This window comes from Flavobacterium ajazii (assembly GCF_010614725.1).
In the GTDB taxonomy this organism is placed as follows: domain Bacteria; phylum Bacteroidota; class Bacteroidia; order Flavobacteriales; family Flavobacteriaceae; genus Flavobacterium; species Flavobacterium ajazii.
In genome coordinates this window covers 288,357-346,027 of the sequence record NZ_JAAEHL010000005.1, presented here as the reverse complement: position 1 = coordinate 346,027, position 57,671 = coordinate 288,357, and the positions used below count along the sequence as shown (strand labels likewise).

Below are 57,671 nucleotides of genomic sequence, written 5' to 3'. Positions count from 1 at the left end.
TTTTCTTTCCTTTTGCAGGAGCTTTTGCAGCTTTTGCAGCCTCCTGAGCAGCTTTCATAGCAGCACGAGAGATTCTTACCTGACAAACAACAGTGTTGTCCGGGTGCATAATTTTGTATTCTGGTTTTCCAACTTTAGTAACGTATAATTTGTTACCCATTTCAAGTGGAGAGATGTCAGCTTCAACAAAATCAGGAAGATTTGCTGGTAAAGCTTTTACTTTTAATTTACGTTGGTTTAAACGTAAAACACCTCCCGCAAGAACACCTTTAGATGTACCAACGATTTTTACAGGAACTTCCATAGTGATTTCTTTGTCATCAAATAATTGGAAGAAGTCAATGTGTAAAATTTTGTCAGTAACTGGGTGAACCTGGATGTCTTGCAAAATTGCATTGAATGATTTTCCTTTTCCAAGCTCAATCACAACTGTGTGTGCATTTGGAGTGTAAACCAAGTTTTTGAACGCTGCAGCGTCTGCTGAGAAGTGTACTGCCTGATTTCCTCCGTATAACACGCAAGGAACCGCTCCAGCATTACGTAAGGCTTTAGTTGACACTTTGCCCACGCTTTCTCTTTCTGATCCTTTAATTGTAATCGATTTCATTGTAAAAAAATATAGTTATTAAATAAATATTCTTCTTTAAAATGCTATAAAAGCTTTTGAGCAGTTATTACATTATAAATTTTCCACTGATGGAATTGTTGTGGTGAACCATCTGCATAACCTCTGCAAATAGAGGCGCACAGCTTACCACTTTTATTTTGTTTGATTCTCTCTTTAACGGAATTGAATCGGTAACGATTAACTCAGTTAATTTAGAGTTTTCAATTTTTTCATACGCACCTCCAGATAAAATAGCGTGTGTACAAATTGCTCTTACACTTAGTGCTCCTTTTTCGATCATTAGGTCTGCCGCTTTCGCTAAAGTTCCTCCTGTATCGATCATGTCGTCTACTAAGATTACGTTACGTCCTTTTACTTCGCCAATTAGTTCCATAGTGTCAATAACGTTGGCTGCTTTTCTTTGTTTGTAACAGATTACTACATCTGATTCTAAAAACTTAGAGTAAGCGTATGCTCTTTTTGAACCTCCCATATCTGGAGATGCAATGGTTAGATTTTCTAAATTTAAACTCTCTACGTATGGTAAAAAGATTGTAGATGCAAATAAATGATCTACTGGTTTTTCAAAGAATCCCTGAATCTGGTCTGCATGCAAATCCATTGTCATTATTCTTGTCGCTCCTGCAGCTGTTAGTAGGTTTGCTACTAGTTTAGCTCCAATAGGAACTCTTGGTTTGTCTTTTCTGTCCTGTCTTGCCCAACCAAAATAAGGCATAACAGCCGTAATATGTCTTGCTGATGCACGTTTTGCTGCATCAATCATTAACAACAATTCCATCAGATTATCTGCACTTGGAAAAGTTGAACATACGATAAATACTCGTAAACCTCTGATTGATTCTTCGTAAGATGGCTGAAATTCTCCATCACTATACGTTGACATCGTTACTTTTCCTAACGGAATCCCGTAGTCTTTTGCAATTTTTTCTGCAAGATAAACACTTTGTGAACAAGCAAAAATTTTAGCTTCTGGTTCTAGGTGCGACATTGTAATTTGTTGTTTTATTCCTTGGCTTCATGTAGATTTGGTTAAATTATTTTCTTTTCCCAAATTCCCTATCTGCCTCGGATGTAGTTAGTTGTGTGTGCTTCGTTTTAACGAGGTGCAAATTTATAAAATTTATTGGAGACTGAAAGGAAAATTTTGAGTATTTTTAGTAGAACTTTTAATTTTATTTTTTACATTTGCACCGTGTTAAAGGAATAAGCATATTATTGTTTATTCTATTGCGTTAAAGCAATCGCTTTTTGGTTGTTTTTTCGTCTGCTACGCCCGGATGGCGGAATTGGTAGACGCGCTGGTCTCAAACACCTGTGGGAAACCGTGCCGGTTCGACTCCGGCTCCGGGTACATTAACGGAAAAGCTGTCATTTTTGACGGCTTTTCGTTTTTTAACACCTTCCGAAGCCTTGATATTCCTAGTAAGAACCTCAATTACCTCATTCACTTGAGTGGTTCGACAATCATCATTCCCAAAAATTAGTTTTTGAGTGAAAATTGAACCCGCCACAATTCTTTTTCCATCATAATCACCATTTAGAAACAACTTATCCAGATTAACAAGCAATTCAAGACCTGAATCTACAAACGCTTTCATTGAATCTGTTTTAGTACTAAGTATCTCGATTTCATTGTTCACTACGTTTAATTTTCCATTGATACGTTCTTTCATACTATTGAATGTTTCTTTATCAATATCCTCACGCAAGAGTCTATCTTCTGCATTTTCAAGTAGAGTTTTTAAATCTTTCTGAGTCTCAATCTTAACCTTCAATTGAGTAATTTTATCTCTATTGATTTGATACTCGGAATCTTTTAACACATGAGAAAACAATTCTTTAATATTCTCATTTATTTGTAAACCGCCAAGAATGCTTGCAATTTTAAGATGTGTATCATCAACAGAAACTCTTGTTTTACATTTATTTCTGCAATGATAATAAGCATATTTCTTTGTTCTACCTTTAGAGTTACTACCTGTTATTTGATTACCACAGACACTACAAGTTAGAAAATCTCGCATTGGAAAGTCATTATTTTTATGACTTGGCTTGATTCCATGCCATCTTTTTCCTTTAAATACACTTTGAACTTTATTAAAAGTCTCCAAATCTATTAGAGCTTCGTGTTTACCATCAACTATCATGGCAGATTCCTTCTTAAATTCTGGAACTCTTATCTTACCTATGTAGACAATGTTTTTAAGAAGTTCGCTAAAAGCGCTTTTCTTTAACTCCATTCCATTTTGCTTTAGCTTTTTTCTTATTGCTTCAACAGACTCTATACCCATTGCAACTTCTTTGAATGCTCGCTTTACCAAATAAGCATCATTGTTCGGTTTAAGAGTTGATTTTTTTTGCTCATCTCTAAAGTTATCATATCCAAACGGAGCTTTTCCAACAAAATAGCCCTCTCTTTTTGCTTTATAAGTTCCCGCAATAGTTCTACTAGATATTTTGTCTCTCTCTACCTCTCCAGCAGTTAAATAAATAGTTAGCACCATTTTATTATCTGAATTACTAGTATCTAAGTATTGTTCAGACGCATTTAATTCAACACCTATTGAATCAAACTCTCTCAATACTGTTAATGCTTGTTCTACATTCCTTGAAAACCTATCCCATTTAGCAAAAAGTACTTTATGTATATTTTGCTTATTCGATTTTACATAAGTTTTCAATTTTAACCATTCAGGTCTATTGAAGTTTTTTGCAGAGTGGTCTTCTCTATAGACCTTAACAATATTATAGTTCATTGAATCACAATACTTCCTTAATGATTCTTCTTGATAATCTAAACTAAATCCTTTTTGTGCTTGTTCATCTGTACTTACACGACAGTAAATAATTACGTTTGTTTTTAAATCATCCATGTATATTTCTTAATGTTTTTATTCTTTAATAATTGTATTGTTTAATTGATTTTGGCACACTTCTGCCAATTTATACAGTGCATTTATGATAATTTCTATTTCTGCATCTGTGTAACTTATTCCTTTTTTATTTAATGTTTTTCTACATTCAGTTATACTTAACACTTAGTTTCACAGTCGTCATTTTCCCATTTTTTACTTTGACGGTGGAATTCTTTTTATTGTAGGTCACAAAAATGACCTTTCCTAAACCAGTTTGATTTAGAAATTGTATGCATACGACATTCCATTGAATTAATTAATGACGTAACATTAATTTAGGCATGCCCGTCCCGTTTCGGATATTGCACCGAAATGAAGATTTAAAATATAATTTGAATTTAGAGCATGATTGTTCAGCTTTACAACCTGCTCTTTTTCCACACTTTAGCTGTAAGCGTGGCGAAATTTTCCTTGCAAGAATCTTTTCCTTTTGATTTTGTTTCACAAAGGTAGAGATAGTATTTCAATAAAAAAACAAGAAACTTCCTTCAATAAATCCATATAGTTTTATATGGAAATAATTATTGATAATCAAATAGTTACGATTTATAAATGTTAAAATAAACTTAACAAAAATTAAAAACATTCAACAATTTAACTAAAATTTAAGAATTGAAAAATATTCTCACTCACTTTATACACTTAAATATAAACTACTGATTTCTTGCTCTCTAATTCCAAAACCAAACTCATAACTTGATTTAGATAAATTTGCATATAAATCTTCATTTCGGAAATAATACCAGTAACGAAATAGACATAAAATGCTATCGAAAAATTCTGTATGATGCTGAAGTCACTTTTTGAAAACAAAGTGATAATTGAATTATCGTCTAAACAGTATAAAATAGACTGTCCTCATGCGATTTTTGAGTAAATTGTCAAAAAGAGCTGATTTAAGTGTCAGTTTTTTAGCTTTTTAACAACTATATACAAAGGTACTATTTTATTCCTAGTGATGCAACTAACGTTTTAATTTTGAAATGCAAATAAATAAAAAAGTCACAAATTTTGTGACCTTTTTAAACTATGACTAGATGATTATGAGCAGTATTTAATATTCCCAACCTCTCTCTAAAACACATTCAGTATCACTATTAACCGAATTATTATCCTTAAAATTCAATGAGTTACCGAACTTTGAATTGTGTTCAAACGTATATGTTCCATAACTACAATTCCCTAATACTCTATATTTTTTCTCATAAGATGTACTACTCTCAGATTCTGTTTGAACATTTCCAATAGATAAAGCAACTGGTGTCTGCTCTTCCCACTTGTCATCTCCTTTAAGACCTGTCCCTGTACCATCAAGAAAAGCAACTTGCTTCCAGCATCTTATTTCTTGTGCTGTTATTTCGAATCTATAATATGTTATAACTCCACCGCTTTCAACAGTTTCATCGTGCCATTGACCAGTAATAAACTCTTTAACCTCTTCTTCTGATTGAATACTGGTTGTGTTACAACTTGTTACTCCAATAGCTAATAGAGAAAGAATAGTGATTGCAATAAATTTTAAAGGTTTTTTCATTTTCGAAGTTTTAAATTAGAAATACAAACATATAAAAAATCTCCATATAAAGAGACCTTTAATATGGAGTTACGTAATTTAATGACATTCTATTGATTTGCTATATAAAAAGAGCTAAAAATGACTTCAAAAAGCAATGAGGATATTAAGAAAGAAATTAAAGCAGAAGAATTAATCTATTTAAAAAAAATAGGTGAAAGACTAAAATACTTCAGAAAAAAAGCAGGTTACACCAATTCTGAATATTTCGCATACGAAAACAATATCAGCAGACCACAATATGGAAAATATGAAGCTGGAGCAAATATTCAACTAAATACTCTTATTAAAATTCTAAAAGCACTTAATGTTACATTAGAAGAATTTTTTACAGGTTTTAATGAATAGTAAAACTATTTTGCTAATCTTTCCAAAATGATTTCTTTTCGATATGTATTAAAAGAAATAGAAAAAAAATCACTAAATGATGTTAGGAATTTTTGTCTATTAGTTTCATTTTGACTTTGAATATAATAATTATAACTCTTTACCAACTTATCAAAAGATTCAATTTCGGAATTGTATCCATATAATTGAATCAATTTGTTTACTTCTGACATTAATGGTTTAATATCATGTTTCTCAAAAGACTGATTCGTATATTCCCATAGTTCTAGTATTTTTTGGAATAATTGAAACCGATATTCCAATCTTTTTTCCAATCTCTTAGATTTAAGATTGAGTTTTGGTGTAATCACTAGTCCAACAATTGAAATAGCAAATCCTATTCCTCCTAATGCTAAAGCAATAATATTTGAAGTTTCCATTTTTAATATAATTTTATTCTGCATTAGAATTTAGCCATGCCATCTGCTATGGATTCTTCTTCAAACAGAAACCTAAGAATAATACATAGTTGAGCTATTTACCAAGCATTTTTCAGTAAAACGATAAAAGAATTGAGCATTTCCCTTAATTCTGAAAATTTATCAATAAATGTAGAATCAACGCCATTCTTTAACCAATCTAAAGTTATAAATTTATTGTCATGTAACATCTTCACATTCTTGACGAATCTATGATAACTTTCAGCACTATCAAAATCTTCTTCTTTTAAATTGATACAACGATTGTAAAAACCATTATATGTTTCAAAAACCTGTTTAAAATCATTTGGAGAAAGATTTTCAATATCCGTCTTTTCGTCTTCAATATCCTGTATAAGCAATTCTACTATAGGTTTCATTCTTATTTAAGTTTTGTAGTGATACTTCAAATATAAGAAAGAATTCTCATGAATATCCAAAGGTCTTATCTCATGTAAAATTCTCCTAAAGTAAATACAAAGTATCAAAACCTTAACTGTATCAAATTAAGTCTATAATAGATATGTACTGATACAATTAAATGTATCAAAAAAATTCTTTGATTTCTTTTGATATATAAGAAAATACCTGGACTTTTGGAATATGGAAAAAGCAATCATCATATCACGTTGTTCAACTAATGAGAATCGTCAAGACGTTACACGTCAATCTCAAGAGCTAATTTCTAACTATGGAAATCAGTATGAAATCGCTAAAGAATTTACTTACTACAAGTCTGGAACCAAAAATGATGAAGTAAACGCTGAAATTTTGGACTACGTAATTAAAAATGAAGTAAAACATATCATAGCCATAGAAATCTCCAGAATCTCTCGCAAAATTTCCTCGTTCGCTTTGTTTTTAGAAAAATGCAATGAAAATAAAATCAATATCATCATTGATAATTTCAAACTGCACACTCTTCTACCATCTGGTGAAATTAACGGTATGGTTCAAACGATGCTTAGCATTGCATCAACTTTCGCAAGCTTAGAGTTGTCCATGATTAAAGAGCGTCTAAACTCTGGTCGTGAGAAGTTTATCCGTGATGGCGGAAAGCTAGGACGCAAAGTCGGCTCAGAGAAAGAACCGAAACAACTTATTGCCGAACATGCCGATATTGTGAAATTTTTAAAGCAAGGTCAATCAGTCCGTAATACCATGAAACTAACTGGAAAAAGTAGCGGTACTGTTCAAAAAATCAAAAAAATAATGGCATAGCAAAAAAAATCCTCCCAGATTATGAGAGGATTTTTTGTAAAACATTTACACACCACATGATTATAATGCCTTTTTTTAAGCTCTAAAACTAGTTTTTTAATATACACCTTAATAGCAAATACTTGCTAATCAAGGTACAATTAGGAACAATAAATTTTCAAAAAAAATTCGAGCACCTAATCAACCCCGCACTATTTTCAATCAAAAAAAGTAAAAAATGCTAGGAGGTAACGAGCAACTTGTTCCTAAATAGCAGGACGGAGTGCGTCACCCTAACTGTTCTATTCTCTTTTTTATTTGCTCAATTTCCTTCTCTAATTGCAACTTCTGTAACTGTTTTTGCAACTCCTGTTTTCGGTGAGGTTCGTTCTCAATAGAGATTTGCATTTGTTTTAACCTGATTTTATCATCCGTTGTTATCGTTTCCATCTTCTAGATAATTTCTCAAATACTCCTCTTCAAAAAGAAAGTGAAGTTCATTATTGTTTTTCAAAAGATTGTACTCTTGAATTAGATGCAAATCATCTATTATCACATTCTCTTCGTAAGTTCTTATAATGTAATTAACTAACATTTCACGAAGGATTGGACTATATTTAAAGTCTTTAATTTCTATCATATTTAATCTATCTTTTTTAATGTTATTATTTGACTACCGTCTTTTTTCATGTACTCCTTCCAACCACTTAAGTCGAAAATCACGCTTTCATGATAACTTATTCTACTGAATCCAAGTTTAAAAGATTCTATTAGTTTTTTCTTGTTCGAGCATTTAACATAACAATGCAAATGATTTCTGTTATTGCTTTTCTTTTGTTCAATCACATAGTTAATCTCTACTATATCATCGTTCATTTGCTCATAAACAAATTTCATCACAACATTAATCTCAGATTCCGTGTAATCTATACACGGGTCAATGCTTAACGCATAGTATTTATTCTTCCTAATTCGTTGAGGTTTAAACTTATTAACTAATAAATGATGCACTTGCCATTCGTGATTTTTATTTTTGTGTAGCATAGTTTCACTACAGTTGTTTGTTAGATTACTAATTATTTTTCTAACATTTCTAGTAGTCATATTGTATTTACTACTAATTTCTTTTACTGTTAAGTATTCATTTTGTTGCATTTTTTGATGTTATTAAACGCATCATATCTATTAGAGAATTAGTTAAATTCCCTTTGGATATGTTATTTTATAATAAATATGTCGGAAAATTGAAAAAGTTCCTTCGGACATAAAATATTTATCCACAATCATAATTGAAATTGGAATAATTGTAAATAGTTTGTGTAAATGTTTTTAATTGGTCAGGACGACCAAAGTATTCTAATAGTCTGTATTCTTAATCAATAACTTATATGCAAAAGATAATTTCTTCAAATCTTCAACAAATAAGTTCGACAATTCGACAGTAAATGGTACATTAACGGAAAAGCTGTCATTTTTGACGGCTTTTTCTTTTTTACACTCTTCCGAATCCTTGATTTTTCTAATTAAAATCTCAATGGTCTTATTTATTTTAGCGGTTCGGCAATTTTTATTTAATAAAAAATAGAAAAGACTATTGCGCTAAAGCTAAAATTTAGCATTTAAACGACTTAAAAGGTGCTTTGTCGTGAAAATAAATATAAGTTGTTTATAGTCAGTATCTTTATGGTATAATTTCAATATGGTTTTAACTTTATTCAAATTATCATGAAAGCTTATGTGATACATTTTATCGTGCTTGCAGGTGTTTTTTCATTGAATTGTTTTGGTCAGGTGAGTCAGGTGATTAATAATGTAGATATTCGAAAAGCGCCATTAAAGTTTGATGACAAATCTGATGAAGATCTTGTTATAGAAGCATACTGTGTTGAAGAAGTGATTAATCTGGCTGCCGGAAAAAAAAGAATCACAACCTATGAAGTTTCGAAACTGGACATGGTTAATACGTATGATCTTGGGCCAAATAATACCAGAACGGTAACGGCAATATATAAAAAAGCCCATGTTAAAGCAGCTGATCCTATCGCTCCTTCTAAGGTAATAACTGTGGCGACCCACGAAACCATTAAGCCTGTTGCTATTCGAACCACGGTTCCATCATATAGCAAAGACTCGGTAAGTATAGATGTTTTGAGTATTTATGCGAATGTTGTGGATAAAGGTTATAAATCTCCGGATATGCTTAAAAAGGTTGCGGATAAATATTATTTTGAAAATGATTTCGAAGCGGCCGCTAAATGTTATCTGGAATTATTTAGTCTTGATGAAAATTCAGATCCGGTCCTTTATTTGAGATGTGCAAAATCCTTAAAAGCGATAAAACAGTCAGAAAAAGCAGAAGAAATGATTAAATTGTTTGAAAGTAAAAACGCAGCTCTTGTAATGTCTAAAAAATAAAATCGATGTTAAACAAAAAAAAGACTATCATTTATTTGATAGTCTTTTTTTTTAAGCTCCCCCTCTTGGGCTCGAACCAAGGACCCTCTGATTAACAGTCAGATGCTCTAACCAACTGAGCTAAGGAGGAATCACCTTAAAGGTAAATATGTTTGCTAAAAAAAGTTGCTCCCCCTCTTGGGCTCGAACCAAGGACCCTCTGATTAACAGTCAGATGCTCTAACCAACTGAGCTAAGGAGGAAAGTATTGCTCTTTTTAGCGAGTGCAAATATAATTGAATTTTTAGTTTCTCAAAAATATTTTAACTCTTTTTCGAAAATATTTTTTCTACTTGACAATTGCCTTGTAAATATCGTTACCATTAGCGAACAAAAGTAGTGATATAAGCAGAACAAAACCAACCATTTGGGCGTTTTCAAGGAATTTGTCACTTGGTTTTTTACCGCTAACAATTTCGTATAATAAAAACATCACATGACCACCATCAAGTGCCGGAATTGGCAATAAATTCATTACTCCAAGCATAATTGACAATAAAGCAGTGATTGACCAGAACGTTTCCCAGCTCCATGAAGTAGGAAAAATGTTGAAAATAGCCGCAAAACCACCTACTTGTTTGTAAGCTTTGGTTTCTGGATTAAAAATCATTTTCAATTGTTTTCCGTAACCTACTAATTGATCTTTTCCTTTTTCTAATCCAACCGGAATAGATTCAAGGAATCCGTAATGTTTTGTACTTACTTTATAGTATCCTAGTTTTTCTAATGATTCAATTCCTAAGCCACCTGCAATTACGCCTAATTTTCCATCTTTAGAAATACTAACTGATATTGGAATCTGCTTTAAATCACGTAATACAACAGCCGGAATGGTTTTACCTTTATTACTGTTTAAAATTGCTTTTACCTGATCGTAATATTTAGCTTCCTGTCCGTTAAGAGTTACAATTAAATCTTTTGCTTTTAATGATTTGTTAGCTGATTCAGCAGGAACATCTTTAATAGCAAAAGGCACACGCATATCTACAAGGTGAGATTTTTCATGTTTTGATAACTGATCAACAAAATCATTTGGCATTTTGATAGTTTGCTGTTGTCCGTTTCTTTCGATCAGAACTTCTTTTGACATGATGATATTCATATTTAACTCATTGTCAAAATTCACTACTTCTTTCCCGTCGATTGCCAAAATTTTATCTCCGGTTTTAAAACCTGTTTTAAGCATCACAGGGTTTTCAATCAAAACACCATCTTTCAAATCAGCATTTGCTACATAAGTATCTCCATAAGCAAACGCCATACCTATATATATAATAAAAGCCAGAATAAAGTTTACAGTAACACCACCCAACATAATAATCAAACGCTGCCATGCCGGCTTAGTACGAAATTCCCATGGCTGGGGAGGCATAGCCATTTGCTCTTTGTCCATGCTTTCGTCAATCATTCCGGAGATTTTTACATAACCTCCAAGCGGCAGCCATCCGATTCCATATTCAGTTTCACCGATCTTCTTTTTTAACAGGGAATATTTAACGTCAAAGAATAAATAAAATTTTTCAACCCTTGTTTTAAATAGTTTAGCAGGAATAAAATGCCCTAATTCGTGAAGAATAATAAGTAATGATAAACTCAATAGAAATTGAGAGAGCTTGATAACTATATCCATTTTGTAATTTTAGTTCGTAATTTGACGCACAAAAGTAACGTTTTCTATTTTAATTTGAGAGCGCAATATAATACTTAAGGTTTTAAATGTTTGTTAATTAATAAACATTTGAATTTCTACTTTTACGCAGATACTGTAACTTTACTTTTTTAAACGCTATCTCATTCAATTGGTAGTCAAAATTCATTAAAAGTTACATTCTATGGCTTCAATATTATTTTCTCCACTTACTATAAAAAATATCACTTTAAAAAACAGAATCTTTATTTCGCCAATGTGTCAGTATTCAGCTATTGACGGATTTGCAAACGACTGGCATCTGGTTCATTTAGGAAGCCGTGCCAGCGGTGGAGCCGGATTAATTATTCAGGAAGCGACAGCAGTTTCTCCTGAAGCCAGAATTTCTCCTTCTGACCTTGGTATCTGGAAAGACGAGCATATCGAAAAGCTAAAACAAATCAATGCGTTTATTCTTTCTCAGAATTCTGTACCGGGAATCCAGTTGGCGCACGCAGGACGAAAAGCAAGTGTTTCTGCTCCCTGGGAAGGAAATAAAAAGTTAGATTTCGCTCAGGGCGGGTGGCAGACTGTGGCACCGAGTGCGATTCCGTATCATGAAAACGAGCCGTTTCTTCCTGAAGCTTTGGATAAAAACGGAATTCAAAAAGTAATATCAGATTTTAAAACAGTAACAAAAAGAGTGGTTGAAGCGGGCTATAAAGTTCTTGAAATTCATGCGGCACATGGTTATTTGCTGCATCAGTTTTTATCTCCTTTAACTAATGTGAGAACTGATGAATATGGCGGAAGTTTCGAAAATCGAATTCGTTTTACATTAGAAATTGTTGAAGCAGTTCAGTCAGAATGGTCTTCTGATTTACCTTTATTTGTCAGAATTTCAGCAACAGACTGGGCAGAAGGAGGATGGAATCCGGAAGAATCTGTACAGCTTTCGAAAATATTAAAAGAAAAAGGAGTAGATTTAATCGATGTTTCGTCAGGTGGATTGGTTTCGCATCAAAAAATTACACTTGGACCGGGTTATCAGGTTCCTTTCGCCGAAAAAGTAAAAAACGAAGCTAATATTTTAACCGGAGCCGTTGGTTTGATTACCGAAGCTAAACAAACTGAAGGAATTTTAGAAAAAGGTCAGGCCGATTTAATTTTGTTTGCGAGAGAATCGTTAAGAAATCCAAATCTGCCTTTGAATTTCGCCAATGAATTAAGCGATGATATTCAATGGCCAAAACAATACGAAAGAGCTAAACTTTAATAAAAACATTTATATCTAGTTTTTTTACCATTAAAACATTAAGTTTTATAAAGAAGTAAAACTTAATTTTTCTTAATCTCTTAATGGTTAGAAAAAAAATAAACTTTATTTTAAAACAAACCAAATGCAAAAAATAAAAACAGCACTATTATCATACGGAATGTCGGGAAAAGTTTTTCATGCTCCTTTTTTGGATCTTCATCCCGGTTTTGAGTTATTAGGTTCCTGGGAAAGAAGCAAAAAACTAATTCAGGAAGATTATCCAAGGGTAAAAAGTTACCCTTCAATTGATGAGTTATTGACAGACGATGTTGATCTGGTAATTGTAAACACACCAGTCGGAACACATTTTGAATACGCTAAAAAAGTACTTTTGGCAGGAAAACATGTCGTTGTCGAAAAAGCATTTACCACAACCGTAGTCGAAGCCGAAGAACTGGCTCAAATTGCCAAAGAAAAAGGTTTAAAACTGGCTGTTTTTCAAAACAGAAGATGGGACAGTGATTTTAAAACGATTCAGAAAATAATTAACGATGGCGTTTTGGGAGATTTGGTTGAAGCTGAATTTCATTTTGACAGATACAATCCGATATTGAGCCCGAAAGTGCATAAAGAAACTGCTAATGACGGAGCCGGAATCCTGAAAGATTTAGGACCGCATTTAATCGATCAGGCGGTCTGTCTGTTTGGTTCGCCAAAATCGGTTTTTGCTGATATTCGTTACACCAGAGAAAATTCGGTTGTAGACGACTGGATTGATTTATTACTGATTTATGAAGATTTCAGAGTTCGTTTAAAAGCAGGTTTTTTTGTGAGGGAAGCCAATCCGGCCTATACAATTCATGGCAAAAAAGGTTCCTTCCTAAAACAGCGCGGCGATGTTCAGGAAGACGAACTTAAAATTGGTAAAAAACCAAACCGTGAATCCTGGGGAACAGAATTAGAAGGTTTTGAAGGACTTTTGCACACCGAAATTAACGAAAAACCAATTCGTGAAAAAATCAAAACGCTTCAGGGTAATTATTTTGAATATTTTGATGGGGTTTATGATTCCATTGCAAATAATAAGCATGAACCTGTTACTGCGGAGGATGGTGTAAAAGTAATGCAGGTTATTGAAGCGGCAATTACGAGTAATCAGCAAAAAAAGATTATTGATCTGAAGTAAATGTCTTAAGAAATCATTGTCATCCTGAGCGGAGTCGAAGGCTTTCACCAAAAAAGGCTTCGACTTTAGTTTATTCTGAGCGAAGGCGAAGGACTCAGCCTGACATTCTCTTTTTAATTACAAATAACGTACTAAAAATACTTTTCTGACATGGGAAACAAAAAAGAGTTAATATCAGAAGAACGTGAAGAACTGCTTAAGACATTAAAAAAACGTTTTGAGAGAAATAAAAGCCGTCACGAAAATCTGGATTGGGATAATGTCCAAATAAAACTGGAATCCAATCCTGAAAAATTGTGGTCTCTTAATGAAATGGAGAAAACCGGAGGCGAACCTGATGTGGTTTCTTTTGATGAGAAAACTAACGAATACATTTTTTATGACTGCTCTGCAGAAAGCCCAAAAGGAAGAAGAAGTGTTTGTTATGACATTGAAGCGCAGGAGTCCAGAAAAGAATTCAAGCCCGAAAACAACGTTATCGATATGGCTGCTGAAATAGGCATCGAACTTTTAACAGAAGAACAATACAGGGAATTACAACTGCTTGGAAACTTTGATCAAAAAACTTCCAGCTGGATAAAAACGCCTCTTGAAATTAGAAAACTTGGCGGAGCCCTTTTTGCAGATTTTCGATATAATACAGTATTCGTTTATCATAATGGTGCTCAGTCTTATTATGCGGCAAGAGGTTTTAGAGGTGCTTTACGGGTTTAAAATTCATAATTTATAAACAATAACGTTGTATATTTAATAAACAATCTGTTGTTTTTAATCTTTAAAATAGGAATTCAGTACCTTTGTATATACAAATTTAAAATGCCTTTCTGTGATAGATTTCAATCCATTAGCGCTGTTCCAAACCAAGGGGAAAATCAAAAAAGTTTATCGGGAGGCAAAAGCTTCTTATTTAAACAGAATTCGTTTTGCTGTGGGGATGTTTTATTTTGGAATGGGGCTAAGTTTTGCAACCTGGGCAAGTCGAATTCCGGATATTAAAACAGCATTACATTTAAGTGAAGCTGAATTGGGTTCTGTACTTTTTGCACTTCCGGTCGGGCAATTGATTATCATGCCTTTCTCGGGCAAAATGGTAACCAGATTTGGAAGCCATCGTATTTTAATTTTCTCTTTAATTATGTATGTTTTCAGTTTGACTAATTTGGGTCTGGCTGCAAGCGCACTTCAGCTTTCGTTGGGATTATTCACTTTTGGACTGTTTGGAAATTTAGCCAACATTGCCGTAAATACACAGGGTGTTTATACCGAAACTCTTTTCAAAAAAAATATCATGTCATCCTTTCACGGTATGTGGAGTTTTGCCGGTTTTACAGGGGCTTTGGTAGGATTGGGAATGCTTTCACTTCACTTGAAACCTTATCATCATTTTCTGATTGTGGGTGTCATAGTTTTATTGATGATTGTTTTCAATTTTAAATTTTTAGTGAAAGCTAAAGAAAAAATAAAAGCAAAAACTGAAACCAAAAGAATATTTCCTAAACCGGATAGCGCCTTGATATGGCTTGGTATAATTGGTTTCTGCAGCATGGCCAGCGAAGGCGTTATGTTTGACTGGAGCGGAATTTATTTTAAGGAAATAGTAAAAGCTCCGGGTGCTCTTGTAATTTTAGGCTATACTTCATTTATGATCATGATGGCCAGCGGACGCTTTATCGGAGATGCTATGAATAATAAATTTGGCCGAAAAAGAGTTATGCAAATTAGCGGTTGTATGATTTCTGCGGGTCTTTTTACCGCTGTATTCTTTCCTTATATCATTCCTTGTACAATTGCCTTTATGGTTGTAGGTTTGGGAGTTTCTACAATAGTTCCAACGGTTTACAGTCTTGCAGGTAAAAATCCAACCGTTTCTGCGGGTGAAGCGCTAACCATTGTTTCGAGTGTAAGCTTCCTTGGATTTTTGATGGGACCTCCTGTCATCGGATATATTGCACAAACTTTTGGACTTCAGTTTTCTTTCGCTTTTATCGGAATATTTGGGGTTTTGATTGCTTTTATGGTTTCAAAAATAAAAGTATCAGACTAATTAAAAACCAGCACTTTCCGATTTATTTTCTTCTGAAAACATACTATTTGTAAGAAAATATTTTTACAAATATCCTTTCTAAATTATTTTAACAAGTAAAAAGTTTAAAATATTTATTTACATTTGTAATCTAATTCACACTTGTCACGATATATTTTTGTTTGGAAATTTTCAATACCACATTTCTTTTCAAACATTATTTCCAAAAACCAGATTTGATTTTTTGACTAAAGTTTATTGGATTTCAAAGATTTCAGTCAAAATTACTCCACCCTTTTCTTGTAAAAAAGAAGAGGGTTTTTTTAATAAATTCGGTTTTACATGCACAAAAAATCATTCGTTCTTATACTCCTTTTTACTCTTAAAATTGCTTTTGCTCAAAAAGAGACTATCTTTTCAGGGCTGGTTATAGATTCTAAAACTCAGAATCCTTTAGAAAATACAGTTGTCAGTATTCAAAATTCAGCCATAATGCAGCTCACCAAAAAAGATGGGACTTTCGAATTGCATTCGGTTCTTCCTGGTGAACAATTACTTTTAATACACAGTCAGGGCTACAAAGATTTACTTCTTAAAGTGAATTCTAATTTTAGTCAAAAAGTAAATCTCGGAGTCTTATTATTAGAAGAAGACCAAATCGAAAATCTCCAAACCACGATTATTTCACTTTTAGAAAGCGACCTGAACGAAGATAACAGTTCATCAGAAACTACTTCGGGGCTTTTGCAATCTTCCAAAGATGCATTTTTGCAGGCAGCTGCATTCAATTGGGGACAAGCGAGATTTAGTGTCCGTGGATTGGATAGCGAAAATGCAACGATGATGCTCAATGGCGTAAAAATGAATAAAATTTACGACGGAAGACCACAATGGAATAATTGGGGAGGATTAAATGATGTACTCAGAAACCAGGAATTTACTATTGGTCCTGCACCTTCTGATTATGCTTTCGGAGGGATTTTAGGCACCCAGCAAATTTTTACTCAGGCATCTGCCTACAGAAAAGGAACCCGAATATCTTTCTCGGGGACGAATACGAATTACAATTGGAGAACAATGATTACGTATGTTTCGGGCATGAAATCCTCCGGTTGGGCTTATGTTTTTTCGGTTGGAAAGCGCTGGGCAGAAGAAGGATATTTTGAAGGAACAAATTATGATGCCAACTCTTTTTTTCTAAGTGTTGAAAAAAAATTAAATCCGAAACATTCTTTAAATTTTACCGGTTTTTTTACACCGAACATACGCGGAAAAAATTCACCAAATACTGAGGAAGTTACCAATTTAAAATCGGAGAAATACAATTCGTATTGGGGATATCAAAACGGCGAAAAACGAAATGCAAGAGTAAAAAATGTCGAAGAACCATTGCTGATGCTTAATCATTATTTTAAAATTAATGACAGGATCAATCTTACATCAGCAATTATGTATCAGTTTGGAAAAGTCGGTAACAGTAATATCGATTTTCAAAATGCTGATAGCCCTGATCCAACTTACTATAGAAGATTGCCCAGTTATTTCAGTTCAATGTATGCTGCAGACAACGGAGAATTCTCAGGAGAATTTACTCCCGATTATGAAAATGCAGCAATAAGCAAAACATTGTTTTTAGAAGATTCGCAAATCAATTGGGATGCAATGTATAGAGCCAATCAGAAACCTATTATAAATTCTGAAGGAGTAATTACAGGATACGAGCCTTCAAAAAGCCATTATGTGCTTTATGAAGACAGAACCGATGACAAAACTTTGGTTGTAAACTCAAATCTTAACGCACAGCTTTCAGAAAATATATTTTTTAGCGGAGGCATACTTTTTAAAAATCTAAAATCACATAATTTTCAGAATCTTTTGGATTTATTGGGCGGTGAATATTTTGAGGATATTGATTCATTTTATAAAGGAGATCAATCGCAATCGAATTTAAAAAATCCTGACCGGCTAGTAAAAGCTGATGACACCTATGGCTATAATTTTAATTTTTATGCCACAACAGTAGAAGCTTTTACACAGTTTCGATTTGTGTACAGAAAAGTTGATTTTTACTTAGGAAATTCATTTTCTACTTCAAAATACCAGAGAGAAGGTTTATACCAAAACGGAATTTATCCGGACAACTCATTCGGAAAAAGTCAAAAAGTTAATTTTGAAAATTTTGGGTTCAAAGGCGGATTGACCTATAAAATTTCAGGAAAGCAATGGCTGTTTTGCAACGGTATGCATTTGACAAAAGCACCTTCCCTCCGAAATACTTTTTCTAATTCCAGACTAAATAATTCAATTGTAAACGGAATCGAAAATGAAAACATAAGTGCTACAGATATAAATTATGTGTATCATTCCCCAAAACTTAAAATGCGGATTACAGGTTATTATGCCTTGATAAAAAATACCACAAAGACATCCTTTTTTTATGCTGAAGGTATTTTTGATGACGGAGCCGGATACGATAATACAGATGCCTTCGTGAGTCAGACGCTGACCGGTTTGGATAAGAAAAATATCGGTGCCGAATTAAGTCTGGAGTATCAGGTTTCATCTACACTTAAAAGTTTTTTATCAGCCGCCTACGGAAGTTACACTTATAACAGCAATCCAAATGTTTTGATTACCAATGATGCAAATGCTGCCATTGCTGATACCGAAACGACTTTTGATTTTGGAAAATCATTGCTCAAAAATTACAAACAGTCCGGAATGCCACAGCAGGCATTTTCATTCGGAATGGAATATCATGATCCTAAATTTTGGTGGCTTTCTGCGAATATCAATTACATTACAGACAGTTATATCGATGTTTCTCCAATTACAAGAACGTCCCGTTTTTACATTAATCCGGCGAGCGGTTTCAACTTTCCGGAAGCTTCGGAAGAACGCACCAAAATGCTGCTTAAACAAGAAAAATTAAATCCTGTGTCACTCTTAAACATGACTGGCGGAAAATCCTGGCGTATTTATAAGACAACAATCGGGTTTTTTGCCAGTATTAATAATCTACTTGATTTTAAATATAAAACAGGCGGATTTGAGCAGGCAAGAAATTCAAACTTCAGAGAATTGAATCAGGATTTTTCAAGCGGGACTCCTTCTTTTGGACCCAAATATTTTTATGGATATGGAAGAACTTATTTCGTAAACCTAGCAATCAGTTTATAATTTTAAAAACCTTTTCAGATGAAAAACAACTATAAAAATCTCATTTCAATATTGTTTCTATTCCTTTTTTGTAATTGTAATGAAGATGTCGCCATTCCAAAATTAGAATGCACACAGCCAGATTTAATGGTAAACAGAACTGTTGAAGATGTCCTGAAAACAGGAACCATTACCGCCACAAAATATGTTTATGATGATGTAATTGAAGCTTATGTAGTTTCAAGTGATGAAAACGGAAACTTTTTTAAAATCCTATATCTTCAGACTTTGGAGACAGATACCAAACCAGCTGTAGGCTTTAGTGTTGCTGTAGATGCGACAAACACTTATATCGATTATCGTGTTGGAAATAAAGTGTATATTAAATTGAAAGATCAGTTTACTGATTTATATTATGGCGGAACGCGGATTGGAAGTTTGTATGAAGGGAATTCGGGAGCAGCATCTGTGGGAAGAATTTCTCAAAATGATTATAAAAAAGTATTAAATGCCTCGTGTACAATGCTCGATGAAGATCAATTAGTGAATCAAATTTCTATTGAAGAAGCTTTGAACGACAGTAAACTAAATACACTTATCGAATTATCAGATGTTCAGTTTTTGGAAGCTGCTATTGGGCGTCATTATTTTGAAGAGGCTAATAATGTTGGAGGTTCTACCAACTGGGGTTTAAGAGATAAATCCGGAAATCAGATTATTTTCAGAACCAGCAGTTTTGCTGATTTTTCTACCCATTTAGTTCCTGAGGGAAGCGGAAAAGTACGCGGAATTTTAACCAAATATGGTTCGGATTATCAGTTAATGGTTCGTTCCGAAAAGGATGTTGTTATGGATGGAAAAAGCAATGTTCCGTTTTTCACTGAAGATTTTCAAACTGTTACCCATAATGTCAATTTTGCATTACCCGGTTGGAGCAATATTGTAGAAAAGGCTTCAAAATTATGGAGAACGATGGTTTCTGCCGGAAATGGATATGCTGAATTCAACACCACAAGCACTACGGCAGCCCAAAATATAGCCTGGCTGGTAACTCCAAAAATTAACCTAACTGAATATAAAAATACGGTGTTGTCTTTTAGAACTGCACAACATGATTTAAAAGTTGATTCGGCTTTGAATACTTTAGAAGTTTATATCTCCACCAATTTTGACGGATCAAATGTAAGCAAAGCGACATGGATCAAACTAGATGCCAAAGTAGCGTCACTTTCTACACCAACACGCCAGTTTATGAGTTCCGGAGGGATTGACTTATCTGCTTATTCAGGAAACATCAATATTGCATTTAAGTATACAGGTTCCGGAAAAGATAAAACACTTAACGGAGCATTTATGGTGGATGATGTAAAAATGTTTGGCGAAAAATAAATTTCAAAAGGAAACATAAATAATTGTTTTGCAGAGTAAAAGAATGCTGTAAATCTAATTTAGTATGTTTTTAAATTCTTTGATTGCTAAAATTTCGCAGAATTTTGTATTTTGGTCTTCCCAAATCAATTAAAATACATATGAAAAAAATCTACCTACTTGCAATTACTGCAATATTTTCTATCAATCTACTACATAGTCAGGACAATCCTGTCCGATTAAAACAAATTAACATCGTAAAAACAAATTACCAAAATTCTAAAGACGGTGAAATTGTAAACAAGACCATAGTTTTTAAAGAAGGAAAAATTGAAACCATCACCACTTCAGATGTTATTCAGAAATTCTTTTATAACAAAAATGGATTATTGGATATGACCGTTAAGGATAAAATTGGAAGTGACTGGAAAGAAGTTGTCAATTATACTTATGATGCAGATAACAACATTACAAAATTTGTAAATAAGTATCATGAAGGTAATGATTACATCACTAAAACAGTAACTTTTAATTACGATGGAGCAAGAGTTAAAGCAATAACAAAGAAGAGTACAAACCATCAGAACATACTGGAAGACATTGAATATATTGTAGAAAACGGCATCATTGTAAGACGTACTTCACGTGACAGAAACAAAGCTATTATCGGAAAAATTGAATATGTTTATGTAAATGACAACGTATCAAAACATAAAGGTTTGGTTGGCGATAAAATATCTAAAACCTATACTTTTGATGATAAAAAATCTGTAGATCAGTTAATCGTTCAGAACTTATTTGGTGATAATTATAAAGTAATTGTACCAATGATTTCGTACCATGAAAGTGAATTTAGCTTTGAAGCAATATCGTATAATAACGAAGTTAATTTTAGCCCTACTTCAACAGCTTTGGTTGCCGTAAGCAGAAAATACAAATACAACAAACTGAATTTCCCGATTTCCTGTTCTCAAATTGAGGAAAACGGAATTGTAAAAACGGAGAAAACCTTTATTTACGAATAAAACGGTATTTTCAGTTTCCTTATAAACCATTTAGAATTTCTAAATGGTTTCTTTTTTATGGACTTATAGTAATTTCTTAAATAGAACTTAAAAACTAAATTCTATAAGTATTCTATTTACAAATCATTAAATTTGCAGCTTATTCAAAGCTATGTTAGAAAAAGAAGTAATAAATTTTGAAAGAACAGCCATTGTTGGTATTGTGACTCAAAATCAAAGTGAAGAGAAACTACAAGAATATCTTGACGAATTAGAGTTTTTGACTTTTACTGCCGGTGGTGAAGTGATTAAACGTTTTTCGCAAAAAATGGAGCGCCCAAATCCTAAGACTTTTGTGGGTACCGGAAAAATAGATGAAATCAATCTTTTTGTAAAAGAAAACGCCATATCGACTGTTATTTTTGATGATGAATTAACACCTTCACAGCAAAAAAACATTTCAAGAATCATCGATTGCAAAATCCTTGACAGAACGAATTTAATTTTAGATATTTTTGCACAAAGAGCCGAAACTTCGTACGCAAGAACTCAGGTGGAACTGGCACAATGTCAATATTTATTACCAAGACTTTCCGGTTTATGGACACACCTTGAGCGTCAAAAAGGGGGTATTGGTATGCGTGGACCCGGAGAAACTGAGATTGAAACGGACAGACGTATTGTTCGTGACCGAATTTCGTTACTGAAAGACAAAATCAAAACGATTGATAAACAAATGAGCATTCAGCGAAGCAATCGTGGCGCAATGGTACGTGTTGCCTTAGTTGGTTATACGAATGTTGGAAAATCGACTTTGATGAATGCGATTGGAAAAAGTGATGTCTTTGTCGAAAATAAATTATTTGCAACTTTAGACACAACGGTTCGAAAAGTGGTAATTAAAAACCTGCCATTTTTACTTTCAGATACAGTAGGTTTTATTCGAAAACTGCCTACTCAGCTCGTAGACTCTTTTAAAAGTACATTAGACGAAGTTCGAGAGGCTGATTTGCTGTTGCACGTTGTAGATATTTCGCACCCAGATTTTGAAGATCATATCGAATCTGTAAATCAAACCTTGTTGGAAATCAAAAGTAATGACAAACCAACGATTATGGTTTTTAATAAAATTGATGCCTACAAACATCTGATCATTGACGAAGATGATTTGATTACTGAAAAAACCAGAAAACACTGGACACTTGACGAATGGAAACAAACCTGGATGAGTAATGTTGGCGAGGACAAAGCATTGTTTATATCAGCAACACAAAAAGAGAATTTTGAAGAATTCAGAGAAATCGTGTATGAAGCGGTCCGTCAGATTCACATTACAAGGTTTCCATATAATAATTTCCTGTATCCGGATTATAAGGATGCGGTTGAGAAGGAAGAAGAATAAATTAAAATAAAGAGTCCCAAAAATTTTTGTTTTTGGGACTCTTTATTTTGATCAAAACAGTATTAAGCTTTCTTTAATTCTAATTTTTCATTATCAGGAGAAGTATAAACCTCCGAAGAAATACTTTCATAAGGTTTGTAAGTACCATCAGTATTTTTTTCTACCATTATAATTTCACCATTATATTTTTTAAAAGAAATTTCTTTTCCGCCCTCTGTTTTAATATTGAATTGATCTCCGTTAGGGTAATCAAAAGTTTTTTTCCCATTTTCGAAAATCATAATATTTGGAGAATACGAATCTAAACTCATAATACCCCCTGAACCACTTTTTGTAGGTTTGAATCTTGGCACATAGAACTCTCCTACGAATATTTTCTTTTTGTAATAAGCGGTTCCTTTTGTAGAAATATAATATACTGATTGTGAATTAAGGTTGTCAATTTTATTTTTAAAATCGCCTCTCTGATTCACAAATTCGAATTTAGAAATAGTTTTTTTAGCACTGTCTGGCCACAAACTTAATAATCCTGCTCCTTGTTTTGCTTCGGCTAAATATTCATTTGCTTTTTCAAAATTTACTTTAAAAATCTCAATTAAGCTTAAATTTAAATAAATTACCTTATTTAAATCTTTATCTTTCATTTTTCCAAATTGTTTTCCAATATAACCTTTATAAAAATTCTGCATTTCATCTAAGTAAGCATCTTCAAATGAAAGCGCTTCCAATTTGGTTAACATTTCGGCAGTTTTTGTGTTAAAAGTAACTAATTCAGGAAACTCATCGCATTTTTCAAAATTTCCGTAATTAAAAGTAGTTTTTGTTTCATTTGCGGTAATCAATAAAGTATCTAATAATTCATAAACTTGTCCACACAAAGTATTTGCCAGATCTGATTCATTTGTTTTCTTGGCACTTTTTTCAAGAACACAAGCCTTATTAATTGATGTTTGATAAATTATCTCATTGTTTTTGCTCAAAAATAAGAAACTAAAATCACCCTCAAGAGTGGTTTGACCCATTGCATTTGTTTCTCTCAACTTAGTAGGAGTGTAACCTACTAAAATTTTGATATCCGGATTTGCATTATCAATTTTTGTATCGTTTTTATACTTGTCTAATGTAATTTCTTTTTCAAAAGTTTCATCCTTAGCATGCTCTGAAGAATATGACCATCTATCTGATCCCTGAACAATAATAGAGTATTTTTTTATTGAATTAAAAAATTCAGATTTAGGTACCGGAATTGTAAACGTTTTGATTTTTGTATCTGCTTTTTGTGCATTTAAGGATGCTGAAATGAGTAGAAACATTGCTACTACTTTGATTTTGATCATTAGCTAAAGTTTTTAAGATTTATCGGATAAAAATAATATTTTAGAAAGAATAAAATCTATTTTTGTAGGCAAAATTCTAAAAATAATATTAACCAACCCCTTTATTTTATAACCTATGAAAAGAATTACTTTATTATGTTTTTCCTTGTGTTCATTTTTATCTTTTTCCCAAAAAGTTGATCTGGACAGATTTTATTTTAATGTAAACTACCAGGATCTCCCAACTACTATTGTTCCATTTGAACAAAGAACTTATTCCACCAATGTAATTACAGATGGGCCAATATCAAACCAGTTTGACGGGGCAAGAGTCTTAAATGATCAGCTAAATGTTCATGGATGGAAAAAAGTAACTCAAAATGCTTCTTTAAATGTTAACGTTAATTTAGCTGATTTCTATGAAGAAGGAACTAAGGTTGAAACAAGAACAGTAGAGGAAAAAGATAAAGACGGAAAAGTGATTCGTTCTTATCCAATGTACACTCTTGTTACTACTTACAAAGGTAAAGCTTATGCTACAGTAACGGCACCGAATATTGAAAAATCAGCTGCAGCTCCTGCACAGGAAGTTTCTAAACCTGCTAATAGATTTTTGAAAAGTACTAATCAGGAAGCTCCGGCTGAAACTTCATCTGAAAGCAAAAAAAATTATAACTTATCAAATACCTTATCTTATAAATCGGCAGAGAATGTTAGTCAGTCTTTTTTGGAAAGGGAAAATACAAAAAACAGAGGGGTTAATTTTAATAAACGTTTAAGAGAATTTATTGATGGAGCTATTAATAGTGCAAACTCTCAATTAAATTACAATTACGGTTTTACACCTGTCAGCCGTCAGGAACAATTGTGGATTATAGACTCAAAGGAAGAAGAAGGTGCTATTCAAAAAGAAGCAATTGAAGCCGTTAAAATACAATTTGCAACAATGAAAGCTGATCAGCCTATAGATAAATTGACTCAGGATTTACAGCCTTTAATTGAATATTTTGAATCTTTAAAAACTAAATATAAAGAAGATAATAAAGGATCTAGAAAAATCAGATATTCAGCTTATTATAATCTTGGAAAAATTTATTTGTATTTAGATCAGCCAGAAAAAGCTATAAAAGAAGGTGAAGGTCTGATTGCTAATGATTATGATAAAGGAGACGGAAAAGATATCATTGCCAGTGCAAACAAATTAATTGACAAATTTAATAAAGCACAAATCAAAACAAGACATAATCCTTCATTATAATTGAATCATAAAAAATGGCTGTAAATTTTTTTTACAGCCATTTTTTATACTTTAAAAATTAAAATCCGAAATTAACTCCAAGTCCAAAAACTTGTCTGGTTTGGAATCCTTCAAAGGCATTGTCGTCATAAATGGCCTGGAATGAAAAGTTTGCCGACAGGTATTTATTTACTTTCATAATAATATTGAGTGAGTAATCCATATCGACATTTTGAGGATCTTCTAAATAATTGGAGTAAAGATTCAACGTGTTTTCTGCCGTTACATTGGTCATAATGGCCAGTTTGTAATAAACCGAAGCATAGAAACCTAATTCGTAGCGCATGCTTTTACCCTGATCGACACCAAAATAATCACCGTCTACATATCCAATTCCTGAAGTGTAAGCATTGTCTACAAAAGTAAATTTTGAGGTTAATGGTGCAAAGTTAATTTTTAAGTTTTCATCCTTTGTCCAGTAAATACCGGGACCTGTAGTAAGGTAACCCGGAGACATGAATTTGGTGTTTTCGGTTCTGATTTCTTTTCCGTTTTCATCGGTACCGTAAATATAACCTGTTGTAAATTGGGTTCTGAAATTTAAAAAATAGGAATAATACCATTGTCCTATCGCTCTTTTACCTACAACCGAATTAAATTCAAAACGGTCATCTGTTTTTTTGGCAAAATCAGCAGTTTTTGTTTGTAAAAGCCCGTATGAAGCCAAAAGTTTGTTATCCCACGTTATATCATCTTTTTTATAATTGAAGTCGTAATTAATTCCTAGTGTTCCTGAAAAACTGTCTTCTCCCCCGGCTAACCAGTTATTAAAACTGGACTGATTTAATAAAAGTGAGACCGTTCCTTTGGTTTTCCATCCTTCACCTTCAATGGTATCGTTTATTTTTTTTACCGCTTTTTCGGTATTTTGAATTAATTCCTTTTCAGAATTTTGAGCCTGGACGAAAGTAAAATTTACTAAAACTACAAGTAATATAGCGATCTTTCTCATGGTAATTTAGTTTAGGTATAGTAACAAATATACTAAAAAACCATTGGAGATCGGGGATTTTGAATTGGTTAATGAGAGTTATTTCTTAGATTCTTTGTATAAAGGTACCGCAGAACAGGCCTCCCCGTACATAATACTTCGTGCAAAAGGCTGGAGATAATTTGTAGCCAAAATATAAGCACGCATAGGTACAGGTTTTCTGGAACAGCCTTTTACAATTACTGGTTTATTTTTATAAACAGAATAATCTATTTTGCTTAAGATTTCTTCGTACAAACTGGCGTCTAAATCTTCGATAGTTCCATTTACGACTTTTTTAGCAAAAGGAGCCAAATGAACACTTACCAATATCAATGCCCAGGCCGGAATAATAGCATCTGTACTGCAATGTACCGCTACATACTGATCCTGATATTGCGACCAGTCATGATTTTTAAGATGTTCCCTAAAGTCTTTTTCTTTCAATAAAAAACCTTCCAAAAGCCATTGCGAAATGTCAATCTGCACACGCATCCCTTTTGGATAATAATCCTCTAAATCAAAAACTTCTAAAGCACTATTGGCAACTTTATTGATAATTTCTTCCATATGAAAAATAGTTTCAAGTTTTAGGTTTCAAGTTTCAAATTTGCACAACCTGAAACTTGAAACTTTTAAACCTGAAACAAATATTAAAGCATTCCTAATTCTAATTTTGCTTCCTCGCTCATTAAATCTTTACTCCAAGGCGGATCAAAAGTAATTTCAACATCTACATCTTTTACGTTTTCGATGGTTTTTACTTTTTCTTCTACCTCTCTTGGTAAACTTTCTGCTACAGGACAGTTTGGAGAGGTTAAGGTCATCAGGATCTTTACTTCGTAATCAGTGTTTACCATTACATCATAGATTAATCCTAATTCGTAGATATCTACAGGAATCTCAGGATCGTAAATGCCTTTTAAAACTCTTACGATTGATTCTCCTAATTCGTTTGTGTCTATTTCTTGTTCCATTTTTTTATTTGATTTTTACCATATAAGTTATATAAGTTCATTTAATTTTTGAAGCCTAATTTATGTCGCATATTAAAAGCTCATTTAAGAACTGAACTTAAATTTCCTTATATAACTTATAGTTTAATTTTTATTTTTTTTAATCTTCGAGCCAACGGTATAATTCGTTGACGTATGTTTTTTGGCCTTCGTGATAAATATTTGTAACGTTAAAGTTTATCATTAGCCCTATTGGAGACTTTAAAAGTTTCATATAAGACATTAATTTGGCAATATGAACCGGAATAATTTTATCAACAGATTTTAATTCAAGAACTAAACAATTTTCTATGAATAAATCACATCTTAAATCTGATTCCAATTCTAAACCCTTATATTCAACCGGAATAATCAACTCAGATTGAAAATTAATTCCCCTTAAAGATAATTCTCTTATCAAGCATTGATGGTAAATGTTTTCTAAAAGCCCTGCGCCAATATTTTTATGAACTTCAATCGCCGCTCCATTAACCTGATAAATTAAATCAGTCAAATATTTCTTCGTTATCATGTGGTTTTTTTACAATAATAAGAATTAAAACAAAAGAAAGATAAAACTTACTTTTGTTTTTTTCACCATATAAGTGATATAAGTTCATTTTAAATTCTGTGATCTTATATTTACTTTCTTAAGAAAGATCAATAAACACAAAGCTTATATGCTCTAATATGAACTTATATGGTTCAAAAACTTTTAATTTTTATTTTTTGCATCAAAAGCCAAAGCATACATTTTGATGTTTTTTATCATTGAAACCAAACCGTTGGCACGGGTGGCTGATAAATGTTCTTTTAAACCAATTTCGTCAATAAATTCTGTATCCGCATTTATAATGTCTGATGCTTTTTGATTCGAGAAAGCACGAATTAAAATGGCGATTATTCCTTTGGTCAAAATCGCATCACTGTCTGCAGTGAACACAATTTTATCATCATTTTGTTCTCCCTGAAGCCACACTTTCGACTGACAGCCTTTGATTAAATTATCGTCGGTTTTGTATTCTTCTTTAATTAGCGGAAGACTTTTTCCTAATTCGATGATGTATTCATAACGCTGCATCCAGTCATCAAACATCGAGAATTCATCTATTATTTCGTCTTGTATTTCTTTGATTGTCATAATTATTCTTTAGCAAAATCAGTCAGCAAATGTACCAGTTTTTCAATTTCCTTAGGAGGAAAACCATTGTCAAAACCTTGTGTTTCGTAGGTCTTCTGATTTTGAGTTATTTTTAGATTTCCAATTGCAGCACCATCGTAAAAACGTTTTTCGGTGGGTGCTTTTAAAGTGGGAATACTTTCTACATTTATTTTTTCGAATTCGGCTATAATTTTATCCCAATTCTCTTTTTCAATTTTATTTTCTACTGGTTGTGCATCTCTTTTATTAGTCACTAAAACCATTTGATTTTGTACCACTATCTTTTTATAATAACCTCTCGACATAGCCGAATATTCGATTACTGTAAATGCCATATCTGCTTTTTTCTGGCTTGAACAGCCTGTTCCAATCAAAATTGTTAAGAGTAAAAAAGATATAATTTTCATAAGATGAAATATTAGCTTAACATGGTTTTTGCTTTTTTAACCGCTTCAACCATTTCATCAATTTCTTCTTTGGTGTTGTAAAAAGAAAACGAAGCACGAATGGTTCCCGGAATACAGAAGAAATTCATGATTGGCTGAGCACAATGATGACCTGTACGAACTGCAATTCCTAATTTGTCAATTATCGAACCAATATCATAAGGATGAATCCCATCAATATTAAACGAAACTACCGAAGCTTTATTTTTTCCGTTTCCGTAAATTCTCAGACCTTCAATTTCAAGCAGACGCTTTGTCGCGTGTTCCAGTAATTTCTTTTCCTGAAGCTGAATATTTCCAAAACCAACTTCGTTTAAATAATCAACAGCGGTTCCTAAAACGATTCCACCAGCGATATTTGGAGTCCCTGCTTCAAATTTATGAGGCAGGTCGGCATAAGTTGTTTTTTCGAAAGTTACTTCTTTAATCATTTCGCCCCCACCCTGATAAGGAGGAAGTTTGTTTAGCCACGCTTCTTTTCCGTATAGAATTCCGGTTCCGGTTGGCCCGCACATTTTATGCCCTGAAAAAGCGTAAAAATCACAATCCAAATCCTGAACATCCGGTTTTAAATGCGGAACGGCCTGTGCCCCGTCAATTAAAACGGCAGCTCCAACGGCATGTGCTTTTGCGATCATTTCTTTTACAGGATTGATTACACCCAATGCATTCGAAATATGATTTACCGTAACAATTTTTGTTTTCTCAGATAATAATGATTCGTATTCGCTAATGATCAGCTCGCCTTCTTCGTTTATCGGAATTACTTTTAGTACGGCGCCTGTTTTTTCGCACAACATTTGCCACGGTACAATATTACTGTGGTGCTCCAGAGAAGAAACTAAAACTTCGTCACCCGGTTTTAGAATAGAAGCAAAACCATTGGCTACTAAATTGATTCCGTGTGTTGTTCCCGAAGTAAATAAAACCTCGTGAGAAAATTTGGCATTAATATGATGTTGCAGCTTTACACGTGAAATTTCATAAGCATCAGTCGCTAACTGACTTAAAGTATGAACTCCACGGTGAATATTGGCGTTTATTTCCTGATAATATTTCGCTTCGGCATCAATTACAACCTGTGGTTTTTGTGAGGTTGCACCATTGTCGAAATATATTAATGGTTTTCCGTTTACTTTTTCAGAAAGTATCGGAAAATCAGCTCTTATTTTTTGAATATCCAGCATAATTTATTTAGAAAAATTCTATGTACAAAAGTACTAAAACTAAATTGTTTTATCCGCCAATTCTATAATTTCCTTTTATAGCACTATCACTCCCTGTTTTAATAACTTGAATAATTATTTTTTAACACATAGAAACATAGATTTTGTAAACTTAAAAAAAGGCGTTTTACTTATTCTAAAACACATAGCCATGTGTTGAGAAATGTGTTTCTCTTTTTATCCTTTTCAAAAGTAGAAAAACCTATGTATCTATGTGTTTAAATTAACCTAATATGATTTTAATCTAAGAGGTTGAATTATTCAGATTACCTAAAGCATCTATTGAAATCGTGACCTTAAATTATTTATCTTGCATAAAAAACAACTGTATCGAAATATGAAAAAAATTCTCAAATTACTTGGTGTTCTTCTTCTTTTAATCCTTTTATATTTCGGATTTACGACTTATCCGAAGCTGGATCTGATTTCTGGCTTTTCAGCCAAAAGTATTGCTTCAGGACATTTTCTGGATAACCGTTCAAAAGAATTAATCGAAAAAACCGACAACGACATTAATCTGATTGATTTGGCCACCAACACCATTGATGATGCCGGAAAATTTGCTACTTCATCAGTTTACGGATTGAAAGAACGAAAAGCAATCTACCGCGAAGGTTTGGGGGCAATCTTAATTAATGATGATTTTGATGTTTCGAAACCTTACCTGCTTCCTAAAAGAGCCAAATCGAAAACATTGCCTTTTCCTTATGGAAATATTGACCCGAAAGACACCATTTTTACGAATATTGATTATAACCAATTACAAAAAACAATTGATAACGCATTCGATAAATCAGGTGGAAAATTAAAGCGAACACGCGCTGTTGTGGTTTTATACAAAAACAAACTGATTGCCGAAAAATACGATACCGGTTTTACGAAAGACAGTAAAATTTTAGGCTGGTCGATGACAAAAAGCATTACAAGTTCGGCCTTTGGAGTTTTAGCGAAACAGGGAAAAATAGACATTTATAAACCTGCTCCTGTTGCAGAATGGCAAAATGACGAGCGTAAAAATATTACTATAAACGATCTGCTGCACATGAATTCAGGTCTGGAATGGGAAGAGAATTACAACACTATCTGTGATGCTACCAAAATGCTTTTTCTGGCCGAAGATATGGGCAAAGTACAGCTGGACAAACCGGCTCAGTTTAAACCCAACACACATTGGAATTACTCCTCGGGAACGACCAACTTATTGTCTTTGATTTTGAGAAGGCAATTTAAAACGCAGCAGGAATACCTTGATTTTTGGTACAGCGCTGTGATTGACAAAATTGGAATGAGTTCGATGATTACAGAACAGGACATGACCGGAACTTTTGTAGGTTCGTCATACGGATGGGCAACAGCGCGCGACTGGTCGAAATTTGGATTGTTATACCTGAATAAAGGCAACTGGAACGGCGAACAAATTCTGGATGAAAGCTGGGTAAAATACACCGCAACACCAACTAATACTTCTGAAGGAAAATATGGTGCTCAATTCTGGCTGAATGCAGGTAGAAAATTCCCGGACGCACCTCGTGACATGTTTTACTGCAACGGTTATCAGGGACAAATGGTTGCCATTATTCCGTCAAAAGATATGGTGATTGTGCGAATGGGACTGAAGGAAGATCCTGCTTTTGATTTTAATGGGTTTTTGAAAGGGATTGTTGGGAGTATAAAGAAAATTTAAAGTTTCTTTCGAAGAAATACCTAGCCCCGATAGAAGTGGAAATCCTTTTTTGAGATTCTTTATCGAAAAAAAGATTGAAACGAATAGCAGGAAATAGCTCCTAAAAAAACCGATACACTTAAAAAGTCTATCGGTTTTATATTTTTATAAGTTTTAAAAATTATTTCTTAGCTACAAACCTCGGATCAGATTCCATAACGCTTCCGCAATTATCGCAGGTTCTTAGCTCTTCTGAATTGTAGAAATGTTCAAAATGCGGCAGGAAATCTTTCTCGATATTGTGCAATTCAAAAAACACTTCATATAATTTATGGTTACAGTTGTCGCAATGCCAAAGCAATCCGTCTGTGTAGCCTAATCCTGCACGTTTTCGCTCAATCACCAAACCAATTGAACCTTCAGAACGAACAGGTGAATGTGGGACTTTAGCAGGATGCAGATACATATCACCGGAATTCAGAACCATTTCTTTGCGTTCGCCTTCTTCCTGAATTACTACTTTTATATTTCCTTCGAGTTGATAAAAAAGCTCCTCGGTTTCGTTGTAATGATAATCTTTTCGCGCATTTGGGCCCGCTACGATCATGACAATATAATCCCCGGAGTCAACATATAAATTTTTATTTCCAACAGGTGGTTTTAGTAAATGACGGTTTTCGTCTATCCATTTAGTCAGGTTGAAAGGTTTTGCTATAGCCATTATTTTGAGATTCTAAGTTTTAAGTTTCTGAGAAGCTAAGTTAAGGAAAATTGTAGAGACGCACTGCAGTGCGTCTTTCGGTTCCCATAAATTTTGTCATATCATGTAGACGCACTGTGCGTCTCTACGGTTTTATTTCTTTTATCAGATAAATATAAACCGGAAAATGGTCGCTGAAACCGATTTCATTTGTGCTGTGCCGCAACGGATACCCTTTGTATTTTCCAGAATTTTGAATAAGATAAGGTTTATTGAAAATTCCGGCTTTCCAAAATTTGAATGATGCAAAATCAGGTTTTATGAGCGATTGTGTAATAATGATTTGGTCAAAAATATCCCAGGAATCCCGAAAAGCGGTGGTTCCCATGCTGCGTTTCGCCATTTCTTCAAACGGATTGTAAGTCCCAAATTCAGGAACTTCAGACTTTTTGGCTTTTGCTCCCAGCGCCATTTTTATACTTTTGTTATAAGGACCGTCGTTTAAATCGCCTATTGTAATCACTTTTGCATTTGGATTAATTTGTTGTAACGAATCGATTATTTTGCGGTTTAATTTTCCGGCTGCTTCGCGATATTCGCTCGTGGCTTTTTCACCTCCCGAGCGCGAAGGCCAGTGATTGACAATGATACTGATTTCTTCTCCTTCTAAAAAACCGGTTATCAAAAGCTGATCCCGGGTAAAAACACGATTGTTTTGAACTGTCTTCTTTGTTTCTTCGTCTGTTGATTCTTCTTTTTCCTTTTCTTCTACATTTTTATTTTGTAATATATATAAAGGTATGTTTGAAAAAGTAGTGGGTTTGAAGAATTTCTTCTGATACAATAATGCCACATCTATCCCACGTTTGTCGGGCGAATCAAAATGGATGATGCCGTAATCTAAAGAAAGTAGTTTTGGTTGCTTAATCAAATCTTCTAAAACGACTCTGTTCTCAATTTCAGAACCTCCAACCAAAACAGGTGCATTTGGGTTTTCCGGCTTTCCGATTTCTGATATTACCTTAGATAGGTTCAGGAGTTTTTGATTGTATTTTTCTATTGTCCAGTTTTGAGCTCCGTTTGGTGTCCACTCATCATCATTCGTATAAATATCATCAATGGTGTCAAAAAGATTTTCGAAATTATAAAAGGCGACGGTGTGAACACTGTATTTTTTTGCTTGTCCGAAAGCTGTAATCCAAAAAAAGAAAATAAAATAAATTCTAAGTGTAATTATTCGCATAAAAAATTGATCTTTTAAATTGTTGAAATTAATCAAACTTTATGTTTGTAGGAAATTTCAATTAATTTTATTTTTTTAAATCTTTATCTTTGTTAGAAATAAATCAAAAGCCAAAAAAGAAAATGAATACAAGCAGATTCCTTCCCCTAAACAGCCGTTTTGCTTTTTGTAAATTCGTATTCCTTATTTTTGCTTTACAATCCTTTATCTGTCAATCACAACAAAATATGATAACACCACCTTATTTACAAAAAGGAGATACTGTAGCTCTTTTGGCAACCGCCCGAAAAAACATCGACGACAATTTAAAACCTACCATAGATTTACTGAAAAGCTGGGGATTAGAAGCCGTAATTGGAAGTTCAATTGGTCTGGATTACCATCAATTGGCAGGTACAGATGAACAGCGTGCTGCCGATTTTCAAAAGCAGCTCGATAATCCAAATATAAAAGCGATCTGGTGCGTGCGAGGCGGTTACGGAACTGTCAGAATGCTGGATTTACTGGATTTTACCAAATTCAGACAACATCCAAAATGGGTTGTTGGTTTTAGTGATGTGACGGTTTTACACAATCATTTGAATACAATGGGTTACAAATCGATTCATGGTGTAATGCCGGTTACGATTCCGCGTGCGACACCGGCTGCTATCAGTTCGATGAAATCGGCTTTGTTTGGCGAGTCTTTGTCCTATTCGGTTGCTCCTCATCCTATGAACCGTTTTGGTCAGGGAACAGGCGAATTAGTGGGTGGAAATCTTTCTATTTTATACAGTTTGTTAGGATCGCCATCTGCAATTGACTGCAAAGACAAAATTTTATTTATTGAAGATTTAGACGAATACCTGTATCATATTGATCGTATGATGATGAATTTACATCGAAACGGCTGTATCGAAAACCTGAAAGGAATCATTATTGGAGGCATGACCAAAATGAAAGACAATGAAGTTCCATGGGGGAAAAATGCCCTTGAAATCATTGACGATGTGACTAAAAAATACAATATTCCGGTAATTTTTAATTTTCCGGCAGGCCATATTCAGGACAATCGTGCGCTTGTTATGGGAAGTACAATTTCTATTGATGTGAATGCTTCGGGAAGTACTGTTGTTTTTAAGTAAAAAAAGTAATGAGTTAATAGTTATAGGTTATGAGTTCCAAAATAATTTCATAACCTATATTTTTTTACAATAATTTCATTACACTGATATCTCATAACTTTTAACTCATATCTTCAAAAAATGGCTGAACACAACGAACTCGGAAAAAAAGGTGAAGATTTAGCCGTTGAATTTCTGCTACAAAACGACTATAAAATTCTAGAAAGAAACTGGATTTTTCAAAAAGCCGAAATTGATATTCTCGCCAAAAAAGATAATTTTCTGGCGGTGATTGAAGTCAAGACAAGATCGAGTTTAGATTACGGTTCTCCGCAGGATTTTGTGAAACCAAAAAAGATTCAGCTGCTCATAAAAGCAGTAAATGCCTACATAAACGATAGGGAAAAGGATTTTGAAGATGATTTAGAAATAAGATTTGACATCATTGCGATCCATAAAACCGAGGAAACATTTGCTATTGAGCATCTTACTGACGCTTTTTATCATTTTTAACATATTTTTTTATTGTTATATTTGTAACAAATTGTTTTTTAATTTATCTTTGCAAAGATTTATAACATCAAACAACAACCAAACTAACACAATTACGTTACCCAAAAACAATTAAAAGATTATGAAAACCGTTTCTTCGATTGTAGAAAATTACATCAAAACAAAACCCTTTTTGTTAAATGCATTATCCTTGGGGATTATCAATTTGACTTCTTTATCCCGTAACATTATGACGGAATTAGAAAGCGAATTTGGTAAAGAAGTAAAACAAGGAGCTGTAGTAATGTCGTTAAAACGACTAACAGAAGAACTAGATTTTAAACTGAACCACAAAATCAACAAAGTCATTAAAAACATTGGTGAAATCACGGTTCGTTCTGAACTGACAGATTACACTTTTGCAGCTTCTGATACTGTATTAAACAAACAGGCTGATTTGATTTCTGATATTAATGTTTTATCTGATATCTTTTATACTTCATCAAGAGGGGTAAACGAAACAAATATTGTAGTAAGCAGCAGTATCAACCATTTGGTAGAAAAACACTTTTTACGTGAAAAACTGATTCAGAAACTGGATAACCTGGCTTCTATTACCGTAAAATTGCCAAAAGAAAATATCGTGGTTCCGGGAATTTACTATTTCATTTTTCAGCGTTTAGCGTGGGAAGGAATCATTATCAATGAAGTAATTTCGACTTCAAACGAATTTACAATCCTTGTAGGAGAAGAGCAGGTTGATGTTGCTTTTAAAGTAATCAAAGACTTAAAAAATTAATTTCTTTCGAGAGAAAACCCCAAATCAAAAAAAAAGAAAAAACACAATATATAGAAGGGACTGTTTCACGACAGTCCCTTTTTTTATGCATCATTTTGTAATTTTTTATCTAATTGTTTAACAGCTCCAGTACCTGAAATGCTTCTTATAGACACTAGTGGTATTGATATTGAAAAATCAACAATATAACAGTATTTATCTGTCAAATGCAACAATTAAATTACTACCTTCGAACCGCTAAAAATAGCAAGTATCAATAATTTTGTGAATTGACACTCTGGAAATAATATTAATAAAATTACCTCTTTACAAATGAAAATTAGAAAAATCGGACCTAACAATGATTTGCATGACGCTAACAATAACAAAAAAAAGGTTTACAAAATTATCCTGGCTGCTGTAATCATTCTTTCAACAGCAACTTTTTTTGGTTTTAAATATTTAAAAAAGGAACCCGCTTCTATTTGCTTAGATTCCGACACAAAAGTCTATAACGAATACAAAGAGGCAGTTGTACTAATAAAACACAGCTATGGATATTTTGCAAAAATCAAAGGAAAAGAAATTCAGCTTATTAACGAGGATGCAAAAGAAGAAACGGTTTTCGGAACTGGTTTTTTTATAGACAGAGAAGGAAAAATATTGACTAACAGCCATGTTTTACAGCCATGGAATTCATCAGATGAAGAGCAGGAAAAAACAAATACTGTTATAAGAAATTTGAGGTTGAAAATTGCTTCAATTCTAACTACTGATATTTCTGAAGAAGAGTATCAAAGTTTTATTGAAAGAAACTGGAAAGTTGCCTCTGCTTATGACGAAAGTGAAGGCGAAGGTGATTATGAGGGTGAAGGCGAAAGTGAACAAACAAGTGAAGAGCCAGCTGGTGAAGAATTTATCAGTTCAAATGATACAGAAACAGATACAACCAATACAGATATTGCAGCAGCCATTCCGGTTAAAGAATATGTATCGAAAGAAGATATTGAGGTATATGTAAAAACGGTAGATATCGCTGTTGCACTTCATGATTCTGATGACCAATGGCTTAGCTGTGAAATCGAAAAAATTTCAGAAGATGCCAATATTGATTTAGGTACTGTACGACTAACAGATCATAAAACTCCGGAAAGTGTTGTAAACATCATCAATCTTGACAATGCAGTTGAGGATGATACTTCTTTAAATCCAGGACAAAAAGCAATAATGGTTGGCTATCCTTTGGGAATGGATTTGGCACAGACAAATTCAGGTATAAAAGTGCAGCTTTATGATGGCAAAATAAGTAAAGAATCAGACGGGAATAAAATTCAATATAGTATCACTTCTACTCATGGTGCCAGCGGTGCACCGGTATTTAATGAGTGTGGCCAGCTGATTGCAGTCAATTTCAGTGGAGTAGATGAGGTACAGGGGTTTAATTTCGGAATTGTCGCTAAGCATATTAGCAGTTTCTAATTGAACCTCTTATGATTTTATTAGTTTTTCTCCTTTGTAATTAAATAAAAAGTCACTTTTTAATATGAATAAAGTTTTTACTATATGTGCATTAATGATATTTAGTGCAGCTTTTTCTCAAATTCCAACTCTGGATGTAGAAAATCAAAAAAAACATCTGGTCATCCTGCAGGAAGCAAAAATTGAGACCAAAATTTTAGGAAATCTTGCCACAACAACAGCTATTTACACATTTTACAATCCTAGTAGCCGAATTTTAGAAGGAAAACTTACGATTCCGCTACCTGAAGGAGTAAGCATAAGTGGCTATGCTTTAGATATCAACGGAAAATTAAGAGATGCAGTTCCGGTTCCTAAAGAACGGGCTAAGGAAGTATTTGAAAGTATTGAAAAAAGAAATATAGATCCGGGGATTATTGAAAAGGTAGAGGGAAATAATTTTCGAACAAGAATTTATCCGATTCCTGTACAAGGCAGCAGAACCATTAAGATTACTTATCATCAGGAATTAAAAAATTCTGCTTCGGATTATCAGTATTTTTTAAGTTTTGCCAATGCAGTCAGTATTCCAAAATTTAATTTGAAAGTATTGATTAATGAAAGTCTGGTAACTCCCAAAATCACTGAGAATCTGGATGGAAGCTTTGCTTTTCAGAAAGAAGGGAATCAATGGATTGCTGAGATTAATAAAGAAAACTTTACTCCAAATGAAAGCCTTAAAGTAACAATTCCAAAAGTAAATCAATCTTCCAGTGTTTTGTTGCAGAAAGCTTCTGATGATAAATTTTATTTTGCAGCCAGTATTTCTATGAATTTCCCTGTGAAAGAAAAGCCGAAATCTAATAAAATGGCTATTATTTGGGATAATTCATTCAGCGGATCGAAGAGAAACCATCAAAAAGAACTTGACTTTCTGACTGCCTTTTTTTCAAGCAATAAAGATGTTTCAGTAACATTTGTTCTATTGAATAATATTCTGGAGAAAACCGAAGAATTTACTGTTTCCGGAGGAAACTGGAGTACATTAAAAAATAGAATTGCTGAATTGAAATACGATGGAGGAACCGATTTTGGTGCATTAAAAGAAATTCCGGGAGTAGAAGAATACTTTTTATTTTCTGACGGAATTTCAAATTTTGGTGATTTAACTTTAAAGTTCAAAAAACCGCTTAGCAGCATAGTAAGTACTCCGACTTCCGACTTTAATATGCTTAAACTTTTAGCATTGCAATCTGGAGGAAATTTCATTAATCTTAATGAATTAGACACTCAATCGGCGCTTAAAACCTACAAAAAACTTCCGGTTACATTTTTAGGATTTAAAGAAAATATGAATGTTCAGGAGCTGTATCCAAATATTGGAATGGCAGTAAATGAGCCGGTAAATATATTTGGAATTTCGTCTCCAAATTTGGGTAAACTAACCGCCCTTTTCTCTGTAGGAAATAAAAACTTTGAAATACCTGTAGATTTTAATACAGCTGTTCAGGTAGAAAACTGGCCAATTGCACAATTTTGGGCACAAAGAAAAATCAATGATCTTGAACTTAATTCGACTCAAAACCGTGATGAGATCAGAAATCTGAGCGAACAGTTTGGGGTTGTAAGTAAGAACACCAGTCTTATTGTATTGGAGGATGTAAATGATTATGTGCGTTACAAAATCACACCGCCTCAGGAATTATTAGCTGAGTACAATAAAATTGTTTCAAGAAATAGAAAAGAGATTTTAGAAAAAAGAAAAAACCTTCTGTCTAAATCTTTTGATATAACCCGCGAACTAACAGCCTGGTGGAATACGGAGTTTAAACCTGTCGAAAAAAAGCAGTATCCTAAGATTTCTAATCAGTCATTAGGAGAATCAGCAAACAAAGATCAATTATTAGAAGATAATGCTGTTTTTAGTTCCGCAGATGGAAGAGTTCAAAGTAACTTCGGTATGGAATCACCAAAATCCAAAGGAAAAATAACTTTGATAGATGTAGAAAGCAAAGAAGAGTATATGAAAGATTTTAAAAATCTGGAATCCTCTGAACTCATTTATCAAAAATATCTTGAAAATCGTTCAAAATATGAAAAACAGGTGACGTATTATTTTGATGTTTCTAAATTGCTATTTAAAAAAAGAGACAAGGTGCTTTCTTTAAAAGTTTTAAGTACATTGGCAGAGCTTGATTTGGAAAATGAAGAATTATACAAAACGATATATTATCTGCTAAAACAGAGAGGTAATTATGAAAAAGAATTATGGATTACCCAGAAAATTCTGGAATGGAGACCTTTCGATTCTCAAAGTCACAGAGATTATGCATTGGCTTTAATTGATAATAAAAAGCCTCAGGAAGCACTTAATGTTTATAAGTCAATGCTTTATCAGGAGTATAGCGATGAGATTTCTATAAGAGACAACGGTATTGAAGAGATTTTGATTATGGAAATCAATAATATTCTGAGTCTAAATAAAAATGTTGATGCCAGCAAAATTGATAATCGTTTAAAAGCAAATCTCCCAATAGACATTCGCGTTGTAATCAATTGGAATAAAGACAATACAGATATAGATCTTTGGGTTACAGATCCGAGAGGAGAAGACTGTTCTTATTCTCATAAATCTACAGAAATTGGAGGCAGATTAAGTAATGATTTCACTCAGGGTTTTGGTCCTGAACAGTTTTTACTAAAAAAAGCCATAAAGGGTAAGTATAAAATTAAAACCAATTTTTTCGGAGAGAGACAGAACATTCTTTCCGGACCAACAACTGTGATGGCAGAAGTATATTTGTACTATTCTGATGGAAGACAAGAACGGAAAATCGCTGTTTTCCAGAGTCAAAAAGAAAATAAACGCGAAAGCGACAGCAAAATTCTGATTGGAGAATTTGAGTTTTAGAAAAAAACATATAAAAATACCGAAGCGTTTAACTTCGGTATTTTTTTGTTTTATTTTGAAATTATCCCAAATGCTCCAGCATGTCTTTGGTCATAGATTCCAGATCAAATTTGTGATTCCAGTTCCAGTCTTTTCTGGCATCAGAATCATCAATACTTGCAGGCCAGCTGTCAGCAATTTTCTGACGGAAATCCGGTTTATAAGTGATTTCAAATTCCGGAATATGTTTTTTGATTTCAGCAGCAATTTCAGTTGGTGTAAAACTCATGGCCGCTAAATTATAAGACGAATGTATTTTGATTTCTTCAGCTGGGGCTTTCATAATATTGATGGTAGCATCAATTGCATCGTCCATATACATCATTGGCATTTTGGTTTCTGAGGATAAAAAGCACTCATATTTTTTATCAGCAATAGCTTTGTAAAAAATATCTACGGCATAATCTGTAGTTCCGCCACCTGGAGGAGTAGACCAGCTGATTAAGCCCGGATAACGAATACTGCGAACATCGACTCCATAAATGTTATGGTAATATTCGCACCATCTTTCACCGGCTTGCTTACTGATTCCGTAAACTGTCGAAGGCTCCATAATGGTATATTGAGGTGTATTTTCTTTAGGTGTCGTTGGTCCAAAAACAGCGATACTTGATGGCCAGAATATCTTTTTTATCTTTTTGGCTTTCGCCAGATTCAAAACATGAAACAATGAATTCATGTTCAAATCCCAGGCAAAAGCTGGATTTTTTTCAGCTGTAGCCGATAAAAGTGCTGCCATCAAATAAATATCTGTAATATGATGGATTTCGACAAGATGCTCAATCTGGTTAAAATCCAAAGCATTAATTACTTCAAACGGACCCGAATTTACAACGTCAGTATTTAATTTTCGAATATCCGAAGCAATAACATTTTCGGTTCCGTATAATTTACGAAGTTTCTGTGTTAACTCTGTCCCGATTTGACCACAAGCGCCAATAATTAATATTTTTGGATTCATTGGATAGATTTTAAATAACAAATATAGTGTATTCGTAAATTGTAGTGCTTTTTAGAATGTTAAATTATGAATTTAATAACAAATAACATTTATTTTTGAAAAATTCGTTTCCAGATACTTTTCTTAAACTTAACGAAATGGTTGTAATTCAAAATTCATAATTGTAAAATTTACTTGTAACTTTGTAGCTTAATGTTTTATCAGATGAAATCGCCATTAACAAAAAGTTTGCTCAGACAAATCCAATAAATAAAGGCGATAACGCATATAACCATTAAAAAATAAATTTTACATATATGAAATACAAAATAGCTCTTTTTCTGCTTATACTATTTGTACTGAATTCATGTCAGAACGAAAACGATAAACGTCTGGCTGAAAATAAAAAAGAAGCAAAAAGGAAAGAAGTCATCTTTAATAATATAAATAAAGGGTGGTCGTTTATTGACGAACCTATTAATGAAGTTTCTGAGCAAAATGAAACATTATGGAAAGAATGGCGGGAATTTTTAAAAGAACTTGATGGAAAACCAAAGAAAACGATTGGTGCTTTTCAGAAAAAATCTGCCGCAATTGCAAAAAAAGCAATGGCCTTAAATAATAATATTCCGTCTCAATTCAATCAGCCACAGATTAAAAGCCGTATTTCTATTTTGATTACCAAAGTAAAAATGATGGATCTATTTATTCATTTGGATAAAATTCCGGATGAAAAAGTTACTTTTTTAATTGGAGAGATCAATAAAGAATTGGTGTCTTTACAAAGACAAATGGATAAAATTGTTCAAAAAAGTAAAATCCCACAAGAAGAAGGTGAATCGGATTTTTTACGAATGCTGGATACGGCACGAGCTATCCCGAACACTATTGTAGATCCAAATTTACCTAAAGTTGAGTAAGAACGCATTATATACAACATACGATAATCTGCCAAAAGCAGAGCAGATTGCTTCGAATCTGCTTGAAGGAAATCAGGTAAAAATGAACATCAGCGGCCTTCTTGGGTCTGCTGTTTCATTTATTATCCGTTCTGTTTTTAGGAAAACCGAACTGCCTTTTTTAATTGTTTTAGACAATAAAGAAGAAGCGGCATATTACTTAAACGATCTAGAACAAATGATTGGCGAGCAGGATGTATTATTTTATCCCGCTTCATTTCGTCGTCCGTATCAGATTGACGAAACCGATAATGCCAATGTTTTACTTCGTGCTGAGGTTTTAAACAGAATTAATTCCCGAAAAAAACCGGCAGTAATTGTTACCTATCCAGAAGCACTTTTTGAAAAAGTCGTTACGAGAAGAGAACTGGATAAAAACACTTTAAAAGTCGCTCTGAACGATAAAATTTCGATCGATTTTATCAACGAAGTTTTATTTGAATACGAATTCAAAAGAGTAGATTTCATCACTGAACCTGGCGAATTTTCGGTTCGTGGAGGAATTGTCGATGTGTTTTCTTTTTCAAATGATCATCCGTATCGAATTGAGTTTTTCGGAAATGAAGTAGACAGTATCAGAACATTTGATGTTGAAACGCAATTATCTGTTGAAACACATAAAAAAATCACAATTATTCCGAATGTCGAAAACAAATTGTTTCAGGAAAATCGTGAAAGCTTTTTAGATTATATTGCCGAAAAAACAGTTCTTTTTATCCAAAATACCGAAGGACTTTTTTCTCAGTTAGACAGACAGTTTGCAAGAGCAGAAGAAGCTTTTGAGAAACTTTCGAAAGAAATAAAACATGCGACGCCGGAACAATTGTTTTTGAATCAGGCGTCATTTATAAAAAGATCTTTAGATTTTTCGGTTGTAGAATTGGCTTCAAGACCAGTTTATAAAACCACTAAGAAATTCGAATTTCATATTCAGCCACAGCCTTCATTCAATAAACAATTTGATTTATTACTGAATAATTTAAGTGATAATCATTTTAACGGATATGTGAATTATCTGTTTTGTTCGAATGAAACTCAGGCAAAACGTTTTCATGATATTTTTGAATCTTTGGATGAAGCCAATTCAGAAAATATTAGAAAACAATATCACACCATTGTACTGCCTTTGTATCAAGGTTTTATTGACGAAGAAAATCAAATAACGGCTTATACAGATCATCAGATTTTTGAGCGTTATCATAAATTCAACATCAAAAACGGCTATTCTAAAAAGCAAAATATTACGCTAAAAGAATTGACAGCGCTTTCCGTAGGCGATTATGTAACCCATATCGATCATGGAATCGGGAAGTTTGGCGGCTTGCAGAAAATTCAGGTGGAAGGAAAAACGCAGGAAGCCATTAAATTGGTTTATGCTGATAATGATATTGTTTACGTAAGTATTCACTCGCTCCATAAAATTTCTAAATACAACGGAAAAGACGGAACACCTCCGAAAATTTATAAACTTGGATCGAACGCCTGGAAGGTTTTAAAACAAAAAACCAAAGCACGTGTTAAACATATTGCTTTCAACTTGATTCAGTTGTATGCGAAACGCCGTTTAGAAAAAGGTTTTCAGTTTGCGCCGGACAGTTATCTTCAGAACGAATTAGAAAGTTCGTTTATTTATGAAGATACACCAGATCAAACGAAATCAACAGCAGAAGTAAAAGCGGATATGGAAAGCGACCGTCCAATGGATCGTTTGGTTTGTGGTGACGTTGGTTTCGGTAAAACAGAGGTTGCGATTCGTGCCGCTTTTAAAGCGGTTGACAACAGTAAGCAGGTAGCAGTTTTGGTTCCGACAACTATTCTGGCTTATCAGCATTACAGAACTTTCTCAGAACGTTTAAAAGATATGCCGGTTTCTATTGGTTACTTAAATCGATTTAGAACAGCAAAACAAAAAACACAAACGCTAAAAGATTTAGCCGAAGGCAAATTAGATATCGTAATTGGAACACACCAATTAGTTAACAAAAATGTAGTTTTTAAAGACCTTGGTTTATTGATTGTCGATGAGGAGCAAAAGTTTGGCGTAAATGTAAAAGATAAATTAAAGACGATTGCGGCAAATGTTGATACGTTGACGTTAACAGCAACGCCAATTCCTAGAACGCTTCAGTTTTCGTTAATGGCAGCACGAGATTTATCGGTAATTACAACGCCTCCACCAAATCGTTATCCGATTGAAACAAACGTGGTTGGTTTTAATGAAGAAATTATCCGTGATGCGATTTCGTATGAAATTCAGCGAAACGGGCAGGTTTTTTTTATCAATAACCGAATTGAAAATATAAAAGAAGTAGCCGGAATGATTCAGCGTTTGGTTCCAAATGCAAGAGTCGGAATTGGCCATGGGCAAATGGACGGAGCAAAACTCGAAGAATTGATGTTAGGTTTCATGAATGGAGATTTTGATGTTTTGGTGGCAACCACCATCATCGAAAGCGGATTGGACGTTCCGAATGCCAACACGATTTTCATTAACAACGCTAATAATTTTGGATTATCAGATCTACACCAAATGCGCGGGCGCGTTGGGCGAAGCAATAAAAAAGCATTCTGTTATTTCATCTGTCCGCCGTATTCATCGATGACAGAAGATGCCAGAAAACGTATTCAGGCACTGGAGCAATTCAGCGAATTAGGAAGCGGTTTCAATATTGCGATGAAAGATTTGGAGATTCGCGGCGCAGGAGATTTATTAGGAGGAGAGCAAAGCGGTTTCATTAATGAAATTGGTTTTGATACGTACCAAAAAATCATGAATGAAGCGATTGAGGAATTGAAGGAGAACGAATTCAAAGATTTGTATCCTGAAGAAAATGATATTGATACGAAAGAATATGTAAAAGACATTCAAATTGATGCCGATTTCGAATTGTTATTCCCTGATGAATATATTAATAATGTTTCAGAACGTTTGGTTTTATACAACGAATTAGGAGCGATAAAAGATGAAGCTGGACTTCAGGAATTCGAGAAAAAACTGATCGACCGTTTCGGGCCATTGCCAAAACAAGCAACAGCTTTATTAAACAGTATCAGGATAAAATGGATTGCGACGAAAGTCGGAATTGAGAAATTGGTTTTAAAACAAGGCAAGATGATTGGTTATTTTGTCTCAGACCAACAGTCGGATTATTACCAATCGGTGAAGTTTAGAAATGTTTTAAACTTTGTTCAAAAGCAAAGTTCTCTTTGCAAAATGAAAGAAAAACAAACTGTAAACGGCCTACGTTTATTATTGACTTTTGAAAATGTGAAGTCGATAAAACGGGCGCTGGAGTTGATGGAATTGTTTGAGGAGTAAAAAATTATAAAAGGATTTGGTTTAGAAACTAAGTCCTTTTTTTCTGCCAGTATGTTTTTTAGATTTAAATTTGCATCATGTCAGAAGAAACTCCGGTATATCGAAAAATAATCCATATTGATATGGATGCTTTTTATGCTTCGGTAGAGCAAATGGATAATCCTGCTTTGAGGGGAAAACCAATTGCTGTGGGAGGTTCAGAAAACCGCGGAGTTGTGTCTGCAGCCAGTTACGAGGCACGAAAATTTGGTGTTCGAAGTGCCATAAGCGGTGTTTTAGCGAAAAAATACTGTCCTGAAATTATTTTTGTCCGACCTCGTTTTGATCGTTACAAAGAAATTTCATCTAAAATCCATAAAATTTTTCATGAGTATACAGATTTGGTAGAGCCGCTTTCGCTTGACGAAGCCTATCTTGATGTAACACATAATAAAAAAGGAAATCCAAGTGCCTCGTTACTGGCACAGGAAATCAGATTACGGATTTTGAATGAAGTTGGGCTTACAGCTTCTGCCGGAATTTCTGTAAATAAATTTGTTGCTAAAATTGCCAGTGATTTCAATAAACCTAATGGTCAAAAAACGGTTAATCCGGATGAGATTATTCCTTTTTTGGAAGAATTACCAATTCGGAAATTCTATGGTGTAGGGAAGGTTACAACTGAGAAAATGTATCAACTGGGGATTTTTACAGGATTAGATCTGAAAAGTAAATCACTTGAATTTTTAGAAAAACATTTTGGAAAATCAGGAAAATTTTATTTTTATGTGGTCAGGGGAATACATAATAGCGAAGTTAAACCTTCAAGAAATACAAAATCGGTAGCGTCAGAGCATACTTTTGATGTAAATCTTACTTCGGAAATTTTTATGCTGGAACAGCTTGAAAAAATAGCTGCTTCCTTAGAGAAAAGGCTGAAAAGATATAATGTTTCAGGAAAAACAGTTACGCTCAAAATCAAATACAGCGATTTTACACAACAAACCAGAAGTAAAACACTTCCTTATTTTATTTCGGATAAAAGCTTAATACTCGAAACAGTAGAAGAATTATTGTATCAGGAACGAATGAAAAATTCTGTGAGGCTGCTGGGAATCTCTTTAAGTAATTTGAATACAGAAGAAAAAAAAGCAGTTGTCGTTCAGTTAAAATTTGCTTTTTAAAAAATCAGGGATTTTAAATAAATACACTTTTACAGTATAAAAAAAGCCTTTTTGAATTTCAAAAAGGCTTTCATATTTTTATAAGAAAAGAAATTAATCTTTGCTTGATATTTTGGCTAACAATCTTAAGAATTCTATATACAACCAAACTAATGTAATCATTAGTCCCATTGCACTGTACCATTCCATGAATTTTGGCATTCTTTGTTGAACTCCTTGCTCAATTTGGTCAAAATCTAAGAATAAGTTTAAAGCAGCAACAATAATTACAAAAACACTAATTCCGATGCTCATCATTCCATTTCCATAATGAACAGGAGTAAAATTAAATATTAAAGATGCTAACCAGGAAAACAAATAGTAAGTTGCAATTGCCAAAGTAGCAGCGATAACTACTGATTTGAACTGTTCATTAACTTTTACAATCCTAAATTTATACAATCCAAGACATACTAAAAAAGTAACCAGGGTAGCAGCAACAGCATTGATTACAATTCCGGGAAATCTTGCTTCAAAAATTGCAGAAATTCCTCCGATAAACAAACCTTCAAACAAAGCATATCCCGGAGCTAAATAAGGAGAGGCCTGTGGTTTGAATGCTGAAATTATAACTAAAATAAGCGCAACAATAGCACCACCAATCGTTGGTAACATTGGATTTATTTGATTAAATGCCATCCACCATGTTACCATAGCAGCACCACATAAAATTAAAAATAAGATAGCTGTTTTATTAATCGTACCTGAAATGCTCATTTCCTGATTGTAATCAATAACTTGTGCCTGATGCACTCCTTCAGCTTTAGAAACAGCATTTGATGAAAAACGCTTATTGCTTAAAAATGGATTTTTTGAATTGAAATTCATAGTTCTAATACTTTTAATTGTACTCAAATATAAGTAGTTTTTTCGAAGTGTAATTGTTTCGCTAAAATTTTTAACATGATTTTTTCTTATGTAAAAATGCCTTTAAATAAAAAATCCATCAAAAAAACTCTTGATGGATTGTATTATAAAAGTTTAATTTTTTTTAGTTCAATAAATCTAAAACTAATGAAGGGAATAAACCTAGAGCAATATTTAAAGCAATAGAAATAATGGCTACTGCATAAATAAGGAAAGGTTTTCCGGTACGTTCCTGATTTGGTTCTTTTGAATACATTGCCAAAATTAGTTTGAAATAGTATCCGACACTAATAATTGAGTTGATTACAGCAATAATTACCAAAGAAATATAACCTGCCTGGATAGTTTGATTGAATAAAAATAATTTTGCAAAAAATCCTGAGAAAATCGGAATTCCGGCCATAGATAATAATGATCCGGTTAATATTGCTGCCAACAACGGATTGGTTTTTCCTAAACCGTGAAAGTTCGTAATATCTTCATTATCCTGATTTTTGCATACATATAAAATAACACTAAAAGCAGCGATACCAGCAAGAGCATAAGCTGCAGTGTAGTATAATAAAACGCCTGCAGAAGTTGCAATAGTTAAAAATGTCATTAACATGAAACCGGCGTGAGAAATCCCTGAAAATGCAAGCATACGTTTTACATTAACCTGACGCAATGCCATAATATTACCAACAGTCATGGAAGCAATAGAAATGATAAGGATTATGTTTTCGAATGTTCCTAAAAGCTCCTGATTTTCTAAAGAAGGAATTAAGTTAAGCCCGGATACTAATTTATAAAGTGTTGCAATGGCAACAACTTTTGCTAGTGTACTCATTAAAGCCGTTGTCAAAGCTGGAGAACCTTCGTAAACATCAGGTGCCCAAAAATGAAAAGGAACTGCTGCAACTTTAAACAGCATTCCAACTGTCATCAAAATCATACCGATTGGAAACCAGATTGGCAATTCGGCAGATAAAGAGCTTTCATGAATTTCAGCAACATCAAAACTTCCCATAGCACCGTAAATCAAACAAATACCAAACAAGATGATTCCAGATGCAAAAGATCCCATCAGGAAATATTTCATCCCTGCTTCATTACTTTTTATATTCAGACGGTCACTTGCAGCAAGTACATAAAGTGCAATAGACAAAATTTCAATTCCAAGGAAAAACATTGCTAAGTTTCCAAAAGAAACCATTGCTACAGCTCCGGCTAAAAGGAATACTTTTATGGCAACATAATCTGAAATTTTAGTTTGGTGATTTTCATAAAAATTATGACTTAACGCTACAAGGAAAATAGTTAAGATAATAAACAAAGATGAAAAGGCAGTTGAGAACTTACTCACTGTTATCATATTGTTGTAGTAACTTTCTGTTGTTCCAAATTCTGAAAAATTAAGCGCCAATACACCCAATAAACCTAAAATGGTAAACGGAACGATGCCTTTTCTAAAATTTAGAATTTCAAACAATAGGCAGAAAATACCCAATCCTGTTATAGCTATTAATGTATTCATTTTTGTTTTTTTGATTTAGGAAATCTAAAACGCCCTAATTTATTTTTATTTAAAATATTAATTTTTATTGATAACGTTTAAAATCGTTTCTAAACTTGGTGTAATCAAATCTGTAATTGGTTTTGGATACAATCCAAAGAATAATAAAAAAGCAATGATTACTGCAAATGAAATTCCTTCGTTCAGGCTAACATCTGCAAAAGTTTTAGAATTGGTTTCACCTAACATGACATGCTGGAACATTCTTAACATATAGTAAGCTCCTAAAATAATAGTAGTTCCACCAAGAATTGCAAACCAGATATTGATTTTAGAAAGGCTGTATAAAACTGTAAACTCTCCAACGAAATTAAAAGTACCAGGCAAAGCAACAGAAGCCAAAACCAAAATTAAAAACATGGATGTAAATTTAGGAGATTGAGTACGGATTCCACCCAATTCAGCAATTTCTCTGGTTTCAAATCTTCTAAAAATTACTTCAGCAGCATAGAATAATCCCACTACAACAAAACCGTGAGCGATCATTTGTAAAACAGCTCCTCTTAAACCATCAAGGGTTAGAGTGTAAGATCCTGCAGCAATTAATCCTACGTGCGCAAGAGATGAGTATGCTAATAATTTCTTTAAATCTTTTTGTTTTAAAGCTACGATTGATCCGTAGATAACACCTGCAATTCCTAAAGCGATAAAGATATATAGGTATTCTTTTGCAGCAAGTGGTGCAATTGGCAACTGCCAGCGAATTACACTGTACAATCCCATTTTTAGCATGATACCCGATAAAAGCATTGTTCCAACTGTTGGTGCTTTTTGGTACACATTTGCCTGCCAGGTGTGGAAAGGAATAATTGGAATTTTAATTGCATAAGCTAAAAAGAATGCCAGAAAAATCCATAATTGTTCACAAGAGGATAATTCTACTTTATATAAATCTTCAATTAAGAAACTTCCGTTTGCTTTTTGAGATAAATAAATAAAAGCAGTAAGCATAAATAAAGAACCGGCAAGTGTATAAATAAAGAATTTAACCACTGCTTTTCTGCGTTCATCAGCATCACCATTACCCCAAATTAAAGCAATAAAGTAAATAGGAATAAGAGCTAATTCCCAGAAAATATAATACAAAAGACCATCTGCCGCAAGGAAAGTTCCTGTCATCGCAAAGGCCATAAATAAAATTAAAGAATAAAAAGCTTTGGCATTTTTATATTCATTTCCAAAAGAAGAAAATATTATAATTGGTGTTAAAGCAACGGTAAGAAGGAGCATGGCAATGGCCAGTCCGTCTGCATTAAGTGCAAATGAAATTTTAGGCTGATTAATCCAGGCATTTATCAAACTGATATTTTCACCAGCTGAAAAATGGTTTAACAATACAACCGAACAGCCCAAAGCTGCCAAACTAAAGAACAAAGCTACTTTTGAAGCGATTTTATCACCAGCAAAATAAGTGACAAATGCACCAACTAAAAGAATAATTAATATAAGAGAAACGTTCATAGTTATAAAATTATTTAGCTAAAAATATATAAGATACAATGGCGCAAAGACCTAACACGAAAACAAAAAGATATAATCCAATACTTCCGGTTTGCACTTTTTTACCTTGAAAAGCTAATTCATTTGTTATTTTTCCTAATCCGAAAACAAGAGTTGACAAGCCAGTTTCTATATAGTCTCTAAAGAATCTTGATAATCCGTTTACAGAACGAACAAATATGGCATCATAGATTTCATCTACATAATATTTGTTATATAAAACTTTGCTTAAACCCGTAATGTTTTCATCAGATTCAGGAACATTATCTTGTTTAAAGTATTTAACGTAAGCAATTAAAATTCCTAATAATCCACCTAGAACTGCAACACCCATTAAAGTATATTCTGTGGTACCTAAATGATGTTCTTCGCCAGCCGCTTTCGTGAAAAGAGGCGATAAATATTCATTTAACCAACTGTGTCCAGGTAAACTAATTAATCCTCCAAAAGTTGCTAAAATAGCTAAGATGATAAGCGGAATAGTAATTAAAGCGCCACTTTCGTGTAAATGGTGTTTTTGTTCTTCAGTTCCTCTAAATTCTTTGAAGAAAGTTAAGAACATTAAACGGAACATATAGAAAGCTGTCATAATTGAAGCAATAGAACCAACAACGTATAGTGGAATACTGTGGTGGAAAGCTGTCAATAAAATTTCGTCTTTTGAGAAGAAACCTGAGAAAAATGGAACTCCGGAAATTGCTAATGAAGAAATCAACATGGTCCAAAAAGTAATTGGCATTGCTTTACGTAATCCTCCCATGTTACGCATGTCTTGTTCTCCGTGTAATCCGTGAATTACAGATCCGGAACCTAAGAACAAACAAGCTTTAAAGAAAGCGTGAGTGATTACGTGAAAAACAGCTACTTCATAAGCTCCAAATCCTAACGCCAAAAACATTAAACCTAATTGTGACACTGTAGAGTAAGCCAATACTTTTTTGATATCGTTTTGAACTAATCCAATTGTGGCAGCAACTAATGAAGTTATAGCTCCAATGATTGCGATTACAGATTGAACATCTGTTGCAAGGTTAAAAACAAAGTTTAATCTCGTTACCATAAAGATACCTGCAGTTACCATCGTAGCCGCGTGGATTAATGCAGAAACCGGAGTTGGTCCGGCCATCGCATCAGGTAACCAGGTGTATAACGGAATTTGAGCAGATTTACCACAAGCTCCAATAAATAAACATAACGCTGCTAAAGAAAGTAATGGTAAATTTAAGTTAGAAGCTCCGGCAATTGCAGTTTTTAAAGTTGCATAATCTAATGTAGAGAACATCGATCCGATGATGAACATTCCGATTAATAAACCTAAATCTCCAATTCTGTTCATAATGAAAGCTTTTTTTGCAGCATCATTGTAATCCTGATTTTTATGCCAGAATCCAATTAATAGGTAAGAACAAAGTCCAACACCTTCCCATCCGATGAAAAGAACTAATAAGTTACTTCCAATTACAAGTGTAATCATAAAGAATACAAATAGATTTAAATACGCAAAAAACTTGTGCATATTTTCATCATCATGCATGTAACTGATAGAGTATAAGTGAATCAAAGATCCGATTCCGGTTACGAACAATAACCAAAGAACAGATAACTGATCTAATAAAAATCCAAGATTGATTTTTAAGTTACTAATCTGAATCCAGTCAAATAAAGTAACCTCAATTCCTTTTCCTGTTGAAGTTATTTGATTAAAAAGTAAAAGAGAAACTACAAAAGAAATTGCTACTGCCACAGTTCCAATTGTTCCTGAAACTGTTTTTCCTAAGCTTTTTCCAAAGAAAACATTGATTAAAAATCCTAAAAAAGGAGTAAGTACTAATAATAAAGCTAAATTGGTATCCATTTCCATTTATCCTTTTAAATTTTTTAAATTATCGATACTAATCGAACCTAAATTTCTAAAGATCGAAACTAAAATAGCCAATCCTACAGCAACTTCAGCTGCTGCAACTGCCATCGAAAAGAACACAAAAACCTGTCCTTGTGCATCCTGATGGTAAGTTGAAAAAGCAACAAATAAAAGGTTTACTGCATTCAGCATGATTTCGATAGACATGAAAACGATAATCGCATTTCGTCTGTACAATACACCAAAAATACCAATACAAAAAAGTACAACACTCAAAAAGATGTAATTTTCTATACCTATTTGATTTAATATATTATCCATTATTTATTTAATTTTTCTTTTTTAGACAATAATACTGTTCCAATCATTGCCACCAAAAGCAAAATAGAGGCAAATTCAAACGGAACCATATATTCGTTCAGTAATATTTTACCTAAAACCTTGATAGATTGGAAATCTTCTCCGGATGAGTCATATTCACCAACAATTGGTTTAGAGTTGATGAAAATAGTAATCAATACAATGCAGATTAAACAGAACGAAACAATCGCTCCCAAACGGGTAATCCTAGGACGGTGTACTTCTCGTTGTTCATTCAGGTTCATCAACATAATCGTAAACAGGAACAAAATCATAATCGCTCCAGAGTAGACTATAATATGTACAATAGCAAGAAATTGTGAATTCAGTAACAAATAATGACCTGCAATAGAGAAGAAGCAAATCACTAAATAAATAGCGCTGTGAATCGGGTTTCGGCTAAAAATGGTCAAAAAGGCAGTAATTACCGTGATAAACGCTAAGAAACAAAATATAACTTGTACAGTAGTTGCGTGTGCAAAATCAGGAATATGTATCATTTAGTTAGCATTATTAAGTTGAGCATTTTTGATAGCCATTTCCAACGGCATCACTAATCTGTCTTTTCCAAAAATGAAATCTTCTCTTTCGTAGCTTGAAGGCACCAATACTTTTGATTGAGTCAGGTAAATAGCGTCTTTTGGACAGGCTTCTTCACACAAACCGCAAAAAATACAACGAAGCATATTGATTTCATAAATCTCAGCATATTTTTCCTCTCTGTACAAATGCTTTTCATCAGCTTTACGCTCGGCAGCTTTCATTGTAATCGCTTCAGCAGGGCATGATAAAGCACATAAACCGCAGGCAGTACAGTTTTCACGACCTTGTTCGTCACGTTTAAGCATGTGCTGACCACGGTAAACAGGACTCATTTCACGAACTTGTTCCGGGTAATGAACAGTAGCTTTTTTTCTGAAAAAGTGTTTGATAGTAATCAATAAACCTTTTACAATCGCCACAAGATACAATCGTTCAATAAAAGTCATGTCCTTGTTAGACACCACTTTTTTTCTACCCGATAATGATATAGTTTCTATTGACATTTAAAGTATAATTTGTGATTCAATTTGATGATTAGATCAAATCCAATCTATTTCGTTTTTTATTTAGTAGCTAATCCTGCTATTCGCTGTATCTTTTATGGTGAACCCCACCATAAAAGGATGCCGCTGCTATCAGGGCTAGGGCATTAGGGATCTTAGAATCCTAAGAAAGCAGCCAAATCGTGTCTTAAAATTACAATTCCGGTTACGATGATATTTGCAATCGAAAGCGGAATCAAAATTCTCCACCCTAAATTCATCAACTGGTCATATCTAAATCTTGGGATCGTCCAGCGTACCCACATATAGAAAAAGATCCAGAAACATATTTTGGCAAATAAAACTGCTATTCCTAATATGTTAGCTGCGTTTATACCTACATTTTCTACCATCCATTGCATTCCTGGGTAATTGTATCCTCCAAAAAACAATACCGAGATAATAGTCGCAGAGATAAACATATTGGCATATTCAGCAAACAGATAGAATCCCATTTTCATTGAGGAATATTCAGTATGATAACCACCAATCAATTCTGATTCACATTCTGCCAAATCAAAAGGAGTTCTGTTGGTTTCTGCAAAAGCACAAATAAGGAAAATAAGGAAAGATAAAGGCTGATAAAAAACATTCCAGTTCATTCCGGCTTGTTGTTCAGAGATTTCTCTTAAACTCAAAGTTCCGGTCATCATCAACAAAGCAATCATTGACAATCCCATTGCAACTTCATAAGAAACCATTTGAGAAGCAGCACGAACAGCTCCCATCAAAGAGAATTTATTGTTTGATGCCCATCCACCAATCATGATGCCGTAAACCCCAACTGAAACAACTCCAAAGAAGTATAATAACGCAATGTTAATATCTGTAGCCTGTAATAAAATGTCTCTGCCAAAAAGATGCAATCTGTCTCCCCACGGAATTACAGCACTTGTCATCAAGGCGGTACTCATTGCAATTGCCGGCCCAACTACGAATAAAAATCTATTTGGTGTATTTGGAAAAAATTCTTCTTTCGAAAATAATTTCAAACCATCAGCAAGAGGTTGTAATAATCCTCCCCATCCGGCGCGGTTTGGTCCTACACGATCCTGTAAAAAAGCAGCAACTTTACGTTCAGCCCAGGTAGAATACATGGCCATAATCATGGTTACAGCAAAAACCACTACAATAACAACACTTTTCTCTATAATAAATGCACTATCTACCATGGTTAAGAATTTTGGTTGTTAGTATTCAATGGAATTTCAGCCATACTGATTTTTTTACGGTCAACATCTCTACCCATAAGAATGTTCTTTTCGGTATCGATTTGTACTTTTTCTAATTTTTGAGTGTGGTTGTTTTGGTTGATAACAGAATCTTTTTCAAATTCTCTTGGTCCTTCAATAACCCAGTCGTTAACGTTTTTATGGTCAAAACGGCAGCTATTACAAATGAATTCCTCAACTTCATGGTACTCGTCTTTACGACCCGTAACACGCTGAATTTCTCCACCAAACATCCAAACGGTTGTTTTACCACAGCATCCCGGAGTTGTACATTCTCTGTGTGCGTTATAAGGTTTGTTGAACCATACTCTTGATTTGAAACGGAAGGTTTTATCTGTTAGAGCTCCAACTGGGCAAACGTCAATCATATTTCCGGAGAATTCATTGTCGATTGCTTTTGAGATTCCTGTTGAAATATTAGCGTGGTCTCCACGGTCTAATACACCGTGAACCCTGTTGTCTGTCAATTGATCTGCAACTTGCACACATCTTTGACATAAAATACAACGGTTCATATGCAGTTGAATATTCGGACCGATATCTTCCGGTTCAAATGTTCTTTTTTCTTCGATATAACGTGATTTTGGATTTCCGTGTTCGAAACTTAAATTCTGCAAATCACATTCTCCAGCCTGATCACAAATTGGACAGTCCAGCGGGTGATTGATTAATAAAAATTCCGTTACAGATTTACGGGCTTCAGTTACTCTGGCAGACGACTTACTGTTTACTTCCATTCCGTCCATGCAGCCAGTTACACAAGATGCCATTAATTTTGGCATTGGTCTTGGGTCAGCCTCACTTCCTTTTGAAACTTCAACTAAACAGCAACGGCATTTTCCACCGCTCCCTTTTAATTTTGAGTAATAACACATGGCTGGCGGAACCAGATCTCCTCCAATCATACGTGCAGCCTGCAGGATGGTAGTTCCTGGCTCTACGTCAATACTTTGACCGTCTATGGTTACTTTCATCTCTCTTAATGATTTGAATGTCGAAAGTTTAGCTATTCAAAAGATTTGCTGTCCTTTTAATACTATATAACTTCGTAATTCTTTTATATTTTATTATATGATTACCTTGCCGTTTACCAAATGTTTTACTTGCGAAAACGGTTCAGCTACAAAATGATCTCTGTGTTTTATTTTTTCAGGGAAACGAACATGGTATTCAAATTCATCTTTGAAATGACGAATAGCAGCTGCGACAGGCCATGAAGCCGCGTCACCAAGCGGACAAATCGTGTTTCCTTCGATTTTGCTTTGAATACTCCATAATAATTCGATATCTTCTTCACGGCCGTGACCATTTTCAATACGATGTAATATTTTTTCTAACCATCCGGTTCCTTCACGGCATGGTGTACATTGTCCACAAGATTCATGGTGGTAAAAACGTGCAAAATTCCATGTATTTCTCACGATACAAGATGTGTCGTTGTAAACGATAAATCCTCCTGAACCTAGCATAGATCCGGTAGCAAAACCACCATCACTTAAGGATTCGTAAGACATTAAGCGATCCTCGCCATTTGCTGTTTTAAAAATCAATTCAGCCGGTAAAATTGGTACAGAAGATCCTCCTGGTACTAAAGCTTTCAAAGGTCTGTTTGAAGACATTCCTCCTAAATATTCATCAGAATTCATGAACTCATCTACAGATAAACCTAGTTCAATTTCGTAAACTCCAGGGTTTTTAATGTGCCCAGAAGCCGAGATTAATTTAGTTCCAGTAGAACGGCCAATTCCAATTTTAGCATACTCATCGCCAGAATTATTGATAATCCATGGCACAGCAGCAATAGTTTCAACATTGTTAACCACGGTTGGATTTGCCCAAAGACCTGAAACAGCCGGGAAAGGTGGTTTAATACGAGGATTTCCTCTTTTACCTTCCAGTGATTCAATAAGTGCAGTTTCTTCACCACAAATATAAGCTCCCGCTCCGCAGTGAACATATAAATCTAAATCGTAACCTGTACCTAATATATTTTTTCCTAACCAACCAGCAGCTCTTGCTTCGTTGATTGCTTTTTCTAAAATTTTGAAAACCCACATGTATTCTCCACGAATGTAGATGTACGATAGGTTTGCGCCAAGGGCAAAACTTGAAGTAATCATTCCTTCGATCAATAAGTGAGGAATGAATTCCATCAAATAACGATCTTTAAAAGTTCCTGGCTCAGATTCGTCGGCATTACAAACTAAATGTCTTGGTTTTCCTGATTTTTTATCAATAAAACTCCATTTCATTCCAGCGGGGAAACCAGCTCCACCACGACCACGAATACCTGATTTTTTTACTTCTTCAACAACTTCGTCAGGAGTAAGGGTTTTTAAAGCTTTTTCTACAGAAGCATAACCGCCATTTTGACGATACACTTCGTAGG

At 33.8% G+C, this 57,671-nt stretch carries 50 protein-coding genes and 3 tRNA genes (2 of these 53 cut by a window edge); 22 read left to right on the top strand and 31 right to left on the bottom strand.

The window, feature by feature from the left end; genetic code table 11:
- Both GWR14_RS11705 and GWR14_RS11700 read right to left on the bottom strand, forming a co-directional pair.
- Positions 1-607, bottom strand: partial view of a 50S ribosomal protein L25/general stress protein Ctc gene (locus tag GWR14_RS11705; RefSeq protein ID WP_163409205.1) — the 5' portion only. 5 nt of this gene lie to the left of the window's left edge; 607 of the gene's 612 nt are visible here — the first part of the coding sequence; its start codon is at positions 605-607; the stop codon falls past the left edge of the window.
- A 67-nt stretch (positions 608-674) separates the two neighbouring features.
- Positions 675-1,616, bottom strand: a complete 942-nt coding sequence (locus GWR14_RS11700) for a ribose-phosphate pyrophosphokinase (protein ID WP_163409204.1) — start codon at positions 1,614-1,616, stop codon at positions 675-677.
- Between the two features lie 283 nt (positions 1,617-1,899).
- On the opposite strand from GWR14_RS11700, the gene GWR14_RS11695 reads away from it, so the two are divergent.
- Positions 1,900-1,979: transfer RNA gene (locus tag GWR14_RS11695), tRNA-Leu, on the top strand.
- On the opposite strand, the gene GWR14_RS24125 is transcribed toward GWR14_RS11695, so the two are convergent.
- Complete coding sequence (locus GWR14_RS24125) at positions 1,933-3,501, bottom strand: recombinase family protein (RefSeq protein WP_394367937.1); 1,569 nt, start codon at positions 3,499-3,501, stop codon at positions 1,933-1,935. The two genes, GWR14_RS11695 and GWR14_RS24125, sit on opposite strands and share 47 nt — an antisense overlap.
- 1,096 nt (positions 3,502-4,597) lie before the next feature.
- Complete coding sequence (locus GWR14_RS11685; RefSeq protein WP_163409203.1) at positions 4,598-5,077, bottom strand: hypothetical protein; 480 nt, start codon at positions 5,075-5,077, stop codon at positions 4,598-4,600.
- A 120-nt stretch (positions 5,078-5,197) separates the two neighbouring features.
- On the opposite strand from GWR14_RS11685, the gene GWR14_RS11680 reads away from it, so the two are divergent.
- The gene (locus GWR14_RS11680; RefSeq protein WP_163409202.1) at positions 5,198-5,464 is read left to right on the top strand and encodes a helix-turn-helix domain-containing protein; all 267 of its coding nucleotides are present in this window, start codon (positions 5,198-5,200) and stop codon (positions 5,462-5,464) included.
- Between the two features lie 5 nt (positions 5,465-5,469).
- On the opposite strand, the gene GWR14_RS11675 is transcribed toward GWR14_RS11680, so the two are convergent.
- Together GWR14_RS11675 and GWR14_RS11670 are read right to left on the bottom strand one after the other, a co-directional pair.
- The gene (locus GWR14_RS11675) at positions 5,470-5,883 is read right to left on the bottom strand and encodes a hypothetical protein (RefSeq protein ID WP_163409201.1); all 414 of its coding nucleotides are present in this window, start codon (positions 5,881-5,883) and stop codon (positions 5,470-5,472) included.
- Between the two features lie 98 nt (positions 5,884-5,981).
- A complete protein-coding gene (locus GWR14_RS11670) occupies positions 5,982-6,302 on the bottom strand; it encodes a hypothetical protein (protein WP_163409200.1) in 321 nt (106 codons plus the stop codon).
- Between the two features lie 223 nt (positions 6,303-6,525).
- On the opposite strand from GWR14_RS11670, the gene GWR14_RS11665 reads away from it, so the two are divergent.
- Positions 6,526-7,143, top strand: a complete 618-nt coding sequence (locus GWR14_RS11665; protein ID WP_163409199.1) for a recombinase family protein — start codon at positions 6,526-6,528, stop codon at positions 7,141-7,143.
- A 621-nt stretch (positions 7,144-7,764) separates the two neighbouring features.
- Here the strand turns inward: GWR14_RS11665 and GWR14_RS11660 are convergent.
- A complete protein-coding gene (locus GWR14_RS11660; RefSeq protein WP_163409198.1) occupies positions 7,765-8,277 on the bottom strand; it encodes a hypothetical protein in 513 nt (170 codons plus the stop codon).
- 570 nt (positions 8,278-8,847) lie between these two features.
- On the opposite strand from GWR14_RS11660, the gene GWR14_RS11655 reads away from it, so the two are divergent.
- Positions 8,848-9,537 carry a hypothetical protein gene (locus tag GWR14_RS11655; RefSeq protein WP_163409197.1) on the top strand — a complete coding sequence of 230 codons (690 nt, stop codon included), beginning with the start codon at positions 8,848-8,850 and terminating at the stop codon, positions 9,535-9,537.
- A 56-nt stretch (positions 9,538-9,593) separates the two neighbouring features.
- On the opposite strand, the gene GWR14_RS11650 is transcribed toward GWR14_RS11655, so the two are convergent.
- The 3 genes from GWR14_RS11650 to rseP all read right to left on the bottom strand — a co-directional run bounded on the left by GWR14_RS11650 (position 9,594) and on the right by rseP (position 11,206).
- Positions 9,594-9,667: transfer RNA gene (locus GWR14_RS11650), tRNA-Asn, on the bottom strand.
- Between the two features lie 38 nt (positions 9,668-9,705).
- Positions 9,706-9,779, bottom strand: a tRNA-Asn gene (locus tag GWR14_RS11645).
- Positions 9,780-9,865: 86 nt separating this feature from the next.
- Entirely contained in the window at positions 9,866-11,206 is a 1,341-nt protein-coding gene (gene rseP, locus GWR14_RS11640) for an RIP metalloprotease RseP (RefSeq protein WP_163409196.1), read from the bottom strand.
- A 202-nt stretch (positions 11,207-11,408) separates the two neighbouring features.
- On the opposite strand from rseP, the gene GWR14_RS11635 reads away from it, so the two are divergent.
- From GWR14_RS11635 to hflX, 8 genes are all read left to right on the top strand, one after another.
- Positions 11,409-12,479, top strand: a complete 1,071-nt coding sequence (locus GWR14_RS11635) for an NADH:flavin oxidoreductase/NADH oxidase (protein ID WP_163409195.1) — start codon at positions 11,409-11,411, stop codon at positions 12,477-12,479.
- Positions 12,480-12,603: 124 nt separating this feature from the next.
- On the top strand, positions 12,604-13,647 hold the full coding sequence (locus tag GWR14_RS11630) for a Gfo/Idh/MocA family oxidoreductase (protein ID WP_163409194.1): 1,044 nt from the start codon (positions 12,604-12,606) through the stop codon (positions 13,645-13,647).
- Positions 13,648-13,797: 150 nt separating this feature from the next.
- The gene (locus GWR14_RS11625) at positions 13,798-14,361 is read left to right on the top strand and encodes a DUF4256 domain-containing protein (protein WP_163409193.1); all 564 of its coding nucleotides are present in this window, start codon (positions 13,798-13,800) and stop codon (positions 14,359-14,361) included.
- A 112-nt stretch (positions 14,362-14,473) separates the two neighbouring features.
- The gene (locus GWR14_RS11620; RefSeq protein ID WP_163409192.1) at positions 14,474-15,691 is read left to right on the top strand and encodes an MFS transporter; all 1,218 of its coding nucleotides are present in this window, start codon (positions 14,474-14,476) and stop codon (positions 15,689-15,691) included.
- Between the two features lie 321 nt (positions 15,692-16,012).
- On the top strand, positions 16,013-18,850 hold the full coding sequence (locus GWR14_RS11615) for a carboxypeptidase-like regulatory domain-containing protein (RefSeq protein WP_163409191.1): 2,838 nt from the start codon (positions 16,013-16,015) through the stop codon (positions 18,848-18,850).
- 18 nt (positions 18,851-18,868) lie between these two features.
- Positions 18,869-20,218 carry a DUF5689 domain-containing protein gene (locus GWR14_RS11610; RefSeq protein WP_163409190.1) on the top strand — a complete coding sequence of 450 codons (1,350 nt, stop codon included), beginning with the start codon at positions 18,869-18,871 and terminating at the stop codon, positions 20,216-20,218.
- Positions 20,219-20,358: 140 nt separating this feature from the next.
- Positions 20,359-21,222 carry a hypothetical protein gene (locus tag GWR14_RS11605; protein ID WP_163409189.1) on the top strand — a complete coding sequence of 288 codons (864 nt, stop codon included), beginning with the start codon at positions 20,359-20,361 and terminating at the stop codon, positions 21,220-21,222.
- Positions 21,223-21,373: 151 nt separating this feature from the next.
- Positions 21,374-22,603, top strand: coding sequence for a GTPase HflX (hflX, locus tag GWR14_RS11600; protein ID WP_163409188.1), 1,230 nt, complete (start codon positions 21,374-21,376; stop codon positions 22,601-22,603).
- A 62-nt stretch (positions 22,604-22,665) separates the two neighbouring features.
- Here the strand turns inward: hflX and GWR14_RS11595 are convergent, their stop codons facing one another.
- Positions 22,666-23,940, bottom strand: coding sequence for a hypothetical protein (locus tag GWR14_RS11595; RefSeq protein WP_163409187.1), 1,275 nt, complete (start codon positions 23,938-23,940; stop codon positions 22,666-22,668).
- Between the two features lie 115 nt (positions 23,941-24,055).
- Here GWR14_RS11595 and GWR14_RS11590 point away from each other — a divergent pair, with 115 nt between their 5' ends.
- Positions 24,056-25,177 carry a hypothetical protein gene (locus tag GWR14_RS11590; protein ID WP_163409186.1) on the top strand — a complete coding sequence of 374 codons (1,122 nt, stop codon included), beginning with the start codon at positions 24,056-24,058 and terminating at the stop codon, positions 25,175-25,177.
- Between the two features lie 58 nt (positions 25,178-25,235).
- Here GWR14_RS11590 and GWR14_RS11585 read toward each other — a convergent pair whose 3' ends face one another.
- From GWR14_RS11585 to GWR14_RS11555, 7 genes are all read right to left on the bottom strand, one after another.
- On the bottom strand, positions 25,236-26,168 hold the full coding sequence (locus GWR14_RS11585) for a DUF3078 domain-containing protein (protein WP_163409185.1): 933 nt from the start codon (positions 26,166-26,168) through the stop codon (positions 25,236-25,238).
- Between the two features lie 78 nt (positions 26,169-26,246).
- On the bottom strand, positions 26,247-26,756 hold the full coding sequence (locus GWR14_RS11580) for a DUF2480 family protein (protein ID WP_163409184.1): 510 nt from the start codon (positions 26,754-26,756) through the stop codon (positions 26,247-26,249).
- Between the two features lie 83 nt (positions 26,757-26,839).
- Positions 26,840-27,163, bottom strand: a complete 324-nt coding sequence (locus GWR14_RS11575) for an SUF system Fe-S cluster assembly protein (RefSeq protein ID WP_135221559.1) — start codon at positions 27,161-27,163, stop codon at positions 26,840-26,842.
- Positions 27,164-27,302: 139 nt separating this feature from the next.
- Positions 27,303-27,713: a GxxExxY protein gene (locus tag GWR14_RS11570; protein WP_163409183.1), complete on the bottom strand. Its 411-nt coding sequence runs from the start codon at positions 27,711-27,713 to the stop codon at positions 27,303-27,305.
- Positions 27,714-27,896: 183 nt separating this feature from the next.
- The gene (locus GWR14_RS11565; RefSeq protein ID WP_163409182.1) at positions 27,897-28,322 is read right to left on the bottom strand and encodes a SufE family protein; all 426 of its coding nucleotides are present in this window, start codon (positions 28,320-28,322) and stop codon (positions 27,897-27,899) included.
- A gap of 2 nt (positions 28,323-28,324) precedes the next feature.
- Entirely contained in the window at positions 28,325-28,750 is a 426-nt protein-coding gene (locus GWR14_RS11560; protein WP_163409181.1) for a hypothetical protein, read from the bottom strand.
- A gap of 11 nt (positions 28,751-28,761) precedes the next feature.
- The gene (locus GWR14_RS11555) at positions 28,762-29,976 is read right to left on the bottom strand and encodes an aminotransferase class V-fold PLP-dependent enzyme (RefSeq protein WP_163409180.1); all 1,215 of its coding nucleotides are present in this window, start codon (positions 29,974-29,976) and stop codon (positions 28,762-28,764) included.
- Positions 29,977-30,352: 376 nt separating this feature from the next.
- On the opposite strand from GWR14_RS11555, the gene GWR14_RS11550 reads away from it, so the two are divergent.
- Entirely contained in the window at positions 30,353-31,699 is a 1,347-nt protein-coding gene (locus tag GWR14_RS11550; RefSeq protein ID WP_163409179.1) for a serine hydrolase domain-containing protein, read from the top strand.
- Positions 31,700-31,859: 160 nt separating this feature from the next.
- Here GWR14_RS11550 and GWR14_RS11545 read toward each other — a convergent pair whose 3' ends face one another.
- Both GWR14_RS11545 and GWR14_RS11540 read right to left on the bottom strand, forming a co-directional pair.
- Positions 31,860-32,399, bottom strand: a complete 540-nt coding sequence (locus tag GWR14_RS11545; RefSeq protein WP_163409178.1) for a 3-hydroxyanthranilate 3,4-dioxygenase — start codon at positions 32,397-32,399, stop codon at positions 31,860-31,862.
- Between the two features lie 124 nt (positions 32,400-32,523).
- A complete protein-coding gene (locus tag GWR14_RS11540; RefSeq protein ID WP_163409177.1) occupies positions 32,524-33,621 on the bottom strand; it encodes an endonuclease/exonuclease/phosphatase family protein in 1,098 nt (365 codons plus the stop codon).
- A 227-nt stretch (positions 33,622-33,848) separates the two neighbouring features.
- Between GWR14_RS11540 and GWR14_RS11535 the strand changes: the two genes are divergently transcribed.
- From GWR14_RS11535 to GWR14_RS11515, 5 genes are all read left to right on the top strand, one after another.
- Positions 33,849-34,745 (top strand): S66 peptidase family protein, encoded by an 897-nt coding sequence (locus tag GWR14_RS11535; RefSeq protein ID WP_163409176.1) that lies wholly within the window; start codon positions 33,849-33,851, stop codon positions 34,743-34,745.
- A gap of 120 nt (positions 34,746-34,865) precedes the next feature.
- Positions 34,866-35,237: a YraN family protein gene (locus GWR14_RS11530; RefSeq protein ID WP_163409175.1), complete on the top strand. Its 372-nt coding sequence runs from the start codon at positions 34,866-34,868 to the stop codon at positions 35,235-35,237.
- Positions 35,238-35,358: 121 nt separating this feature from the next.
- Positions 35,359-36,015: a hypothetical protein gene (locus tag GWR14_RS11525; protein WP_007808595.1), complete on the top strand. Its 657-nt coding sequence runs from the start codon at positions 35,359-35,361 to the stop codon at positions 36,013-36,015.
- Between the two features lie 312 nt (positions 36,016-36,327).
- Positions 36,328-37,473, top strand: a complete 1,146-nt coding sequence (locus tag GWR14_RS11520; protein WP_163409174.1) for a S1 family peptidase — start codon at positions 36,328-36,330, stop codon at positions 37,471-37,473.
- Positions 37,474-37,537: 64 nt separating this feature from the next.
- Entirely contained in the window at positions 37,538-40,363 is a 2,826-nt protein-coding gene (locus tag GWR14_RS11515) for a VIT domain-containing protein (protein ID WP_163409173.1), read from the top strand.
- Between the two features lie 61 nt (positions 40,364-40,424).
- Here the strand turns inward: GWR14_RS11515 and GWR14_RS11510 are convergent, their stop codons facing one another.
- Positions 40,425-41,363: an L-threonine 3-dehydrogenase gene (locus GWR14_RS11510; protein ID WP_163409172.1), complete on the bottom strand. Its 939-nt coding sequence runs from the start codon at positions 41,361-41,363 to the stop codon at positions 40,425-40,427.
- 296 nt (positions 41,364-41,659) lie between these two features.
- On the opposite strand from GWR14_RS11510, the gene GWR14_RS11505 reads away from it, so the two are divergent.
- The 3 genes from GWR14_RS11505 to dinB all read left to right on the top strand — a co-directional run bounded on the left by GWR14_RS11505 (position 41,660) and on the right by dinB (position 46,783).
- A complete protein-coding gene (locus tag GWR14_RS11505; protein ID WP_163409171.1) occupies positions 41,660-42,262 on the top strand; it encodes a hypothetical protein in 603 nt (200 codons plus the stop codon).
- The gene (gene mfd / locus GWR14_RS11500; protein ID WP_163409170.1) at positions 42,255-45,620 is read left to right on the top strand and encodes a transcription-repair coupling factor; all 3,366 of its coding nucleotides are present in this window, start codon (positions 42,255-42,257) and stop codon (positions 45,618-45,620) included. Before GWR14_RS11505 ends, mfd begins: the two co-directional genes overlap by 8 nt.
- A gap of 77 nt (positions 45,621-45,697) precedes the next feature.
- Positions 45,698-46,783, top strand: coding sequence for a DNA polymerase IV (dinB, locus tag GWR14_RS11495; RefSeq protein WP_163409169.1), 1,086 nt, complete (start codon positions 45,698-45,700; stop codon positions 46,781-46,783).
- Between the two features lie 93 nt (positions 46,784-46,876).
- On the opposite strand, the gene GWR14_RS11490 is transcribed toward dinB, so the two are convergent.
- The 10 genes from GWR14_RS11490 to nuoF form a co-directional block, all read right to left on the bottom strand.
- The gene (locus GWR14_RS11490; protein ID WP_163409168.1) at positions 46,877-47,650 is read right to left on the bottom strand and encodes a Bax inhibitor-1/YccA family protein; all 774 of its coding nucleotides are present in this window, start codon (positions 47,648-47,650) and stop codon (positions 46,877-46,879) included.
- A 163-nt stretch (positions 47,651-47,813) separates the two neighbouring features.
- Positions 47,814-49,205: an NADH-quinone oxidoreductase subunit N gene (locus GWR14_RS11485; protein WP_163409167.1), complete on the bottom strand. Its 1,392-nt coding sequence runs from the start codon at positions 49,203-49,205 to the stop codon at positions 47,814-47,816.
- A 57-nt stretch (positions 49,206-49,262) separates the two neighbouring features.
- Positions 49,263-50,705, bottom strand: coding sequence for a complex I subunit 4 family protein (locus GWR14_RS11480; RefSeq protein ID WP_163409166.1), 1,443 nt, complete (start codon positions 50,703-50,705; stop codon positions 49,263-49,265).
- Between the two features lie 10 nt (positions 50,706-50,715).
- A complete protein-coding gene (gene nuoL, locus GWR14_RS11475) occupies positions 50,716-52,599 on the bottom strand; it encodes an NADH-quinone oxidoreductase subunit L (RefSeq protein ID WP_163409165.1) in 1,884 nt (627 codons plus the stop codon).
- A gap of 6 nt (positions 52,600-52,605) precedes the next feature.
- On the bottom strand, positions 52,606-52,926 hold the full coding sequence (nuoK, locus tag GWR14_RS11470; protein WP_110346628.1) for an NADH-quinone oxidoreductase subunit NuoK: 321 nt from the start codon (positions 52,924-52,926) through the stop codon (positions 52,606-52,608).
- Positions 52,926-53,465: an NADH-quinone oxidoreductase subunit J family protein gene (locus GWR14_RS11465; RefSeq protein ID WP_163409164.1), complete on the bottom strand. Its 540-nt coding sequence runs from the start codon at positions 53,463-53,465 to the stop codon at positions 52,926-52,928. The genes nuoK and GWR14_RS11465 overlap by 1 nt, the downstream gene beginning before the upstream one ends.
- Positions 53,466-54,011, bottom strand: coding sequence for a NuoI/complex I 23 kDa subunit family protein (locus tag GWR14_RS11460; protein WP_163409163.1), 546 nt, complete (start codon positions 54,009-54,011; stop codon positions 53,466-53,468).
- Between the two features lie 155 nt (positions 54,012-54,166).
- The gene (gene nuoH, locus GWR14_RS11455; protein ID WP_163409162.1) at positions 54,167-55,222 is read right to left on the bottom strand and encodes an NADH-quinone oxidoreductase subunit NuoH; all 1,056 of its coding nucleotides are present in this window, start codon (positions 55,220-55,222) and stop codon (positions 54,167-54,169) included.
- Positions 55,223-55,224: 2 nt separating this feature from the next.
- Positions 55,225-56,256: a 2Fe-2S iron-sulfur cluster-binding protein gene (locus tag GWR14_RS11450; protein WP_163409161.1), complete on the bottom strand. Its 1,032-nt coding sequence runs from the start codon at positions 56,254-56,256 to the stop codon at positions 55,225-55,227.
- Between the two features lie 93 nt (positions 56,257-56,349).
- Positions 56,350-57,671: the 3' portion of an NADH-quinone oxidoreductase subunit NuoF gene (gene nuoF, locus GWR14_RS11445; RefSeq protein ID WP_163409160.1), read on the bottom strand. The gene runs 49 nt beyond the window's last position; the window shows 1,322 of its 1,371 coding nt (coding positions 50-1,371); its start codon lies off the right edge, out of view; it ends in the stop codon at positions 56,350-56,352.

What these genes read in the sequence shown, in the direction of transcription:
- GWR14_RS11700 (WP_163409204.1), bottom strand. Translation starts at nt 1,616, where the DNA reads ATGTCGCACCTAGAACCAGAAGCTAAAATTTTTGCTTGTTCACAAAGT.
- GWR14_RS24125 (WP_394367937.1), bottom strand. Translation starts at nt 3,501, where the DNA reads ATGGATGATTTAAAAACAAACGTAATTATTTACTGTCGTGTAAGTACA.
- GWR14_RS11685 (WP_163409203.1), bottom strand. Translation starts at nt 5,077, where the DNA reads ATGAAAAAACCTTTAAAATTTATTGCAATCACTATTCTTTCTCTATTA.
- GWR14_RS11680 (WP_163409202.1), top strand. Translation starts at nt 5,198, where the DNA reads ATGACTTCAAAAAGCAATGAGGATATTAAGAAAGAAATTAAAGCAGAA.
- GWR14_RS11675 (WP_163409201.1), bottom strand. Translation starts at nt 5,883, where the DNA reads ATGGAAACTTCAAATATTATTGCTTTAGCATTAGGAGGAATAGGATTT.
- GWR14_RS11670 (WP_163409200.1), bottom strand. Translation starts at nt 6,302, where the DNA reads ATGAAACCTATAGTAGAATTGCTTATACAGGATATTGAAGACGAAAAG.
- GWR14_RS11665 (WP_163409199.1), top strand. Translation starts at nt 6,526, where the DNA reads ATGGAAAAAGCAATCATCATATCACGTTGTTCAACTAATGAGAATCGT.
- GWR14_RS11660 (WP_163409198.1), bottom strand. Translation starts at nt 8,277, where the DNA reads ATGCAACAAAATGAATACTTAACAGTAAAAGAAATTAGTAGTAAATAC.
- GWR14_RS11655 (WP_163409197.1), top strand. Translation starts at nt 8,848, where the DNA reads ATGAAAGCTTATGTGATACATTTTATCGTGCTTGCAGGTGTTTTTTCA.
- rseP (WP_163409196.1), bottom strand. Translation starts at nt 11,206, where the DNA reads ATGGATATAGTTATCAAGCTCTCTCAATTTCTATTGAGTTTATCATTA.
- GWR14_RS11635 (WP_163409195.1), top strand. Translation starts at nt 11,409, where the DNA reads ATGGCTTCAATATTATTTTCTCCACTTACTATAAAAAATATCACTTTA.
- GWR14_RS11630 (WP_163409194.1), top strand. Translation starts at nt 12,604, where the DNA reads ATGCAAAAAATAAAAACAGCACTATTATCATACGGAATGTCGGGAAAA.
- GWR14_RS11625 (WP_163409193.1), top strand. Translation starts at nt 13,798, where the DNA reads ATGGGAAACAAAAAAGAGTTAATATCAGAAGAACGTGAAGAACTGCTT.
- GWR14_RS11615 (WP_163409191.1), top strand. Translation starts at nt 16,013, where the DNA reads ATGCACAAAAAATCATTCGTTCTTATACTCCTTTTTACTCTTAAAATT.
- GWR14_RS11610 (WP_163409190.1), top strand. Translation starts at nt 18,869, where the DNA reads ATGAAAAACAACTATAAAAATCTCATTTCAATATTGTTTCTATTCCTT.
- GWR14_RS11605 (WP_163409189.1), top strand. Translation starts at nt 20,359, where the DNA reads ATGAAAAAAATCTACCTACTTGCAATTACTGCAATATTTTCTATCAAT.
- hflX (WP_163409188.1), top strand. Translation starts at nt 21,374, where the DNA reads ATGTTAGAAAAAGAAGTAATAAATTTTGAAAGAACAGCCATTGTTGGT.
- GWR14_RS11595 (WP_163409187.1), bottom strand. Translation starts at nt 23,940, where the DNA reads ATGATCAAAATCAAAGTAGTAGCAATGTTTCTACTCATTTCAGCATCC.
- GWR14_RS11590 (WP_163409186.1), top strand. Translation starts at nt 24,056, where the DNA reads ATGAAAAGAATTACTTTATTATGTTTTTCCTTGTGTTCATTTTTATCT.
- GWR14_RS11585 (WP_163409185.1), bottom strand. Translation starts at nt 26,168, where the DNA reads ATGAGAAAGATCGCTATATTACTTGTAGTTTTAGTAAATTTTACTTTC.
- GWR14_RS11580 (WP_163409184.1), bottom strand. Translation starts at nt 26,756, where the DNA reads ATGGAAGAAATTATCAATAAAGTTGCCAATAGTGCTTTAGAAGTTTTT.
- GWR14_RS11575 (WP_135221559.1), bottom strand. Translation starts at nt 27,163, where the DNA reads ATGGAACAAGAAATAGACACAAACGAATTAGGAGAATCAATCGTAAGA.
- GWR14_RS11570 (WP_163409183.1), bottom strand. Translation starts at nt 27,713, where the DNA reads ATGATAACGAAGAAATATTTGACTGATTTAATTTATCAGGTTAATGGA.
- GWR14_RS11565 (WP_163409182.1), bottom strand. Translation starts at nt 28,322, where the DNA reads ATGACAATCAAAGAAATACAAGACGAAATAATAGATGAATTCTCGATG.
- GWR14_RS11560 (WP_163409181.1), bottom strand. Translation starts at nt 28,750, where the DNA reads ATGAAAATTATATCTTTTTTACTCTTAACAATTTTGATTGGAACAGGC.
- GWR14_RS11555 (WP_163409180.1), bottom strand. Translation starts at nt 29,976, where the DNA reads ATGCTGGATATTCAAAAAATAAGAGCTGATTTTCCGATACTTTCTGAA.
- GWR14_RS11550 (WP_163409179.1), top strand. Translation starts at nt 30,353, where the DNA reads ATGAAAAAAATTCTCAAATTACTTGGTGTTCTTCTTCTTTTAATCCTT.
- GWR14_RS11545 (WP_163409178.1), bottom strand. Translation starts at nt 32,399, where the DNA reads ATGGCTATAGCAAAACCTTTCAACCTGACTAAATGGATAGACGAAAAC.
- GWR14_RS11540 (WP_163409177.1), bottom strand. Translation starts at nt 33,621, where the DNA reads ATGCGAATAATTACACTTAGAATTTATTTTATTTTCTTTTTTTGGATT.
- GWR14_RS11535 (WP_163409176.1), top strand. Translation starts at nt 33,849, where the DNA reads ATGATAACACCACCTTATTTACAAAAAGGAGATACTGTAGCTCTTTTG.
- GWR14_RS11530 (WP_163409175.1), top strand. Translation starts at nt 34,866, where the DNA reads ATGGCTGAACACAACGAACTCGGAAAAAAAGGTGAAGATTTAGCCGTT.
- GWR14_RS11525 (WP_007808595.1), top strand. Translation starts at nt 35,359, where the DNA reads ATGAAAACCGTTTCTTCGATTGTAGAAAATTACATCAAAACAAAACCC.
- GWR14_RS11520 (WP_163409174.1), top strand. Translation starts at nt 36,328, where the DNA reads ATGAAAATTAGAAAAATCGGACCTAACAATGATTTGCATGACGCTAAC.
- GWR14_RS11515 (WP_163409173.1), top strand. Translation starts at nt 37,538, where the DNA reads ATGAATAAAGTTTTTACTATATGTGCATTAATGATATTTAGTGCAGCT.
- GWR14_RS11510 (WP_163409172.1), bottom strand. Translation starts at nt 41,363, where the DNA reads ATGAATCCAAAAATATTAATTATTGGCGCTTGTGGTCAAATCGGGACA.
- GWR14_RS11505 (WP_163409171.1), top strand. Translation starts at nt 41,660, where the DNA reads ATGAAATACAAAATAGCTCTTTTTCTGCTTATACTATTTGTACTGAAT.
- dinB (WP_163409169.1), top strand. Translation starts at nt 45,698, where the DNA reads ATGTCAGAAGAAACTCCGGTATATCGAAAAATAATCCATATTGATATG.
- GWR14_RS11490 (WP_163409168.1), bottom strand. Translation starts at nt 47,650, where the DNA reads ATGAATTTCAATTCAAAAAATCCATTTTTAAGCAATAAGCGTTTTTCA.
- GWR14_RS11485 (WP_163409167.1), bottom strand. Translation starts at nt 49,205, where the DNA reads ATGAATACATTAATAGCTATAACAGGATTGGGTATTTTCTGCCTATTG.
- GWR14_RS11480 (WP_163409166.1), bottom strand. Translation starts at nt 50,705, where the DNA reads ATGAACGTTTCTCTTATATTAATTATTCTTTTAGTTGGTGCATTTGTC.
- nuoL (WP_163409165.1), bottom strand. Translation starts at nt 52,599, where the DNA reads ATGGATACCAATTTAGCTTTATTATTAGTACTTACTCCTTTTTTAGGA.
- nuoK (WP_110346628.1), bottom strand. Translation starts at nt 52,926, where the DNA reads ATGGATAATATATTAAATCAAATAGGTATAGAAAATTACATCTTTTTG.
- GWR14_RS11465 (WP_163409164.1), bottom strand. Translation starts at nt 53,465, where the DNA reads ATGATACATATTCCTGATTTTGCACACGCAACTACTGTACAAGTTATA.
- GWR14_RS11460 (WP_163409163.1), bottom strand. Translation starts at nt 54,011, where the DNA reads ATGTCAATAGAAACTATATCATTATCGGGTAGAAAAAAAGTGGTGTCT.
- nuoH (WP_163409162.1), bottom strand. Translation starts at nt 55,222, where the DNA reads ATGGTAGATAGTGCATTTATTATAGAGAAAAGTGTTGTTATTGTAGTG.
- GWR14_RS11450 (WP_163409161.1), bottom strand. Translation starts at nt 56,256, where the DNA reads ATGAAAGTAACCATAGACGGTCAAAGTATTGACGTAGAGCCAGGAACT.